Source organism: Nocardia sp. NPDC051900 (assembly GCF_044452545.1).
GTDB classification, from domain to species: domain Bacteria; phylum Actinomycetota; class Actinomycetes; order Mycobacteriales; family Mycobacteriaceae; genus Nocardia; species Nocardia sichangensis.
In genome coordinates, this window is record NZ_JBITBU010000017.1 from 1 (window position 1) to 54,651 (window position 54,651).

59 protein-coding genes and 1 tRNA gene (1 of these 60 only partly in view) are annotated in these 54,651 nt (G+C 69.6%); 44 read left to right on the forward strand and 16 right to left on the reverse strand.

All coding sequences use genetic code 11. From position 1 onward, the window contains the following. Nucleotides 1-68 precede the first annotated feature (68 nt). The 6 genes from ACIA5H_RS26285 to ACIA5H_RS26310 all read left to right on the forward strand — a co-directional run bounded on the left by ACIA5H_RS26285 (nt 69) and on the right by ACIA5H_RS26310 (nt 6,371). Nucleotides 69-497, forward strand: a complete 429-nt coding sequence (locus ACIA5H_RS26285; protein ID WP_397077981.1) for a hypothetical protein — start codon at nt 69-71, stop codon at nt 495-497. Continuing rightward, entirely contained in the window at nt 497-1,360 is an 864-nt protein-coding gene (locus tag ACIA5H_RS26290) for an ABC transporter permease (protein WP_397077983.1), read from the forward strand. The genes ACIA5H_RS26285 and ACIA5H_RS26290 overlap by 1 nt, the downstream gene beginning before the upstream one ends. Then, entirely contained in the window at nt 1,336-2,088 is a 753-nt protein-coding gene (locus tag ACIA5H_RS26295; RefSeq protein ID WP_379255650.1) for an ABC transporter ATP-binding protein, read from the forward strand. The genes ACIA5H_RS26290 and ACIA5H_RS26295 overlap by 25 nt, the downstream gene beginning before the upstream one ends. Then, nucleotides 2,085-3,434, forward strand: coding sequence for an LLM class flavin-dependent oxidoreductase (locus tag ACIA5H_RS26300; RefSeq protein WP_397077985.1), 1,350 nt, complete (start codon nt 2,085-2,087; stop codon nt 3,432-3,434). The genes ACIA5H_RS26295 and ACIA5H_RS26300 overlap by 4 nt, the downstream gene beginning before the upstream one ends. Nucleotides 3,435-3,903: 469 nt before the next feature. Beyond that, nucleotides 3,904-5,127 (forward strand): MFS transporter, encoded by a 1,224-nt coding sequence (locus tag ACIA5H_RS26305; protein WP_379255646.1) that lies wholly within the window; start codon nt 3,904-3,906, stop codon nt 5,125-5,127. Between the two features lie 101 nt (nt 5,128-5,228). Further along, complete coding sequence (locus ACIA5H_RS26310) at nt 5,229-6,371, forward strand: alpha/beta hydrolase family protein (RefSeq protein ID WP_397077988.1); 1,143 nt, start codon at nt 5,229-5,231, stop codon at nt 6,369-6,371. Between the two features lie 96 nt (nt 6,372-6,467). Here the strand turns inward: ACIA5H_RS26310 and ACIA5H_RS26315 are convergent, their stop codons facing one another. Then, on the reverse strand, nt 6,468-7,052 hold the full coding sequence (locus ACIA5H_RS26315) for a TetR/AcrR family transcriptional regulator C-terminal domain-containing protein (RefSeq protein WP_379255643.1): 585 nt from the start codon (nt 7,050-7,052) through the stop codon (nt 6,468-6,470). Between the two features lie 103 nt (nt 7,053-7,155). Here ACIA5H_RS26315 and bioB point away from each other — a divergent pair, with 103 nt between their 5' ends. The 6 genes from bioB (at nt 7,156) to ACIA5H_RS26345 (ending at nt 10,729) form a co-directional block, all read left to right on the forward strand. After that, nucleotides 7,156-8,169, forward strand: a complete 1,014-nt coding sequence (gene bioB, locus ACIA5H_RS26320) for a biotin synthase BioB (protein ID WP_355078291.1) — start codon at nt 7,156-7,158, stop codon at nt 8,167-8,169. A 32-nt stretch (nt 8,170-8,201) separates the two neighbouring features. Then, complete coding sequence (locus ACIA5H_RS26325; protein ID WP_355078290.1) at nt 8,202-8,429, forward strand: hypothetical protein; 228 nt, start codon at nt 8,202-8,204, stop codon at nt 8,427-8,429. Continuing rightward, entirely contained in the window at nt 8,429-9,085 is a 657-nt protein-coding gene (locus tag ACIA5H_RS26330; protein WP_397077991.1) for a DUF2567 domain-containing protein, read from the forward strand. The genes ACIA5H_RS26325 and ACIA5H_RS26330 overlap by 1 nt, the downstream gene beginning before the upstream one ends. 90 nt (nt 9,086-9,175) lie before the next feature. Further along, complete coding sequence (locus tag ACIA5H_RS26335; RefSeq protein WP_355078288.1) at nt 9,176-9,709, forward strand: DUF1353 domain-containing protein; 534 nt, start codon at nt 9,176-9,178, stop codon at nt 9,707-9,709. Between the two features lie 152 nt (nt 9,710-9,861). Then, on the forward strand, nt 9,862-10,407 hold the full coding sequence (locus ACIA5H_RS26340; RefSeq protein WP_379255639.1) for an AAA family ATPase: 546 nt from the start codon (nt 9,862-9,864) through the stop codon (nt 10,405-10,407). Between the two features lie 142 nt (nt 10,408-10,549). Then, the gene (locus ACIA5H_RS26345) at nt 10,550-10,729 is read left to right on the forward strand and encodes a hypothetical protein (protein ID WP_364430515.1); all 180 of its coding nucleotides are present in this window, start codon (nt 10,550-10,552) and stop codon (nt 10,727-10,729) included. A 70-nt stretch (nt 10,730-10,799) separates the two neighbouring features. On the opposite strand, the gene ACIA5H_RS26350 is transcribed toward ACIA5H_RS26345, so the two are convergent. Continuing rightward, nucleotides 10,800-11,564, reverse strand: a complete 765-nt coding sequence (locus ACIA5H_RS26350; RefSeq protein WP_397077994.1) for an NUDIX hydrolase — start codon at nt 11,562-11,564, stop codon at nt 10,800-10,802. Nucleotides 11,565-11,641: 77 nt separating this feature from the next. On the opposite strand from ACIA5H_RS26350, the gene nadA reads away from it, so the two are divergent. From nadA to nadC, 3 genes are all read left to right on the forward strand, one after another. Next, entirely contained in the window at nt 11,642-12,685 is a 1,044-nt protein-coding gene (nadA, locus tag ACIA5H_RS26355; protein ID WP_355078285.1) for a quinolinate synthase NadA, read from the forward strand. Nucleotides 12,686-12,794: 109 nt separating this feature from the next. Continuing rightward, nucleotides 12,795-14,363, forward strand: coding sequence for an L-aspartate oxidase (locus ACIA5H_RS26360; RefSeq protein WP_397077997.1), 1,569 nt, complete (start codon nt 12,795-12,797; stop codon nt 14,361-14,363). A gap of 67 nt (nt 14,364-14,430) precedes the next feature. Further along, nucleotides 14,431-15,291 (forward strand): carboxylating nicotinate-nucleotide diphosphorylase, encoded by an 861-nt coding sequence (nadC, locus tag ACIA5H_RS26365; protein WP_355078283.1) that lies wholly within the window; start codon nt 14,431-14,433, stop codon nt 15,289-15,291. 107 nt (nt 15,292-15,398) lie between these two features. Here the strand turns inward: nadC and ACIA5H_RS26370 are convergent, their stop codons facing one another. The 3 genes from ACIA5H_RS26370 to ACIA5H_RS26380 all read right to left on the reverse strand — a co-directional run bounded on the left by ACIA5H_RS26370 (nt 15,399) and on the right by ACIA5H_RS26380 (nt 17,551). After that, the gene (locus ACIA5H_RS26370; RefSeq protein WP_379255632.1) at nt 15,399-16,577 is read right to left on the reverse strand and encodes a winged helix DNA-binding domain-containing protein; all 1,179 of its coding nucleotides are present in this window, start codon (nt 16,575-16,577) and stop codon (nt 15,399-15,401) included. A 29-nt stretch (nt 16,578-16,606) separates the two neighbouring features. Further along, nucleotides 16,607-17,089: a TerB family tellurite resistance protein gene (locus ACIA5H_RS26375; protein WP_397078000.1), complete on the reverse strand. Its 483-nt coding sequence runs from the start codon at nt 17,087-17,089 to the stop codon at nt 16,607-16,609. Nucleotides 17,090-17,203: 114 nt separating this feature from the next. Then, complete coding sequence (locus ACIA5H_RS26380) at nt 17,204-17,551, reverse strand: ArsR/SmtB family transcription factor (protein WP_397078002.1); 348 nt, start codon at nt 17,549-17,551, stop codon at nt 17,204-17,206. A 106-nt stretch (nt 17,552-17,657) separates the two neighbouring features. On the opposite strand from ACIA5H_RS26380, the gene ACIA5H_RS26385 reads away from it, so the two are divergent. The 9 genes from ACIA5H_RS26385 to hisH all read left to right on the forward strand — a co-directional run bounded on the left by ACIA5H_RS26385 (nt 17,658) and on the right by hisH (nt 28,318). Beyond that, a complete protein-coding gene (locus ACIA5H_RS26385; RefSeq protein WP_397078004.1) occupies nt 17,658-18,878 on the forward strand; it encodes an MFS transporter in 1,221 nt (406 codons plus the stop codon). 123 nt (nt 18,879-19,001) lie between these two features. Beyond that, complete coding sequence (locus tag ACIA5H_RS26390) at nt 19,002-19,886, forward strand: alpha/beta hydrolase family protein (protein ID WP_397078006.1); 885 nt, start codon at nt 19,002-19,004, stop codon at nt 19,884-19,886. Between the two features lie 62 nt (nt 19,887-19,948). Beyond that, the gene (locus ACIA5H_RS26395; RefSeq protein WP_397078008.1) at nt 19,949-20,809 is read left to right on the forward strand and encodes an arylamine N-acetyltransferase; all 861 of its coding nucleotides are present in this window, start codon (nt 19,949-19,951) and stop codon (nt 20,807-20,809) included. Between the two features lie 26 nt (nt 20,810-20,835). Further along, nucleotides 20,836-22,617: a penicillin-binding transpeptidase domain-containing protein gene (locus ACIA5H_RS26400; protein ID WP_397078010.1), complete on the forward strand. Its 1,782-nt coding sequence runs from the start codon at nt 20,836-20,838 to the stop codon at nt 22,615-22,617. A gap of 99 nt (nt 22,618-22,716) precedes the next feature. Then, nucleotides 22,717-24,348 carry a protein kinase gene (locus tag ACIA5H_RS26405; RefSeq protein WP_397078015.1) on the forward strand — a complete coding sequence of 544 codons (1,632 nt, stop codon included), beginning with the start codon at nt 22,717-22,719 and terminating at the stop codon, nt 24,346-24,348. Nucleotides 24,349-24,558: 210 nt separating this feature from the next. Beyond that, complete coding sequence (gene hisD / locus ACIA5H_RS26410; RefSeq protein ID WP_397078017.1) at nt 24,559-25,896, forward strand: histidinol dehydrogenase; 1,338 nt, start codon at nt 24,559-24,561, stop codon at nt 25,894-25,896. Next, nucleotides 25,893-27,026, forward strand: a complete 1,134-nt coding sequence (locus ACIA5H_RS26415; protein ID WP_379255614.1) for a histidinol-phosphate transaminase — start codon at nt 25,893-25,895, stop codon at nt 27,024-27,026. The genes hisD and ACIA5H_RS26415 overlap by 4 nt, the downstream gene beginning before the upstream one ends. A gap of 45 nt (nt 27,027-27,071) precedes the next feature. Then, nucleotides 27,072-27,686: an imidazoleglycerol-phosphate dehydratase HisB gene (hisB, locus tag ACIA5H_RS26420; RefSeq protein ID WP_039797249.1), complete on the forward strand. Its 615-nt coding sequence runs from the start codon at nt 27,072-27,074 to the stop codon at nt 27,684-27,686. Continuing rightward, nucleotides 27,683-28,318 carry an imidazole glycerol phosphate synthase subunit HisH gene (gene hisH / locus ACIA5H_RS26425; RefSeq protein WP_355078272.1) on the forward strand — a complete coding sequence of 212 codons (636 nt, stop codon included), beginning with the start codon at nt 27,683-27,685 and terminating at the stop codon, nt 28,316-28,318. The genes hisB and hisH overlap by 4 nt, the downstream gene beginning before the upstream one ends. A gap of 40 nt (nt 28,319-28,358) precedes the next feature. Here the strand turns inward: hisH and ACIA5H_RS26430 are convergent, their stop codons facing one another. Together ACIA5H_RS26430 and ACIA5H_RS26435 are read right to left on the reverse strand one after the other, a co-directional pair. Then, entirely contained in the window at nt 28,359-28,820 is a 462-nt protein-coding gene (locus ACIA5H_RS26430; protein WP_397078020.1) for a hypothetical protein, read from the reverse strand. Nucleotides 28,821-29,251: 431 nt separating this feature from the next. Further along, nucleotides 29,252-29,770 carry a nuclear transport factor 2 family protein gene (locus tag ACIA5H_RS26435; protein WP_397078022.1) on the reverse strand — a complete coding sequence of 173 codons (519 nt, stop codon included), beginning with the start codon at nt 29,768-29,770 and terminating at the stop codon, nt 29,252-29,254. Nucleotides 29,771-30,062: 292 nt separating this feature from the next. On the opposite strand from ACIA5H_RS26435, the gene priA reads away from it, so the two are divergent. The 5 genes from priA to hisI are packed head-to-tail and all read left to right on the forward strand — an operon-like array spanning nt 30,063 to nt 33,787. Continuing rightward, nucleotides 30,063-30,794 carry a bifunctional 1-(5-phosphoribosyl)-5-((5-phosphoribosylamino)methylideneamino)imidazole-4-carboxamide isomerase/phosphoribosylanthranilate isomerase PriA gene (gene priA / locus ACIA5H_RS26440; RefSeq protein ID WP_355078269.1) on the forward strand — a complete coding sequence of 244 codons (732 nt, stop codon included), beginning with the start codon at nt 30,063-30,065 and terminating at the stop codon, nt 30,792-30,794. Further along, the gene (locus ACIA5H_RS26445; protein ID WP_355078268.1) at nt 30,791-31,606 is read left to right on the forward strand and encodes an inositol monophosphatase; all 816 of its coding nucleotides are present in this window, start codon (nt 30,791-30,793) and stop codon (nt 31,604-31,606) included. The genes priA and ACIA5H_RS26445 overlap by 4 nt, the downstream gene beginning before the upstream one ends. 4 nt (nt 31,607-31,610) lie before the next feature. After that, nucleotides 31,611-32,384 (forward strand): imidazole glycerol phosphate synthase subunit HisF, encoded by a 774-nt coding sequence (gene hisF, locus ACIA5H_RS26450; RefSeq protein ID WP_379255610.1) that lies wholly within the window; start codon nt 31,611-31,613, stop codon nt 32,382-32,384. Between the two features lie 59 nt (nt 32,385-32,443). Next, nucleotides 32,444-33,388 (forward strand): TIGR03564 family F420-dependent LLM class oxidoreductase, encoded by a 945-nt coding sequence (locus ACIA5H_RS26455; RefSeq protein WP_397078025.1) that lies wholly within the window; start codon nt 32,444-32,446, stop codon nt 33,386-33,388. A 51-nt stretch (nt 33,389-33,439) separates the two neighbouring features. Beyond that, nucleotides 33,440-33,787 (forward strand): phosphoribosyl-AMP cyclohydrolase, encoded by a 348-nt coding sequence (gene hisI, locus ACIA5H_RS26460; RefSeq protein WP_195082714.1) that lies wholly within the window; start codon nt 33,440-33,442, stop codon nt 33,785-33,787. An 81-nt stretch (nt 33,788-33,868) separates the two neighbouring features. On the opposite strand, the gene ACIA5H_RS26465 is transcribed toward hisI, so the two are convergent. The 4 genes from ACIA5H_RS26465 to ACIA5H_RS26480 all read right to left on the reverse strand — a co-directional run bounded on the left by ACIA5H_RS26465 (nt 33,869) and on the right by ACIA5H_RS26480 (nt 36,164). Further along, nucleotides 33,869-34,321: a MarR family transcriptional regulator gene (locus tag ACIA5H_RS26465; RefSeq protein WP_356967890.1), complete on the reverse strand. Its 453-nt coding sequence runs from the start codon at nt 34,319-34,321 to the stop codon at nt 33,869-33,871. 201 nt (nt 34,322-34,522) lie between these two features. Then, nucleotides 34,523-35,077, reverse strand: a complete 555-nt coding sequence (locus tag ACIA5H_RS26470; RefSeq protein ID WP_379255607.1) for a permease — start codon at nt 35,075-35,077, stop codon at nt 34,523-34,525. Nucleotides 35,078-35,261: 184 nt separating this feature from the next. Beyond that, complete coding sequence (locus tag ACIA5H_RS26475) at nt 35,262-35,717, reverse strand: peroxiredoxin (protein WP_397078028.1); 456 nt, start codon at nt 35,715-35,717, stop codon at nt 35,262-35,264. A 135-nt stretch (nt 35,718-35,852) separates the two neighbouring features. Beyond that, nucleotides 35,853-36,164, reverse strand: coding sequence for a hypothetical protein (locus tag ACIA5H_RS26480; protein ID WP_379255605.1), 312 nt, complete (start codon nt 36,162-36,164; stop codon nt 35,853-35,855). A 189-nt stretch (nt 36,165-36,353) separates the two neighbouring features. Between ACIA5H_RS26480 and ACIA5H_RS26485 the strand changes: the two genes are divergently transcribed. The 11 genes from ACIA5H_RS26485 to ACIA5H_RS26535 all read left to right on the forward strand — a co-directional run bounded on the left by ACIA5H_RS26485 (nt 36,354) and on the right by ACIA5H_RS26535 (nt 47,885). Continuing rightward, on the forward strand, nt 36,354-37,913 hold the full coding sequence (locus ACIA5H_RS26485; RefSeq protein ID WP_379255604.1) for an anthranilate synthase component I: 1,560 nt from the start codon (nt 36,354-36,356) through the stop codon (nt 37,911-37,913). Next, entirely contained in the window at nt 37,910-38,725 is an 816-nt protein-coding gene (locus tag ACIA5H_RS26490) for a TIGR02234 family membrane protein (protein ID WP_397078031.1), read from the forward strand. Before ACIA5H_RS26485 ends, ACIA5H_RS26490 begins: the two co-directional genes overlap by 4 nt. Before the next feature lie 183 nt (nt 38,726-38,908). Beyond that, entirely contained in the window at nt 38,909-39,727 is an 819-nt protein-coding gene (gene trpC / locus ACIA5H_RS26495) for an indole-3-glycerol phosphate synthase TrpC (RefSeq protein WP_039797261.1), read from the forward strand. Then, nucleotides 39,724-40,989, forward strand: coding sequence for a tryptophan synthase subunit beta (gene trpB, locus ACIA5H_RS26500; protein WP_397078033.1), 1,266 nt, complete (start codon nt 39,724-39,726; stop codon nt 40,987-40,989). The genes trpC and trpB overlap by 4 nt, the downstream gene beginning before the upstream one ends. Next, complete coding sequence (gene trpA / locus ACIA5H_RS26505; protein ID WP_355078258.1) at nt 40,986-41,786, forward strand: tryptophan synthase subunit alpha; 801 nt, start codon at nt 40,986-40,988, stop codon at nt 41,784-41,786. Before trpB ends, trpA begins: the two co-directional genes overlap by 4 nt. 203 nt (nt 41,787-41,989) lie before the next feature. After that, on the forward strand, nt 41,990-43,114 hold the full coding sequence (gene lgt, locus ACIA5H_RS26510; RefSeq protein ID WP_379255598.1) for a prolipoprotein diacylglyceryl transferase: 1,125 nt from the start codon (nt 41,990-41,992) through the stop codon (nt 43,112-43,114). Between the two features lie 231 nt (nt 43,115-43,345). Then, nucleotides 43,346-43,840, forward strand: coding sequence for an NINE protein (locus ACIA5H_RS26515; protein WP_397078036.1), 495 nt, complete (start codon nt 43,346-43,348; stop codon nt 43,838-43,840). A gap of 211 nt (nt 43,841-44,051) precedes the next feature. Continuing rightward, the gene (locus ACIA5H_RS26520) at nt 44,052-44,777 is read left to right on the forward strand and encodes an amino acid ABC transporter substrate-binding protein (RefSeq protein WP_355078347.1); all 726 of its coding nucleotides are present in this window, start codon (nt 44,052-44,054) and stop codon (nt 44,775-44,777) included. A gap of 12 nt (nt 44,778-44,789) precedes the next feature. After that, nucleotides 44,790-45,458, forward strand: a complete 669-nt coding sequence (locus tag ACIA5H_RS26525; protein ID WP_355078255.1) for an amino acid ABC transporter permease — start codon at nt 44,790-44,792, stop codon at nt 45,456-45,458. A 103-nt stretch (nt 45,459-45,561) separates the two neighbouring features. Further along, on the forward strand, nt 45,562-46,980 hold the full coding sequence (gene pyk / locus ACIA5H_RS26530) for a pyruvate kinase (RefSeq protein WP_355078254.1): 1,419 nt from the start codon (nt 45,562-45,564) through the stop codon (nt 46,978-46,980). 92 nt (nt 46,981-47,072) lie between these two features. Continuing rightward, on the forward strand, nt 47,073-47,885 hold the full coding sequence (locus ACIA5H_RS26535) for an acyl-CoA thioesterase II (protein WP_355078346.1): 813 nt from the start codon (nt 47,073-47,075) through the stop codon (nt 47,883-47,885). 9 nt (nt 47,886-47,894) lie between these two features. Here ACIA5H_RS26535 and ACIA5H_RS26540 read toward each other — a convergent pair whose 3' ends face one another. From ACIA5H_RS26540 to ACIA5H_RS26555, 4 genes are all read right to left on the reverse strand, one after another. After that, on the reverse strand, nt 47,895-48,320 hold the full coding sequence (locus tag ACIA5H_RS26540; protein WP_379255594.1) for a hypothetical protein: 426 nt from the start codon (nt 48,318-48,320) through the stop codon (nt 47,895-47,897). Between the two features lie 153 nt (nt 48,321-48,473). Then, on the reverse strand, nt 48,474-49,094 hold the full coding sequence (locus ACIA5H_RS26545) for a low molecular weight phosphatase family protein (RefSeq protein ID WP_355078252.1): 621 nt from the start codon (nt 49,092-49,094) through the stop codon (nt 48,474-48,476). Nucleotides 49,095-49,339: 245 nt separating this feature from the next. After that, the gene (locus ACIA5H_RS26550; protein WP_397078040.1) at nt 49,340-49,852 is read right to left on the reverse strand and encodes a monooxygenase family protein; all 513 of its coding nucleotides are present in this window, start codon (nt 49,850-49,852) and stop codon (nt 49,340-49,342) included. A gap of 224 nt (nt 49,853-50,076) precedes the next feature. Next, nucleotides 50,077-50,862 (reverse strand): amidohydrolase family protein, encoded by a 786-nt coding sequence (locus ACIA5H_RS26555; RefSeq protein ID WP_397078042.1) that lies wholly within the window; start codon nt 50,860-50,862, stop codon nt 50,077-50,079. 93 nt (nt 50,863-50,955) lie between these two features. Here ACIA5H_RS26555 and ACIA5H_RS26560 point away from each other — a divergent pair, with 93 nt between their 5' ends. Beyond that, nucleotides 50,956-51,357, forward strand: a complete 402-nt coding sequence (locus ACIA5H_RS26560; RefSeq protein ID WP_397078044.1) for a MerR family transcriptional regulator — start codon at nt 50,956-50,958, stop codon at nt 51,355-51,357. Between the two features lie 106 nt (nt 51,358-51,463). Here ACIA5H_RS26560 and ACIA5H_RS26565 read toward each other — a convergent pair. Next, nucleotides 51,464-51,550, reverse strand: a tRNA-Leu gene (locus tag ACIA5H_RS26565). 224 nt (nt 51,551-51,774) lie between these two features. Between ACIA5H_RS26565 and ACIA5H_RS26570 the strand changes: the two genes are divergently transcribed. From ACIA5H_RS26570 to ACIA5H_RS26580, 3 genes are all read left to right on the forward strand, one after another. Beyond that, the gene (locus ACIA5H_RS26570) at nt 51,775-52,392 is read left to right on the forward strand and encodes an ANTAR domain-containing response regulator (protein WP_039797267.1); all 618 of its coding nucleotides are present in this window, start codon (nt 51,775-51,777) and stop codon (nt 52,390-52,392) included. A 186-nt stretch (nt 52,393-52,578) separates the two neighbouring features. After that, nucleotides 52,579-53,820: a branched-chain amino acid ABC transporter substrate-binding protein gene (locus ACIA5H_RS26575; protein ID WP_379255589.1), complete on the forward strand. Its 1,242-nt coding sequence runs from the start codon at nt 52,579-52,581 to the stop codon at nt 53,818-53,820. A gap of 93 nt (nt 53,821-53,913) precedes the next feature. After that, nucleotides 53,914-54,651 carry the 5' portion of a branched-chain amino acid ABC transporter permease gene (locus tag ACIA5H_RS26580; protein ID WP_355078248.1) on the forward strand. 300 nt of this gene lie beyond the right edge of the window, so the window shows 738 of its 1,038 coding nt (coding positions 1-738); its start codon is at nt 53,914-53,916; its stop codon lies off the right edge, out of view.

Sequence of the window (54,651 nt, forward strand, 5' to 3'; positions counted from 1 at the left end):
AGCACGGGCGGATACGATTTCGGCATCATGACCTCCTGATGGTCAAGTCTGCCTCAACTCTCGCAACGATGGTCGCGTATCCGGGGGCCGGATCAGTAGGTCTCTACGGCGGTCTCGCCTATCTGTACGCCCGCCGCGCGGTCGTGCGGGATCCGGCGAAGGCGGCCGCCACCCGGGCGCTGGTCGGCGCGTTCGTCCGCGCCTACCAGTGGGCCAACACCCACCCGGAGGACTGGGCGCGCCGCTACTACGTGGACAACCAGAAGGTGAGCGCCGACGACGCCAAACGCATCGTCGACTCGCTGGGCACCTACGTCTTCCCGCATCTGGACCAGCAGTTGGTCGACCGGCAGCAGGCCACCATCGACGCCATCGCCAAGGCGGGCGAACTGCCGAAGAAGGTGCAGGCGTCCAATGGCTTCGACCTGCGCTTCGACGCCGCGATCACGCAAGCGGTCACCGAGAGCGGCGCGTCGTTCGAACCGAAGGCACGCTGATGGCGACCCTCGACGCCGCGGTGCTGCGCCGCTTCGGCTTCGGCCGCTCCACGGCGGAACCGATACTGGCGAAACGCAAACCGACCCGGCCGCGCCTCGGCCCTGGCCGCCCCATCCCGTTCGGCATCGCGGTGGGACCGGCGTTGCTGATCGCCGCCTGGGTGGCCGGTTCGGCCACGGGCGCTTTGGATCCGGAGACCCTGCCCGCGCCGTGGACGGTCGCCGAGACCGCCGGTGACCTGCTCGCCGACGGCCGTTTACAGAGCAATCTGCTGACCTCGGTGCAGCGCGCCGTGATCGGGCTCGGGCTCGGTGTCGCGATCGGCCTGGTGCTGGCGCTGCTGGCCGGGCTGAGCCGGGTCGGTGAAGCGTTGGTGGACGGGCCGATCCAGATCAAGCGCGCCATTCCGACGCTCGCGCTGATTCCGCTGTTCATCGTGTGGTTCGGCATCGGCGAGGAAATGAAGCTGGTGGTGATCACCACCAGCGTGGCGATCCCGATCTACCTGAATACGCACGCGCACCTGCGCAGCGTCGACGCCAGGTATGTGGAACTCGCCCAGACCGTCGGCCTGTCGCGGTGGGGATTCATCCGCCGGATCGCGCTGCCGGGATCGCTGCCCGGCTTCTTCACCGGCCTGCGGCTGGCCGTCACCATCTCCTGGCTGGCGTTGGTCGTGGTGGAACAGGTCAACGCCACCAGCGGCATCGGTTACCTGATGACCCAGGCCCGCACCTACGGCCAGATCGACATCATCGTGGTCGGCCTGGTGATCTACGGCCTGCTCGGCCTGTTCGGCGACATCCTGGTGCGCGCGGTGGAAAGGAAGGCGCTGTCATGGCGGCAGACACTCGGGGACTGAACGTCGTCCGCGCCCGGCGGCTGCGCCGTGGCTTCGGCGACCGGGTGGTGCTGCGCGACATCGACATCGACATCGCGCGCGGCGAGTTCGTCGCGCTGCTCGGCCGCAGCGGTTCGGGCAAGAGCACGCTGCTGCGGGCGCTCGCCGAATTGGACTACGACGTGCCGGGTTCCGGCGAATTGAGCGTGCCCACCGAGCGTTCGGTGGTGTTCCAGGACTCCCGGTTGCTGCCCTGGGTGCGGGTGCTCGACAACGTGACCCTCGGTCTCGGCGGTACGGACGCCGCCGGTCGCGGTCGCGCGGCACTGGCCGAGGTCGGGCTGGCGGGCCGGGAGAAGGCCTGGCCCAAGGAGCTTTCCGGTGGCGAGCAACAGCGTGTCGCCTTGGCGCGTTCGCTGGTGCGCGAACCCGAACTGCTGCTGGCGGACGAGCCTTTCGGCGCACTGGACGCGCTGACCCGGATCAAGATGCACGCACTGCTGCAGGACCTGTGCGCCGAGCATCGGCCCGCAGTGCTGCTGGTCACCCACGATGTGGACGAGGCGGTGCTGCTGGCCGACCGTGTCCTGGTGCTCGACGACGGGCGCATCGCGGTGGACCAGCGCATCGACCTGGAACGCCCACGCCGCCACGGCGATCCCGCCTTCCTGCGGCACCGTTCCCTCCTGCTGGCCAGCCTGGGCGTCGACGTCGTCGACACGCCCACCGACGAGAAGAAAGCCTCATGACCGCACCGCGCCAACTCAGCCTCAACGCCTTCATCTACCCCTCCGGCCACCACGAGGCGGCATGGCGGCATCCGTGGAGCAGTCCCGAACGGATTTACGACGTCGCCTACTACCAGGAGATCGGACGCACCGCCGAAGCGGCGAAACTGGACGCGGTGTTCTTCGCCGACGGACCCGCCCTGCACAACAACGTGAAGCACAACGCGACCTCCGGCCTGGAACCGATCACCCTGCTCACCGCGATCGCCACCGCGACGACGCATCTCGGCCTCATCGCCACCGCGTCGACCACGTACTACGAGCCCTACAACCTGGCCAGGCTGTTCTCCACGCTGGACCACATCTCCCGCGGCCGGGCGGGCTGGAACATCGTCACCACCGGCACCGATCTCGCCGCGGCGAACTTCGGTCTGGACAAGCATCCCGACCACGCCGAACGGTACGCCCGTGCTCGGGAATTCGTCGACGCCGTGGTGGCGCTGTGGGACAGCTGGGAGGACGACGCCATCGTCCTGGACCAGGCCTCCGGCGTGTACGCGGACCCGGAGAAGATCCACCAGATCGACTTCGCCGGCGAATACCTGCGGGTGCGTGGACCGTTCAACGCGCCGCGCACGCCGCAGGGCCACCCGGTGCTGGTGCAGGCGGGCGCGTCGAACGACGGGCGGGCGTTCGCGGGCAAGTACGCCGAGGCGATCTTCACCGCGCATCAGCGGCTCAGCGACGCCCAGGCGTTCTACGCCGACATCAAGGAGCGGGCCCGTGGCTTCGGCCGCGACCCCGAGCACATCAAGATCCTGCCGGGGATCAGCCCGTTCATCGCCGACACCGAGGCGGCGGCCAAGAAATTGGAGCAGGAGTTCAACGAGCTCACCGTGCCGGAATACGGCCTGGCCCAGTTGGAGGGCATCGTCGGGATCAGCCTGCGGCACCTGCCGCTGGACGAACCGATCCCGGTCGATTTGTTCGACGCGGCGGGCGACGTGACCGACAACGGGAAGAGCCGCTTGCAGGTCGTGGCGGGCATCGTGCAGCGCGAACGGCCGACCGTGCGCGGCCTGCTGCACCGCCTCGCCGGTGCGCGCGGCCACCGGGTGTTCGCCGGAACCCCCGAGCAGGTCGCCGACACCATCGAGGAATGGTTCCGCAACGGCGCGGCCGACGGGTTCAACGTCATGCCGCCGTACTACCCGGGCGGACTGGAGATCTTCGCCGAGACGGTCGTGCCGATCCTGCAGGAGCGCGGCCTGTTCCGCACCGAGTACACCGGCACCACGCTGCGCGACCACTTCGGCCTGCCCCGCCCCGACAGCCGTTTCGCCCCGCAGCCCGCGCTGGCCCGGTGAGCGGCGCCGACGAAAGCGACTGTCCGCCTGGGCGCCGGGCTGTCCGCCACAGGACGGCGCCGGTGCATGCGATGGGTCGGCCCCGCGCGTTCGGTGCGGGGCCGGCCGACGCCGTGCCCCGCTCACGGGTCGGGCATTCGAAGTCGGTCGCGCACGCTATCGTGCGCGTCTTCGATCCACACGCTGTGCTGGTCGACCAGAACAAGCGAGTCGGGTTCCAGGGCAATGCGCGCCAGGTGCGCTCCGGGCGCTGGTGGTCGGCCGGTTCCGAGTCTCGTGCTGTCGAGTCGCGGGTTGCCTCCACCACGCCTACCGCGTGCCGTGAACCAGCTGCCTGCGGCCGCCCTCCGGTAGCGAGGTTCGCTGGAAATGGGGAATGGCAATCGGCGCGCGGTCTCGCCTCGGGCGGCGGCTTCGGGCTGGATGTGATCGGGCGGAGCGCGGCCTCGCGGCATCGATCGGCGATGCGATGAGCGAGCGGTCCGTGGTAGCGGGCGACATCGTCGGCGCGGTGCGGTTGCGGTCGCTGACCTGGACGGTGTTCGTGCCGATGGTGGTGTACGGCATCGGGTCCGGCGCGGCGGCGCCGATGTACGCGCTGCGCGCGCTGGACCTGGGCGCGTCGGCCGGGCTGGCGGGGATCATCGTCGCGCTGTCCGGGTTGGGCATGGTGCTCACCGACCTGCCCGCGGGGCGAGTCGTCGCGACCATCGGGGAACGTGGTGCGCTTGCGGTGGGTTCGGTGCTCGGTGCGATCGGCGTGCTCGCGGCGATCGTCGCGCCGAATGTCGGAGTGCTCGCGCTGGGCATGCTGCTGGGCGGCGCGGCGGGCGCGGTGTGGGGCCTGGCTCGCCAAACCTATCTGGTTGCCGTGGTGCCCCCGAACGACCTCGGCCGCGCGATGTCGACGCTGGCCGGTTCCATGCGGTTGGGGTTCTTCTGCGGACCGTTCCTCGGTGCGGCCGTGGTGCATTCGCTCGGTCCCAACGGCGCGTTGTGGTTGCAGTTGGTGACCACGGTGGTGTCCGGCGCGGCCATGGCGGCGATCCGATCGCCGGAGGGATCGGGCGAGGCGGGCGCGGGGCACGCGCTGACGGCGATCGTGGTCGAGCACCGCAGGACCCTCGGCACGCTCGGCCTGGCCGCGCTGCTGGTCGGGGCCGCGCGTGCGGCCCGGCTGGCGCTGCTTCCGTTGTGGGCCGCGCACATCGGACTGAGCGCGTCGACCACCAGTTTGGTGTTCGGCCTGGCGGGCGCGGTGGACGTGCTGATGTCGTATCCGGCGGGCGTGTGGCTGGACCGCTACGGCAGGCGGGCGACCGGCGTGCCGTCGATGGTCCTGTTCGCCGCCGGTTTCGGTGTGCTGCCGTGCACTTCCTCGGTGCTCGGGCTCGGTTGCGCCGCTGTGCTGCTCGGGCTGGCCAACGGCATGAGCAACGGGCTGATCATGACGGTCGGCGCTGATGTCGCGCCCGACGGGCAGCGGGCCGAGTTCCTCGGGGCCTGGCGGCTCACCCACGACATCGGCATGTTCGTCGGACCGGTGGCGGTCGGCGCGATCAGCGCCGTGACCGTGCTCGGCGGAGCGGCCATCGCGCTCGCGCTCACCGCCGCGGCGGGCGCCTACGCGATGCATCGCTGGTTTCCGGGCGTGGTCGGGGCGCCAGGGCGGCGGTCGGCCCGGACCGGGTAGGCGCTCGCACTCGCCGCCGTTGCGCGGGATTCGAGAATTTCCACTGGTGGCACGTGTCGCTAGGGTCTGGTCATCGGCGTGCGTCGGTATGGTGCTGCGGCATGTCCCTATCGTTCCTTCGGCGATCCGGCCTGGTCGCCGCCTCGATAAGTATGTGCGTCGCGGTCACGCTCGGGGTGGCCCCTGCGACAGCGGAAAGCCCGACGACCGGGCAATTGAGCGGGATCGAGCTGCTCGATCCCGCGTGGACTTTCCCCAAGGCCGCGGTGTCGCTCGGGATCGGTTACACCACGACCGATCAGCACGGCGCACCCGCGCAGGCATCCGGTGCGCTCTATCTGCCCCCGGGCCTGCCGCCGCAGGGAGGATGGCCGCTGGTGGTGTGGGCACACGGGACCGCGGGCATCGGCGATGCCTGCGCGCCGTCGCGCCGCCCGCAGTCCGAGCGGAACATCACCTATTTCGACCAGATACTGGAGAACGGGTACGCGGTACTGGCTCCCGACTACCAGGGCCTCGGCACCCGCGGGCAGTTCAGCTACTACAACACGAACGTCGAGGGCATGTCGATAATCGACGCGGTCGCGGCGATGCGCACGACTCCGATTCCGCTGTCGCGCAGATGGGTCTTGGTCGGTCAGTCGGAAGGAGCGCACGCGGTGATGAGCGCGGCCGGTCTGTATGCCGAGAAAGGCGGTTCCGCTACGGGGTTGAGCGGAGTGGTGGCCACCGGGCTGCGCACCGACCCGAGCAAGAGCCTCCCGGAGATGTTCCGGGCGGACTCGACCGGCTCCAAGAACCAGATCGCCTACGCCGCGTACTACCTGGCCTCGCTGGAGGAACTGAACCCCGGCAGCGTCACCCCGTACCTGTCCGATTTCGGCAAGGACTTCGTGGAAAGAGCGGCCCACGAATGCCTTTCGCGTCTGGTCGAGCGCGCCGACGGCCGTCGACCGTCGGCGCTCGTCGCCGACCCCGACCGGCCGACGCCCACCTTCGCCGAAGACATCGCCGCCCTGACGGGATATCCGGAAGACCGGTTCACCAGCGATCTCCTGATCGGCTACGGCACCGCGGACATCGATGTGCCTCCCACCGACACCGAGAGCTACGGGAAAGAACTGCAAGAGCTGAACCCCGGAATACGAGTGACGGTCCAGCAGTACCCCGGCAAGGACCACAGCGGCGCGTTCCTGGCATCGCTTCCGGATGCGCTGGGATTCCTGAACACGCACCTGCGCTGACGCTCGGCGCGCACCCGCGAGGGAACAGTCGCTGTCGACTGCTTCGGAAACGGCCGCTACACCTACTGCGGAACCGTGATCGGGACGCCCCCGGCGTCAGCGGACGCGGGTGCCGAGCAAGTGCCGCACACCCGCGACGAACAATTGCAGGCCGAAGTCGAAACGGGCGGTGGGGTCGGTGGTCTCCTCCAACGGCGAGGCGCCCTCGGGCAGGGCGCCCGCCGAGTCCATCTGCATCCTGGACTGCTCGTCCACGGTCTCGCCGAGGACGTAGTAGAGCAGCGTGAACGCCGCGAGTTCGGCCTCCTGGCGCGGCATGCCCGCGCGGATGGCGGCGCTCACCAGTCGTTCTCGCCCTTTGCTCGTGGTGAGCCGGGACGCGTAGGTCGCCGACACCAATTCGGCGCCGTCGCGATAGGCCAGCAGGCAGTCGCGCAGCCGGTGCGCCAGTTCGGTGATCTGCCCGGACCACTCCTCGGCCTCGATCGGGTCCTCCATGGGCGCGAGGATCTTGTCCGCGACCGCGCCGAGCAGCGCCTGCTTGTTCGGAAAGTGCCAATACAACGCGCCGGGCTGCACCTGGAGCGAGCCGGCCAACCTGCGCATGGTGAGGTCGGCCAGGCCGTATCGGTCCAGAATCGCGATGGCGCCGTCGACCACGTCCGCCCGGTGCAGCTGCACTCGATGCCCTTCCCGTCGTGCTTTGACTCACTCCTACCGCTACCCTAGCCTGAACACCGTTCAAGTTGCACGGCCACCTCGGCCGGACGAAGGGATTCGTGCAGTGACCCAGGCACCTGTAGACACCGAAATCTTGTCGATCGCCCGCGAGCAGGTGCTCGAGCGCGGGGTGGGGCTGACCCAGGAGCAGACCCTGGAGGTGCTACGGCTCGGTGACGACCGGCTGGAGGAGTTGCTCGCCCTGGCGCACGAGGTGCGCATGAAGTGGTGCGGCCCCGAGGTCGAGGTCGAGGGCATCATCAGCCTCAAGACCGGCGGTTGCCCGGAGGACTGCCACTTCTGCTCGCAGTCGGGCCTGTTCCAGTCGCCGGTGCGCGCCGCGTGGCTGGACATTCCCAGCCTGGTGGAAGCCGCCAAGCAGACCGCGAAGACCGGCGCCACCGAGTTCTGCATCGTGGCGGCCGTGCGCGGTCCCGACGAGCGCCTGATGGCCCAGGTGGCCGCCGGTGTCGAGGCGATCCGCAACGAGGTGGACATCCAGGTCGCCTGCTCGCTGGGCATGCTCACCCAGGAGCAGGTGGACCAGCTGGCCGCCATGGGTGTGCACCGCTACAACCACAACCTGGAGACCTCGCGGTCCTACTTCCCGAACGTGGTGACCACGCACACCTGGGAGGAGCGCTGGGACACCCTGCGCATGGTCCGCGAAGCGGGCATGGAGGTCTGCTGCGGCGGCATCCTCGGCATGGGCGAGACGCTGGAGCAACGCGCCGAGTTCGCCGCGAACCTGGCCCAACTCGAGCCCGACGAGGTGCCGCTGAACTTCCTCAACCCGCGTCCGGGCACGCCCTTCGGCGACCTGGAGGTGCTGCCCGCGTCCGACGCGCTGCGCGCCGTGGCCGCGTTCCGGCTCGCGCTGCCGCGCACCATGCTGCGCTTCGCGGGCGGCCGGGAGATCACCCTCGGTGATCTCGGCGCCAAGCAGGGCATCCTGGGCGGCATCAACGCCGTCATCGTCGGCAACTACCTGACCACCCTCGGCCGCCCGGCCGAACAGGACCTGGACCTGCTCGGCGAGCTGAAGATGCCGATCAAGGCGCTCAACGAAACGCTCTGACCGGCTCGGTTGCGACGAAGAGGCAAGCGAGCATGAGTACTGTCATGGACATGGACGAGCGCTACAACCCGTTCACCGGCAAGCGAATCGTGCCGGGCCTCGACGACGCGATCCCGGCCGCCGCCGCGCTGGGCCTGGAGCCGCCGCGCTTCTGCGAACAGTGCGGACGCCGCATGATCGTGCAGGTGAGCCCGGACGGCTGGTGGGCCAAGTGCTCCCGGCACGGCGTCGTCGACTCGGCCGAACTGGAACGCCGCTAGTGGCGTCGCCGTTGCGGGGTGAGGTGCGGGCGGCGGCTGTGGTCGCCGTCGCCGTGGTGGTGGTGAGCGCGCTCGCCGGTGTCGGCTGGGGCCTGCTCGCGCCGACCGAGCGGCTGCTCGTGGTCGAGCCGGGTCGCGGTGTCGGACTGACCGGGGAGAGCGCGCATCAGTTCGACGCGCTGGCGTTGTTCGTCCTCGCGGGGGCGGTGCTCGGCTTGCTGTGCGCACTGGCCGTGTGGCGCTGGCGCTCGGCGCGTGGGCCGCTGTTGCAGCTGGGCCTGCTGATCGGTTCCGCCCTGGGCGCGGTGGTGATGGCCGGTGTGGGGGAGCAGGTCGCCGAGTGGTCGCATCCGCGCCCGCACGACCCGCCGGTGGGCCAGATCGTCACCTTGCCGATCGAACTCGGCAGCGACCTCGCGCTGATCGTGCAGCCGCTGATCGCGTCGTTCGTCATGCTGTTCCTCGCGGCGCTGAGTACCTCGGAGGATCTCGGCAGTGGCCGCCGCGCCGCCCGGAAGGAGGAGGAAGCCTCCTACGACGGCCATGGCGCCTTCATGCCCTATGGTGACGCTGCGAGCAGCGCAGAGCTGCCCTATGGTGGCTACCAGCCTGCCTCAGAGGGATATTCGCTGCCCGAATATCGCCAGCGCCGCTGACGCGTCGTCCGGCACGTCGCCGCGACGGGGAAGGCTTTCCGAACCACTTCGGGGTCGGGAACTCGTAGCGTGCTGGGAAGGAATTGGGACGTGGCCTTCGTGGGTGGCGGTCCGGTCGTCGAAGAGCTCGACGCCAAGTTCTGGCGGGTGACCGAACCGCTCGTCTATCGCGGTGCGAGTGAGGAATTCGTGGTCCCAGCTGGTTTCCGGACGGACTTCGCCTCGGTGCCGCGCCCGTTGATCTGGCTGATTCCCCGTTACGGCAGCTATACCCGTGCCGCCATCCTGCACGACTACCTGCTGAGCACGAACACGGTCGGCGTGGCCGACGCCGACGGCATCTTCCGCCGATGCCTGCACGAACTCGGAGTCTCCCTGCCACGCCGCTGGATGATGTGGGCGGCCGTGCGCGCGGCGCACCGGTTACGCGGCGCGAGTGCGGGCGACGTCGCCCGGTTCGTCGTCGTCGCGGTCCCTTCGGTGTTCTTCCTCGCCGTTCCCGCGACCGTGGTGACGGTGTTCCTCCTGCTGTTCTGGTTGGTGGAGTTGGCCTTCTGGGCCGGGTCGCGCCTAACGCAGCGGACCGAAGCTCCGCCGCCTGGTCCGCAGATGAAGACCGCCTGACCGACCTGGGGTCTCGGTGCGAACTTCGCGCGCGCTGCTGGCGAGCCTCGCGCCGGCGAGCCCGGCCGGGTCGCCGGATTCGCGCGGGCAACCCGCCACCGGCGCGGACGAGTTCTCGGCTGCCGCAGCGGCGCACGAGTTACGGTGCCGATATGAGCGACGGATCGCCCAGGCTCCCCACCCTCGTCGTCGTCAGTGGCCCGCCGGGGTCAGGCAAGACGACGCTCGCGCACGCTCTCGCCCGGGCGATCGGCTGCCCAGCCATCTGCCGGGACGAGATCAAGGAGGGCATGGTCCACGCGACGGAGAACTACGCCCCGAGCCGCTCGAACGAGCTGAACCTCCGCACGCTGCCGGTGTTCTTCCAGACGCTGGAACTGCTCCTGCGGGCCGGTGTCACGGTGGTGGCCGAAGCCGCCTTCCAAGACCGGCTGTGGCGTCCCGGCCTCACGCCGCTGCGCGCTCACGCCCAGCTCCGCATCGTGCACTGCACGATCGATCCAGCTCTCGCGACACAGCGAATCCACCAGCGCCACCGTTCGAATCCGCTCCGCCGCGCCCACGACGATCCAGACCACCCCGCACCCGCCGCCTTCCAGCGCATCTCCCTCGACGCGCCGACACTCGAGGTCGACACCACCTCCGCCTACCGCCCCGACATCCCGGCGATCGTCGCCTTCCTCGACGCCTCCTCATGATCAACGGCCCATGACGGAGGGGCCTTCTCGCGAAATGCCGCAACCATGTGCCGCTGATCTTGAAAACCCGTTGGAGCCGACGTGGGCGCGAGGATATGGTGGGCGGCCGGAGTGGCCGAGGGGTTGTCGGAAAGGGGCTGGGGTGGTGAAGACCGCGCACGCGGTGGAGGACGGGGCGGCTTCTGCGCGGGGCGAACGGGCCGATCTGGCGGCGTGGCGGCGGCGGGATGCGCTGCGGCGCGGTAATGCGGCGCGGCCCATTCCGAGCAAACGGCAGTACCGTCGCCGGGACAAGCATCGCAAGACTGCGGCAGAAGGCTGAGCAATGCCTGACCGCCGCTTCTGCGGCCGGCATCTGGCCTACCCGCCGAGATCGCCGGCTTTCCGGCCGGTTACGAAGGGCCGGGTGGGCGCAGCGCCGCGAATTCGTCTGTCACGCGCAGGCCGGAGTCGGTGAAGCGGTACACCGCGGCGGGGCGGCCGCCCGCGCGGCCGGGGGCGGCGGTGGCTCCGGTGGGGGTGATCACCTTGCGGCGGGACAGAACTCGCTGAAGGTTCGTAGTGTCCACGTCGTAACCGAGTGCGGCGCAATAGATTTCGCGCAGGGTCGACATGGTGAACCGGTCCGGCGCGAGGGCGAAGGCGATGTTGGTGTAGGACAGTTTCGCCGCCAGCCGAGTGCGGGCGTGGTCGACCACCGTGCGGTGGTCGAAGGACATGTCCGGCAGCGCCGACACCGGGTGCCAGGCGGTGTCCGGGGGCAGCTGCGGGTCGGCGGTCAGCGGGACCAGTCCGAGGTAGGCCGAGGCGATGCGGCGCGGGTTCGGCACCCGATCGGGAGCGCTGAACACGGAGAGCTGTTCCAGATGACTCAGCTCGCGCACGTCGACCTTCTCGGCGAGCTGGCGGCGCGCGGAGGCGTCGAGGTCCTCGTCGTCGCCGAGGCGTCCGCCGGGGAGCGACCAGGTGCCCTTCTGCGGGTCGAGTGCGCGTTCCCACAACAACACCGCGAGTTCGGTCCGCTGGTCGGGCGGGCACCGTAGCAGCATGCCTTCTGCCCGGTCGGCGAGGGCGTGACCTGCGGCGATGTCCCGGGGAAAGCGACGAACCTGGAACACCGCGGTGAGCGATTCGTGGATGGTGCTACTATGGGCCACGTTTTCGATTATAAGTCGAAAACCTGGTTTGGTGCGAATCGGCGGTGTAGCCGACCGCACGAGGAAGGGAGCCATCCATGGCGACGACGGGTGCGAAACTGGCGCCCCCGCTGATGGGGCAGGTGTTCGACGGACCCTCCGGGTTCGCGGGTGTCGAGGCGACGCCGGAGTGGGCGCAGGAAGTCAAGCGTCTGGCCAGGGAGCGCAACGCGACGATCCTGGCGCACAACTATCAGCTGCCGGAGATCCAGGACGTGGCCGACCACGTCGGCGACTCGCTGGCGCTGTCGCGGATCGCGGCCGAGGCGCCCGAGGACACCATCGTGTTCTGCGGCGTGCACTTCATGGCCGAGACCGCCAAGATCCTGAGCCCGGCGAAGACCGTGCTCATCCCCGATCAGCGTGCGGGATGTTCGCTCGCGGATTCGATCAGCGCCGACGAACTGCGCGCCTGGAAGGCCGAGCACCCGAACGCGGTGGTGGTGTCCTACGTGAACACCACGGCCGAGGTGAAGGCGCTCACCGACATCTGCTGCACCTCCTCCAACGCGGTGGACGTGGTCGCCTCGATCGACCCGGACCGCGAGGTGCTGTTCCTGCCGGACCAGTTCCTCGGCGCGCACGTCAAGCGGGTCACCGGCCGCGCGAACATGCACATCTGGGCGGGCGAGTGCCACGTGCACGCGGGCATCAACGGCGACGAGCTCACCGAGCAGGCGCGTACCCACCCGGACGCGGAACTGTTCGTGCACCCCGAATGCGGGTGCGCCACCTCGGCGCTGTACCTCGCGGGCGAGGGCGCGTTCCCGGCCGATCGGGTGCACATCCTGTCCACCGGAGGCATGATCGACGCGGCCAAGGCGGCGAAGTCGAATCAGGTGCTCGTGGCCACCGAGGTCGGCATGCTGCACCAGCTGCGCAAGGCCGCCCCCGGCATCGACTTCCAGGCCGTGAACGACCGGGCGTCGTGCAAGTACATGAAGATGATCACTCCGGCGGCCCTGCTGCGCTGCCTGGTCGAGGGCCGTGACGAGGTCCACGTCGATCCGGAAACCGCCGCGCTGGGCCGCAACTCGGTGCAGCGGATGATCGCGATCGGCAATCCCGGCGGCGGTGAATGAGTCCGACCGCTGCCCTCGCGGCGGCGGGTCGCTCTCCGGCGCAACGCGCTGACCACAGCGCCCGCGCCGCAGAACGTTCGCGGATCGGAAGACAGAGAGGCGCGGGGCGATGACAACCCGGGTTTCCACCGACTGGGAGGCCGAGGCCGATCTGGTCGTGATCGGCGGTGGCGTCGCGGGACTGACCGCGGCGCGCACCGCGTCACTGCGCGGGCTGCGGGTGCTCACGCTCAGCAAGGGCGGGCCGACGGATACGTCCACCCAGTACGCCCAGGGCGGCATCGCCGTCGTGGCGCCGCACGGTGACTCGGTCGAGTCACACGTGCACGACACGGTGGAGGCGGGCGTCGGCCTGTGCGACGTGGACGCCGTGCGCTCCATCGTCGAGGGCGGGCAGGACGCGGTTGCCGCGCTGACCGACCTGGGCGCGGTGTTCGACCTCGGCCGCGACGGCCAGATCTCGCGGACCCGTGAGGGCGGGCACAGCACCCGCCGGATCATCCACGCCGGGGGCGACGCCACCGGCGCCGAGGTGCAGCGGGCGCTGAACGAAGCCGGCTTGCCGGTGCTGTTCGGCGCGGCCGTCGGCGAGATCGTCACGGGGCCGAACGGCGTGCGAGGCGTGGTCGCGCTGTCGGACCGAGGTTTCGGTGTCGTGCACGCGCCCGCTGTGTTGCTGGCCACCGGCGGGCTCGGCCAGTTGTATGCGCTGAGCACCAATCCGCCGGGCGCCACCGCCGACGGCATCGCGCTCGGGCTGTGGGCCGGTGCCGCCGTCGCCGACCTCGAATTCGTGCAGTTCCACCCGACGGTGCTGTACACCCCGGGCGGTATCGGGCGCAGGCCGCTGATCAGCGAAGCGGTGCGCGGCGAAGGCGCGACATTGGTCGACACCGAAGGCAACGCGGTGACCGAGGGGGTGCATCCACGGGGCGATCTCGCCCCTCGCGATGTCGTCTCCCGCGCCATCGCCGCGCGCATGCGGGCGCTGGGCACCGAGCACGTCTATCTCGACGCCCGCTCGATCGACGGTTTCCCGCAGCGGTTTCCGACGATCACCGCCTCGTGCCTGGCGGCGGGCATCGATCCGCGCACCGACCTCATCCCGGTCGCGCCTGCCGCGCATTACCAGTGCGGGGGAGTCGTCACCGACACTCACGGCCGTACCGGAGTGCCCGGCCTGTACGCGGCCGGAGAGGTCGCGCGCACCGGACTGCACGGGGCGAACCGGTTGGCGTCCAACAGTCTGCTGGAGGGGCTGGTGGTCGGCGAGCGTGCCGGAGCCGCCGCCGCCGAGCGGCTCGGTGAGCGGGCCCGGGTGAGCGAGATCCCCACTCGCGTAGCCGAATACGTCGACCGCGACGTAGTGCAGCACCTGATGACCACGCACGCTTCGGTGGTCCGCGACCGCGCCGGACTCGCGGAAGCGCTCAAGCGACTCGACGACGTGGTCACCAACCGCGACACGCTCGCCGCCGCCACCCACCCGATCGCCGGAATCGAAGACGCCGCACTCACTCTCGCGGCCCGCGCGCTGCTGCTGGCCGCGCTCGCCCGCACCGAGAGCCGCGGCTGTCACACCCGGTCCGATCACCCGGACGCATTGCCCGAACTCCGCCACAGCCTCCCGATCCGGCTCAACGGCGACGGCGTCCCCGAGTACGCCCCCATTCCCTGACCACACGCACCGAGCGCGGCATCCGGTGGACCGCGAGAACCCCGCTCGGTCAGAGAGGAACGCTTCGATGGCTCTGGACGACGCCCTGGATCGCGACGAGGTGCTGCGCGTCATCCGCGCCGCGCTGGACGAGGACCTGCGCTACGGCCCGGACGTCACGACGACGGCCACCGTGCCCGCGGACGCGGTGATCAAGGCATCGGTGGTGTCGCGGGAACCGGGAACCGTGGCCGGGCTGGACGCCGGGCTGCTGGTGCTCGACGAGGTGATCGGCGCGGACGCCTACGAGATCACCGACCGCGTCGCCGACGGCACCCGGGTGTCGCCCGGACAGTCCGTGCTGACCTTGATCGCGCCCACCCGTGGGCTGCTCACCGCGGAGCGCACCATGCTCAACCTGGTGTGCCATCTGTCCGGCATCGCGACGGCGACGGCCGCCTGGGTGGACGCCGTCGCGGGCACCCGCTGCCGCATCCGGGACAGCCGCAAGACGCTGCCCGGACTGCGCGCGCTGCAGAAGTACGCCGTGCGGGTCGGCGGCGGCGTCAACCACCGGATGGGTCTCGGCGACGCCGCCCTGATCAAGGACAACCACGTGGTCGCCGCGGGGTCGGTGGTCGAGGCGCTGCGCGCGGTCCGCGCCGCCGCCCCCGATATCGCCTGCGAGGTCGAGGTCGACAGCCTCGAACAGCTCGACGCCGTGCTCGCCGAGAACGTGGAACTGGTACTGCTGGACAATTTCCCGCTCTGGCAGACCCAGGCGGCAGTGCAGCGCCGCAACGCCGCGTCACCGCGGACGAAACTGGAGTCCTCCGGCGGCCTGAGCCTGGACGTCGCCGCCGACTACGCCCGCACCGGCGTCGACTACCTCGCCGTCGGCGCGCTCACCCACTCGGTCCGCGTCCTCGACCTCGGGCTGGACATGTAGGTACCGCCCGAACGCACAAGCCGCGCAGCGTGGCTCGGTCGGGCTCGGCGAATGCGCGAATCTCCATGTCGCCCGAGCTACCCGGCGGTGCGTGCCGGGGCGCTCGGTCAGGCGGTGAGTTCCCGTTCCAGCGGCGTCCGGAAACGGGGAATGGCGCGCACGTCGCCGTACCATTCGGCGACTCGCTGCGCCTGCGCGGCGATCATCGCCTCGGCGTCGGTCCCCACGTCTTCGAGCAGGCGGTAGACGATCTCGCCGTCACCGCGCTGCGCCCAGCCGCCCACGATGCGCCCGTCCCACCAGACGGTGGGCCCGATGTTCCCGTTGCGGTCGAACAGGTTCGGCGCGTGGGGGCCGAGGAACCATTCTCGAGCCTGCCAGCCCATGGGCGTCGGATCGAGCGCGGGAAGCAATGCCGCCCATGGCTCCGGGGCGGCGACCGGCTCCACGTCGTCGGCCAGTAGTACGCCCGTCATGCCGTCGAGGTCGACCTCGATCAGCTCGAGCGCCCCGAGCGCCGCGCGCACCTCGCCCAGCGTCCACCCGGTCCACCACTTGATGTCGGACACCGGCGCGGGGCCGAACGCGCGCAACCAGCGGCGGACCAGCTCGGCGCGGGCTTCGGCGGCGGGCATCACGGGGACGGGGTCCGGCAACCACGATTCGATCGGCGCCCAGGTGTACTGGCTGCTGGTCCAGCTGCCGTTCGGCCGTCCGCGCACGATGCGGCCTTCGCAGCCGAGCGTCACCAGTACCCAGGTGGTGATGTTCGTCGGCTTCGAATACGGCTTGTCCGGCGCGGTGTTCACCTGGGTGCGCAAGCGGGGGACGTCCTTGCTCAGCTGCGCGCCGGTCGCCGCGCCGCGATCGAGCAGCGCCTTGTGCGTCTCGGTCTCGACTTCGGCCCACCAGCGCCGCACATCGCCGTCCCCGATGCCCGCCTGTTCCAGGTACTTGCCGTAGGTGCGCCGCTGTTTGTGCGCCAGCGCGTCCGCGCACGAACCCTGCAGGATCGCGACCAGCTCCACCGGCACGACGAACATGGTGCGGCGCATGGCCAGCATCCGCAGCAGCGAACGGTCGTCGTAGAGCGCCTGTTCGACATCCGCGGGCGCCAGCCCCTCGGCGCGGGCCGCGACGGAGAGGAAGACCGTCGCCGGATCGGTCGCGTGCAGGGCGACCAGCGAGCGGGCGATCTCCGCGACCTGTCCGGCCCGCTCCGGGGTGGCCAGCCGGTGTCGCACCGCCAGCCGGGCGCGCCGCTCGGCGACATCAATCGAACGCATAGGCGAATCGTAGCGTTCGCGCCGTCGGGTCAGAGGCCGAAGCGCTCCGGAGCCGGGCGCAGCGTCCGGCAGGCGTCGCGGACGGCCTCGGTCGCCGCCGGGCCGCACGCGCCCGCTGCGCCGCCGATCAGGATGCCGGTGCGGACGACCGCGTCCGCCTCGGCCTGCTTGTGCATCGCTTTGGCGATCTGCCGCAGCACGTGCGCGCAGCCGAGGACCGGATCGTTCGCCAGCCGATGGCAGTTGTCCTCGAACAAGGCGCGCAAGTCGTGGACCGGGAAGTTGCGCAGCACCGGATCCGCCGCGACCAGTTCGGCGACGGCGCCGCGGTCCGCCGCCGACGTCGCGTCGTCGGCCACGGCGACCAGCGCGCGCAGGACCACGGCGGCGTCGCGAAAGGACGCGCCGCGCAATGCGTTCCGCTTGGCGAGCAGTTGTTCGCGCCAGGTCGCGGCGGTCTCGGGCGTGCTGATCAGGGTGGCGTCCGGCGTGCGGCGGGGTGCGAAGGTCATGGCTGACTCCATGAGAAGGCGTCCGAACGCGCGGACCCGTGCCATCCGGACTCGGAATGAATACCGGGACCGTAACAGGGCTCGGGCGTCGGGTCCTGCCCCCAAAGTTCTGGATCAGTCGGCGGGCTCCCAGGCGCGGACCAGGTCGAGCAAGCCGGGAAAGCGCGCCTCGAGATCGTCGACGCGGACCTGGCTGCGGCGTTCCAGTCCGTAGCGCCGCTGTCGGGTGACGCCCGCCTCGCGCAGGACCCGGAAGTGGTGCGTCAACGTGGATTTGGGGCGATCGATGCCGAACCAGGAGCACGACCGGTCGGTGTCGGGGGAGTCCAGTAGCAACCGGCGGACCATGGTCAGGCGCAGCGGGTCGCTCAGCGCCGCCAGCACGTGATCCAGTCGCAGGTCGGCGCGGTCCGGCTCGGGCAGCACGGAGGTGGCATCGGCGGTGTCGGCGGCCGCTGGCATCGCGTTCTCCTCGAATTTCGGACGGCTTGTACGACTTCTATCGTACTAGGCGCTAAGTTCGATTACTGTCGTACCAGTACGAGAAATTTCGAACCAAGGAGTGGTGATGGGATCGACGGTGACGGTGCCACGTACGGAAGCGCCACGGACGGGCGGACGTTCGGTGTGGGCGGCGGCGTGGCCGGTGTTCGCGGTGTTCGTGTTGTCGAACGCGCCGACCCCGCTGTACGTGGTGTGGCAGCGGGCGATCGGCTTCTCCGCCGGGACGCTGACCGCGGTGTTCGCCTGCTACATCGCCGGATTGCTGGGTGCGCTGCTGGTCGCGGGCGTGGTGTCGGACCGGGTGGGTCGCAAACCGGTGCTGCTGCCCGCGGTGGCGGCGGCGGTGGCGGCCTGTGTGTTGTTCGCGGTCGCGCAGTCGGTCCCGCTGCTGGCCCTGGCGCGGCTGCTGACCGGCCTGGCGGTCGGCGCGACGGTGTCGGCGGGAATGGCGGCGGTCACCGATGTGGGCGGGTCGGACCGCAAACGGGTCGCCGCGCTGGCCGCGTCCACGGCGATGGTGCTCGGAGCCGGGAGCGGGCCATTGCTGGCAGGCATACTGTCCGAAGCGCTGCCCGGCCCGACGGTGACGGTCTTCCTGGTCGAGATCGCCGTGCTCACTACGGCTTTCGCGGTAGTAGCCCGGTTGCCTCTGCCCGCCGGTGCCGGCGGGCGCGGACCGTGGATCCGGATCCCGTCGGTCGTAAGGGAAGGTCGTACCGCGGTGCTGCTGGGGATCGCGGTGTTCGGACCGGGCATCACCGCGACGTCGTTCGTCCTGTCGCTGGGGCCGTCGGCGCTGGCACATCTGCTCGGTGTCGCCGACCGGGTGCTCGCCGGTGCGGTGGCGTTCGCGATGTTCCTGGCCGCCACCGGAGTCCAGTTCGCGGCCCGGCGGTTCGGTGTGGGCGTCATCCTGCTCGGCGGCACGATCGCGACCGTGACGAGCATGGCCGCGCTGGTGCTCTCACTGGTCGCGACCTCGCTTCCGCTGTTCGTGACGGCGGCCGTGCTCGCCGGTGCCGGTCAGGGGCTCGGCCAGTTCGGCGGACTGACGGCGATCAGCGCGAGCGTGCCGGGCGAGCGGCTGGCCGAGGCCAACGCCGCGCAGAACGTCGGGGGGTATCTCCCCGCCGCGGTGCTACCGCTGGCCGCCGGGTTTCTCGGCGACGCTTATGGATTGAGCGCAGGTGTGATCGCGTTCGGCGTGGTGGTCGGCCTCGCGGCCGCAGCGGGCGGACTACTCGTCGTGGCGCGCCTGCGTCGCGATGCCGCGCTGACGGCGTGACATCATCCGGGGATGCGATGGGCATCTCTCGTATCGTGCTGCGCGTTGGCCGGTGCGCTCCTGACGACAGTTCTTGTGGCGCCGAGGGTTTCGGCGGATGGGGACTGCGCCGGGGATGTGGCGGTGCGCACTGTTTCGCTGACCGTGGACGGGGAGGAGGCGACCGGCCGGGTATACGAGCCCTATCGGTGCGCCGAGGGCGACGCGACCGCGCAGGCGCTCGTGGTCGCGTTGCACGGGCACGACGGGTCGTCGGCCGATTTCGCGGGCTACCTCGAGTCGATCGCCCGGCGCACCGCGACGCCGATCCTGTCGATGGATCTGCGCTCGGCGCAGAGCATGTGGCGCACCGGAGAATGGAATCTGTGGGCAGGGTGGCGCGACATCGTCGCCGCGACCACGTGGTACAGGGATACCCATCGCTCGATCACCCGCACGGTGCTGTGGGGCTGGAGCCAGGGCGGCATCACCAGTGGTCTCGCGGTGGCGCACGGCCCGCGCGGGATGTTCGACTACTGGGTCGACAATTACGGTCCCGCCGACGATTTCACGATGTGGTTGGGCGCCGGGTCCGTGGATCCGGCGCTGCCCGCGCAGATCGAGCGCGACGCGGGTGGTTGCCCGCCCGGCACCTGCCCGCTCGCCTACGCCGAACGCTCGCCCGCGCTGCTGGCGACCCGGATGGGCGTGCGGCGGGCGTTTCTCGTGCACGGCACCGCCGACGACGTGGTGCCGTATGCCACCAGCGTCGAGATGCGCGCGGGGCTGCTCGCCGCGGGCCGACCCACCTCGATGTACACCGTCGTGACCGGGCGCGATCTGAACGGGCGGGTGGTTCCCGGCGACCACAGCGTCGGACCGGCCTTCTTCGAGGGCGGTTGCGTCGTCGAGCGCCTGCTGCTCGGCGCGGAGCCGGTCGACGGCCCGGATCGCGACTACCTCGTGGACGTCGCGCACGACGTCGTCACCGCACCGGCTGCCCCGCCGGGCGCGAAGTGCGCGGCGTGAGGGAACACGATCGCCGTTGCGCGCAGTTGACCGAGAAGAACCGACGACGAAGTGAGGACGCGATGAGCAAACCCGCCGACCCGGCTTACCACTGGAACGGAGCGGATCTCGATCTGGACGCCTACCTGGCCCGGATCGGGTTCGACGGCGAGCGCGCCCCCACCGTCCGGACGCTGCACGAGCTGGTGCGGGCGCACACCACCGCGATCCCGTTCGAGAACCTGGAGATCATCCTGGGCCGGTCGATCCCCCTGGATCTGGCGACCTTGCAGGACAAACTCGTGCGGCGCCGCCGCGGCGGTTACTGCTACGAGAACGTCGGACTGTTCGCGGCCGCGCTGGAACGGCTCGGATTCGGTGTCACCGGCCTCAGCGGTCGCGTGAGCATGGGCGCGGGCACGGCCCTGCGGCCGGCCACCCATGCCTTGCTGCGCGTGACGACCGCCGACGACGACCGCGTCTGGCTGTGCGACGTCGGCTTCGGCGCCGGACCGCTGGTGCCGTTCGAATTGTCCGCGGGCGAATTCACCGGCGGCGACTGGCAGTTCCGTCTGGAGAGCGGGCGCGGCGAGCTGGATTCCGACCTGTGGGTACTGCACCAATTCGGCCGGGACGGGTGGATCGACCGGTACAGTTTCACCTTGAATCCGCAGTACGGCATCGACTACGCCGTCGGCAACCATTTCGTGTCGACCTCGCCGCGTTCCCCGTTCACCACCCGGCCGTTCGTGCAGCGTTTCCACCCGGAGGTCCACCACGTGCTGGACGGCACCACGCTCGTCACCGAGTACCCCGACGGCACCGGCAACACAAGGGAACTGGAGCCGACCGAGCTGCCCAAGGTCCTCGCGGAGGTGTTCGACATCGACCTCACCGAGGCCGATGCCGCCGCACTCGCGAATGCTCCGTGGATACGCGACTGACCCCGCGAGCGGGCTGTTGACGGACGATGTCCGGCTGCGCCCATTATGGTCGTCGGGTGCGTACCAACCGGAAAGCCCTTGTCCTGTTCGCCGCACCGCTGCTCGTGGTCGCCGCCTGCTCGTCCGGGCCGGACCAGCCCGACACCGTGGCAGGGCAGTTCGCCGAGGCGTTGAACCGCGACGATATCGCCGCCGCGGCCGCGCTCACCGACAATCCGGCCGTGGCCGCCGACACCCTCGGCGCGCTGTACGACGGACTCGGCAGGGACGTGCGCTTCGACGTCCGCTCGGTCGACGACAACCGCTTCGCCCTGGCCGCCACCTGGAAGCTGGGCGCGGACGGCAAGTCGGAGTGGACCTACACCACCAACGGCGCCGCGCACGACGACGGGAACGGATGGCGGGTGAAGTGGGATCCCGCCACGGTCGCCCCCGGGCTCGCGGCGGGGCCGTTGAGCTACGGCAGGGTCTATCCGCAACCGGCCCGCATACTCGATGCCGCGGGGGGCGAGCTGATGACTGAGCAGACCGTCACGCTGGTCAATGTCGGACCCGGAGCCGACCTCCCCGCGGTCGCGGATCTGCTCGGCCCGCTCGCGCCGGGTCTCACGGCCGGGTCGGTGCAGACCGAACTGGCGGCGGCGCAAGGAAAACCGATCACCGCGATCACCTTGCGCGAGAGCGATCTCGCCCCGATCCGAGACCGCCTGGCCGCGCTGCCCGGTGTCACCCTCGCGCCGCAGACCCGCCTGCTGACGACCGACAAGGCGTTGGCCGCCCCGACCCTGTCCGGACTGGCCGAGTTGTGGCAGCAGTCCGCCGACGCGCACGCCGGGTGGGCCGTGCGCGCCCAGACGCCGCAGGGCACCGAGCGGGTCGCGGGAACGGATCCCACGCCCACCGCCGACATCGCGACCACGCTCGATCTCGGCTTGCAGCGCGCGGCCGAGGCGGCGCTCGCCCCGATCGCGCAGCCCGCGGCGATCGTCGCCCTGCGTCCGTCGACCGGCGAGGTCGTCGCGATCGCGCAGAACGCCCCCGCCGACGCGCAGGGCCCGATCGCGCTGACCGGGCTCTACCCGCCGGGTTCGACGTTCAAGACGGTCACCGTCTCCGCCGCGTTGCAGGCGGGGACGGTCACACCCGACACCGTGCTGCCCTGCCCCGGCACCGCCGACATCGAGGGTCGCCGCATCCCCAACGACAACAATTTCGATCTCGGCGCGGTTCCGCTGCACACCGCGTTCGCCCGCTCGTGCAACACCACGATGGGCGCCCTCGCCGTGCGATTGCCCGCCGACGCGCTGACGAAAGCGGCCACACAACTCGGCCTCGGCATCGATTACGTCACACCGGGCCTGACCACGGTCACGGGGAAGGTGCCCGCGGCCGATACCTCCGCGTTACGTGTGGAGTCGGCGATCGGTCAAGGGCAGGTGACAGCGTCGCCGTTCGGCATGGCTCTGGTCGCCGCGTCCATCGCTCGCGGCTCGGTGCCCGCGCCCACCCTGGTCGCGGGCAAGCCGGGCACCCCGGACCGCACCTCGGACGCGCTGCCGCCGCAGGTCGACGATCAGCTGAAAGCCATGATGCGCGAGACCGTCACCGGTGGCACCGCGACCCAATTGCGCGACATTCCCGGCCTGCTCGGCAAAACGGGCACCGCGGAGTACATCGATGACGCCCACGCCCACGGCTGGTTCGTCGGCATCGACGGCGACCTGGCCTTTTCCGTGTTCATCAGCGACGCGGGCAGTTCGGCTCCCGCGGTGGACGCGGCGGGCCGGATGCTGCGTGCCCGCGGTTAGTCCCTTTCGGGCGATTCGAGGCAGTGTGAAGGCCCGGCTGACGCGTGCGAGCATTCCTACGCCCGCTACACTCATCCCCGGACCGCGTGAGTAATCAATATGCGGGATGTCACGATTTCGAGAAGGTTCGGAGTAGGCGCCATCGATACCGGTCAGTTGATCGCGGAGCATTACCGCCTGGTCGAGCGGATTGGTAGCGGCGGCACGGGCGTGGTCTGGCGTGCCGTCGACGAACGCCTCCAGCGCTCCGTGGCCGTCAAGCAGATCCACATCCAGCCGAGCCTGCCCGAGGCCGAACGCGACGTGGTACGCCAGCGCGCGATCCGGGAGGCCCGCAACGCCGCCCGCTTCCAGCATCCGAACGCGATCGTCGTGTTCGACATCACCGAGCACGAGGGCGACCCCTGCCTGGTGATGGAGTACTTGAAGTCCAAGAGCCTGGCCGCGGTGATCGCCGCGCAGGGCACCTTGCCGCTGACCCAGGTCGCGCGGATCGGCGAGCAGGTCGCCTCGGCGCTGATCGCCGCGCATCAGGCGGGCATCGTGCACCGTGACGTGAAACCGGGCAACATCCTGCTCGACGATCACGGCACGGTGAAGATCACCGACTTCGGCATCTCCCGCGCCACCGGCGACGTCACCCTCACCGAGACCGGGCTGATCTGCGGCACCGCCGCCTACCTCGCGCCCGAGGTCGCCCGTGGCTCCGATCCGAGTCCCGCTTCCGATGTGTTCGCGTTGGGCGCCACGCTGTTCCACGCGCTCGAGGGCGAACCGCCCTACGGTGCGGGCTCCAATCCGCTCGCGGTGCTCTACGCGGCCGCGAACGGTCAGCTGAGCGAACCGCGCAACGCGGGTCCCGCCACGGACTTCCTGCTCGACCTGCTCAGCCCCGAGCCGCGCGAGCGTCCGAGCATGCGGGCGGCGCGCGAGCACCTCGCCGCGTTCGCCGACGCGGGTCCGGCCCCGGTGGCCGCCGGATTCGTGCCCGCCAGCGAGGCGTTCGCCCGGCCGAGGGCGGGTCAGCCCGAATCGGCGACCCGCGAGCTGCGGCCTTCGGCGATAGCGTCGACGCCTTACACGCCGACCGAGCGCCAGCCGCGCTCCCGTCCGGTCCCCCCGCCGCCACCCGCCCACCCGGACACCGCGACGCACCCCCGCACCATGGCCCAGCCGCGGCCGCAGTCCCGGCAGGGCTCGGGCGGCAAACGGCGCGCGATCTTGATCGGCGCACTGATCGGCGCGGTCGCCGTCGTCGGGGCCATCGTGGTGAACATGATGAGTTCGTCGGGTTCGGGCACCAGCACGGCCCAGGGCAGCACGTCTTCCGTGGTCGCGTCGACGCGCCCGGGCGCGAACACGACGTCGGCCGCCGCCTCGGTCGGGGAGACGAAGAGCGTCGGCAAGGCCGACTCGCGGCAGTCCATCGATCTAGTGGTGAACTTCTACAACAATCTGACGTACTCGAGCTTCTCCGCTGCTTGGAAGCAGCTGACCCCCGCTGCCCAGCAGGTATACGGCAGCCAGCAAGCCTTCGAGGACTATTGGACGCAGAATCGGGTGTCGACGTTCAACACCGTCGACACCGGCGGCGGTTCGGGCGTCAACGCGGACGGTTCGGTGGACGTCAACGTGGCCAGCGTGTCCTACGGGAGCCGGAACAAGTCGGTGACGCTCCGGTTGATCAATCCCGGAAACGGGTCCGTGCTCATCGACAGCGACACCCGCTGACGCGTGAGCCTGGCCCACCCCCGCGATAGATCGAGAGCGGTGCCGGACTCGGCGCGCCGCGAGAACACCCCCGCCGCCCGGACCTGCGCACATGGGTCCACTGCCGCCCCGCCGCCCGGACCACGCGGATAACGGCTGGCGTCGGCCCATTAGGCTGGTAACGGCAACTTTCCTGTTGCGGAATCAGCTGGAGACAAGGACCGACACCACATGACAACCCGCATCGAGCTCGCCCGCGTCGATCTGCGCGGTCGTACTCCCTCCATCGCCGAGCTGCGCGCCGCGCTGCCGCGCGGGGGAGTCGACGTGGACTCGGTGCTGCATCAGGTGCGCCCGGTGGTCGAGGCGATCCGTGATCACGGTGTGTCGGCGGCGCTGGAGTTCAGCGAGCGCTTCGACGGGGTCATCCCGGCGACGGTGCGGGTGCCCGCGGCCGAGCTGGAAGCCGCGCTGGAGCGGCTGGATCCGGCGGTCCGCGCCGCGCTGGAGGAATCCATCGCCAGGGCGCGCAAGGTGCATGCCGACCAGCGGCGCGCCGACAAGACCACCGAGGTGGTGCCGGGCGGCACCGTCACCGAGCGCTGGGTGCCCGTCGAGCGGGTCGGCCTGTACGTGCCGGGCGGGAACGCCGTCTACCCGTCCAGCGTCGTGATGAACGTGGTGCCCGCGCAGACCGCGGGCGTCGGCTCGCTGGTGGTGGCCTCGCCGCCGCAGGCCCAGTTCGGCGGGCTGCCGCACCCCACCATCCTGGCCGCCGCGCAACTGCTCGGCGTCGACGAGGTGTGGGCGGTCGGCGGCGCCCAGGGCGTGGCGCTGCTGTCCTACGGCGGCGTCGACACCGACGGCGCGCAGCTGGAACCGGTCGACCTGATCACCGGGCCGGGCAACATCTACGTCACCGCTGCCAAGCGGCTGTGCCGCGGCTTGGTCGGCATCGACGCCGAGGCGGGGCCCACCGAGATCGCCGTCCTCGCCGACGCGACCGCCGATCCGGTGCACGTCGCCGCCGACCTGATCAGCCAGGCCGAGCACGATGTCCTCGCCGCGAGCGTGCTGGTCACCGACAGCGAGCACCTGGCCGACGCGGTGGACGCCGCGCTCACCACGCAACTGGCCGTGGTCAAGCACGCCCACCGGGTGACCGAGGCGCTGCGCGGCAAGCAGTCCGGCACCGTCCTGGTCGACGACATCGAGCAGGGCCTGCGCGTGGTGAACGCCTACGCCGCCGAGCACCTGGAGATCCAGACCGCCGACGCGCCCGCGGTCGCGGCCAGGGTGCGCAGCGCGGGCGCGGTGTTCGTCGGCGCGTACGCGCCGGTCAGCCTCGGTGACTACTGCGCGGGCTCCAACCACGTGCTGCCCACCGCGGGCTGCGCGCGGCACTCCTCCGGCCTGAGCGTGCAGACCTTCCTGCGCGGCATCCACGTCGTGGAGTACACCGAAGCGGCGCTGAAGGACGTCGCAGGCCACGTGGTAGCGCTGGCGAACGCCGAGGACCTGCCCGCACACGGCCAGGCCGTGCAGGCGCGTTTCGAGGCCCTGTCGTGACGCGCGCGGTGAACGCGCCCGGCGCGGACCTGACCCTGGAAGATCTGCCGCTGCGGGAGAACCTGCGTGGCAAGAAGCCCTACGGCGCACCGCAATTGACGGTCCCCGTGCAGTTGAACACGAACGAGAACCCGCATCCGCCGAGCCGGGCGCTGATCGACGATGTCGCCGAATCGATCCGGGCGGCCGCCGCGGACCTGCACCGCTATCCGGACCGCGACGCCGTCGCGCTGCGCACCGACCTGGCGCGGTATCTGACCGCGCAGACCGGTGTCGCGGTGCAGTCCGGCAACGTCTGGGCGGCCAACGGCTCCAACGAGATCCTGCAGCAGCTGCTGCAGGCCTTCGGCGGACCGGGCCGCAGCGCATTGGGTTTCGTGCCCTCTTACTCGATGCACCCGATCATCTCCGAGGGCATCGACACCGAGTGGATCGAGGCCAAGCGCAACGCCGACTTCTCCCTCGACATCGAGCACGCGCTGGCCGCCATCGCCGAGCGCAGGCCGGACGTGGTGTTCGTGACCAGCCCGAACAATCCCACCGGGCACAGCATCCCGCAGGACGACCTCGCGCGCATCCTCGCGGCCGCCCCCGGCATCGTGGTGGTCGACGAGGCCTACGGCGAATTCTCCGCGCAGCCGAGCGCCATCGGGCTGATCGACCGTTTCCCCGCGAAGCTCGTGGTGACCAGGACGATGAGCAAGGCCTTCGCGTTCGCCGGTGGGCGTCTGGGCTATCTGGTCGCCGCACCCGCGGTGATCGACGCGATGCTGTTGGTGCGGCTGCCCTACCACCTGTCGGTGGTCACCCAGGCCGCCGCGCGCGCCGCCCTGCGGCACGCCGAGGAGACCCTCGGCAGCGTCGCCGAACTGGCCGCGCAGCGCGACCGGGTGGCGGCGGCGCTGCGAGAACTCGGCTACGACGTGATCCCCAGCGACGCCAACTTCTTGCTGTTCGGCCGCTTCACCGACGCGGCGCGCAGCTGGCAGCGCTACCTCGATCACGGCGTGCTGATCCGTGACGTCGGCCTGCCCGGCTACCTGCGCACCACGATCGGCCTAGCCGCCGAGAACGACGAACTGTTGCGGGTCAGCGGACTGCTGGCGGGCACCGACCTGGCACCGCGATGAACCGGCGCCGGACATCCCTAGGCGACAATTCGATTGGACGTGAGCATGAGTAGGACCGCCCGGGTGGAGCGGGTCACCAAGGAATCCAGCATCGTGGTCGAGCTGGATCTCGACGGCACCGGCAAGACCGAGATCGCCACCGGCGTCCCCTTCTACGACCACATGCTGACCGCGCTCGGCGCGCACGCGAGCTTCGACCTGACCGTGCGCGCGGAGGGCGACATCGAGATCGAGGCGCATCACACGGTCGAGGACACCGCGATCGTGTTCGGTCAGGCACTGGGCAAGGCGCTGGGCGACAAGGCGGGCATCCGCCGGTTCGGCGACGCCTACATCCCGATGGACGAGACGCTGGCGCACGCCGCGGTCGACGTGTCCGGCCGCCCCTACTGCGTGCACACCGGGGAGCCGGATCACCTGCTGCACACGGTGATTCCCGGTTCCGGGCCCGGCGCGCCGTACTCCACGGTGCTCAACCGCCACGTCTTCGAGTCGATCGCGCTGAACGCGCGCATCGCGCTGCACGTGCGGGTGCTCTACGGCCGCGACCAGCACCACGTCACCGAGGCCGAGTTCAAGGCGGTGGCGCGTGCGCTGCGCACCGCGGTGGAACTCGATCCCCGGGTGAGCGGGATTCCGTCGACGAAGGGAACCCTGTGAGCGGCAAGTCCGTGGCCCTGCTCGACTACGGCTCCGGAAACCTGCACTCCGCCGAACGGGCGCTGGCGAGGGCGGGCGCGCGGGTGGAGGTGACCGCCGACCCCGAAGCGGTGCTGGCGGCCGACGGCCTGGTCGTGCCCGGCGTCGGAGCGTTCGCCGCGTGCATGGCGGGACTGCGCGGGGTGCGGGGCGAGCGCCTGATCGGTCAGCGGCTGGCCGGCGGGCGGCCGGTGCTCGGCATCTGCGTCGGCATGCAGATCCTGTTCGAGCGCGGCGTCGAGTTCGGCGAGGAGACCGACGGGTGCGCCGAATGGCCCGGCACGGTCGAACGGCTGTCCGCGCCGGTGCTGCCGCACATGGGGTGGAACACCGTCTCCGCCCCGTCCGACAGCGTGCTGTTCGCGGGCCTCGACGCCGACACCCGGTTCTACTTCGTGCACTCCTACGCCGCCCAGACGTGGGATCTGCCGCCCAGCGAGCACTTCGCCGCACCCAAGCTGACCTGGGCCGAGCACGGAGTGCCGTTCCTGGCGGCGGTGGAGAACGGTGCGCTGTCGGCGACCCAGTTCCACCCGGAGAAGTCCGGTGACGCGGGTGCACACCTGCTGCGCAACTGGGTGAACGCGCTGTAGGCCGGTCCCGCGCACGGAGCGCGCGAGACCAGCCGTCCGGTCAGTGCTTCCTGACCTTGCTGACCAGCCAGCGCCCGTCGACCCGGTCCACCGTCACGGTCATCGACATGCGGCTGGTCTGCGGGAGACCGTCGGTATCGTCGCTGGTCACCGTCCGTACCACGTCGACGTCCACCTCGGCCCGGTTGTCGTCACCCGAGACGATGCGGCAATCGGCCGAGTTGGCCTCGGCGCGGATGTGCGCGGCCTCCGCGCTCGACTGGATGTTGGCGCGGAAGTTCTCGAACTCGGTCCGGAATTCCCCGGTGCTGAGGTCGAGCATCCGCCGCGCGTGGTCGCCGAACCGCGCGTAGTCGTAGGTCGCCGCGGCGGAACCGAATTCGCATCCCGCCAGCCGCGCCTCCTCGGGCGGGGCGGCGGTGGCGGCGGGAGCGGCGACGAAGGCCGCGGAGCAGGCAGCTGCCGAAAGAGACAGGGCGGCAGCGATTTTGGATCGTGACATGCACTTCCTCGGTGCGAAATGGAAGCGGCGACCGGGGGTGATCGCCGAGCGGAGACGATACCGCCCGCGCCACCGGGGATCGCGGCGATCTCGCGGCGGATCGCGACATCCCGGCTCCCCTGAAACCATCGAGCGATTCGCGAGCGCCGTCCCCGGCGGGGACCTCACGCTCGCGCAGCGCCGACCCTGTGCCCTGATCGCGGGCACGGTGTCGCCCGCGCCACCGGACCGGGCGGCAGTAGCTCGGCGCTATTCCTGACCGCGGGCCTCGATCCTGTTCGACCGCCGGAGCACGCCCACGCTCACCGAGATCGAACGGACGGCGAAGGGAGTTCCAGGTCGACCGGGGTGCGCGGATCGCGGCGGCCGTGGTGACGGCGGTGCTCGCCGCTGCGGCCCGGAACCGCTCCCGCGTGTTCGACGCGCCCTGATCACGGGCGCGTGCCGGTGGACCAGATCGGGGTCGTCTGCACCCGGGACAGACGCCACCCTTCGCCGGTGCGGACCGCGTCGAAGCGGTAGACCTCGCCGAGGGTGTAGACCGGCTGCGGAGGTGTCCCGTCGGAGGCGGCGAGCGCGAAGGTGGCGATCAGGTTGGCCCGGACGTCCGCCGTGTCGCCGCGCAGGTCTATCAGCACATTGCCGATGACGTGCTGGATGCGCAGATGTTCGCCGTGGTTGCGGCTCGCCTGGGCGATCAGCGCGTCGCGGCCCTCGGCCGTGCCGCCGGGTGTCTTCGCGGTCGCGTCGGGGGTGTAGATCGTCCGCAGGTCGTCGAATCGTCCCTCGTCCAGGGCGCGACCGAGCCGGTAGACCAAGGCGGTGATCTGCCCGCGGTCCAGCAGTTCGCGCACCTCCGCCGTCGGCGTCGCGGTGGCCGAGGCGCAGGCGGCGGTGAGTGCGGCCAGCGGGAGGGTCAGCAGGGGGAGGGCGAGCCGGACTTTGCGCATCGAACGCACCTTTCAGAATAACGTTGGCGACTCCAACATTGGCTCCGCCAACTTAACAGATTGTGGGCGCAGCCAACAAATTTTGGGGCAGTGGCCGCGTGGACGTCGCAGGTGAAGGTTCGCTGGCTGCCCCAGCCAGGCTGTTCGATCGAGTCGCGTCTGGGGCGATACGGGCGACCGGTCGCACAACCGCGGCCAGTGGCTCACGACGATCGGCCCGAATCCGTGATCGAGCTCCCATCCGCCCAGGCCCTGCACTCGGACGCGGCCGGGTAACCACTAGGCTGCTCTCGTGAGTCTTGTGCTGCTACCCGCCGTCGATGTCGCCAACGGAGAGGCCGTGCGCCTCGTGCAAGGAGAAGCCGGAAGCGAAACCAGCTACGGCTCGCCTCGTGAGGCGGCGCTGGCCTGGCAGGAAGCCGGCGCGGAATGGGTGCACCTGGTCGACCTGGACGCGGCCTTCGGGCGCGGCTCGAACCGGGAACTGCTCGCTGGCGTCGTCGGCGAACTCGACGTCAAGGTGGAACTGTCCGGAGGCATCCGCGACGACGAGAGCCTGGAAGCGGCCCTGAGCACCGGTTGCGCCCGGGTCAACCTCGGTACCGCCGCGTTGGAGGACCCGGTCTGGTGCGCGAAGGCCATCGCCCGCCACGGCGAGCGCATCGCCGTCGGCCTCGACGTGCGCATCGTCGACGGCGAACACCGATTGCGCGGACGCGGCTGGGTGAGCGACGGCGGCGACCTGTGGGAGGTGCTCGAGCGCCTGGAGCGCGACGGCTGCTCGCGCTACGTGGTGACCGACGTGACCAAGGACGGCACGCTCACCGGCCCGAACCTGGACCTGCTGCGCGAGGTCTGCGCGGCCACCGACGCCCCGGTGATCGCCTCCGGCGGCGTCTCCACCATCGCGGACCTGGTCGCGATCGCCGAACTGGTGCCGGAAGGCGTCGAGGGGTCGATCGTCGGCAAGGCGCTCTACGCGGGCCGGTTCACCCTGCCCGAGGCGCTGGCCGCGGTGAGATGACCCAGGAGCTGTCGGCACTGCTCGCGGAGGCGAGCGAGATCCTGGACTCGGTCCGCCCGCGGTTCATCGAGGGCATCGGCGCGCCGAGCGCGGTCGCCAAGGGCCGCAACGACTTCGCCACCGAGCTGGACCTGGAACTGGAACGCACCGTCTCCGCCGAACTGCGCAGGCGCACCGGCATCGAGGTGCACGGTGAGGAGTTCGGCGGACCGCAACTCACCTCGGGCACCGCATGGGTGCTCGACCCGATCGACGGCACCTTCAACTACTCGTCCGGGCATCCGCTCTCCGGCATGTTGCTCGCGCTGGTTCGCGACGGCGAGCCGGTGCTCGGGCTGACCTGGCTGCCGCTGCTCGACCGCCGCTACGCCGCCATGACCGGAGGCCCAGTGCTGCTGGACGGGCGACCGCTGCCGCCGCTGCCGCGGGGCAAACTGGCCGAGGCGATGATCGGTTTCGGCGCGTTCAACGTCGACTCGCACGGCCGCATCCCCGGCCAGTTCCGCTTCGACCTGCTCGGCCCGCTGAGCAGGCTGTCCTCCCGGGTGCGCATGCACGGCTCGACCGGCATCGATCTGGCGTTCACCGCCTCGGGCGTGCTCGGCGGCGCGATCGTGTTCGGGCACCATCCCTGGGACAACGCGGCGGGCGTCGCGCTGGTGCGCGCGGCGGGCGGAGTGGTCACCGACCTGGTGGGCGAGCCGTGGACCATCGCCTCCGGCTCCGTGCTCGCGGCCGCGCCCGGCGTGCACGAAGAACTGCTCGACATGATCTGCACGGTCGCCGATCCGGCGGCCGCGGAGAAAGGGTGAGGCAATGACGTTGGCCGTACGGGTGATCCCGTGTCTGGACGTCGACGCGGGACGCGTGGTGAAGGGCGTCAACTTCGAGAACCTGCGGGACGCGGGTGATCCCGTCGAACTGGCCGCGCTCTACGACGCGCAGGGCGCCGACGAGCTGACCTTCCTCGACGTGACCGCCTCCACCGGCGACCGCGGCACCATGATCGACGTGGTGACCCGCACCGCCGAGCAGATCTTCATCCCGCTCACCGTGGGCGGCGGGGTGCGCACGGTCGAGGACGTGGACCGCCTGCTGCGCGCGGGCGCGGACAAGGTCTCGGTGAACACCGCCGCGATCGCGCGGCCGGAGGTGCTGCGCGAGATGTCCGAGCGATTCGGCTCCCAGTGCATCGTGCTTTCGGTGGACGCGCGCACCGTGCCGCAGGGGCAACCCGACACTCCCTCCGGGTGGGAGGTGACCACCCACGGCGGCAAACGCGGCACCGGCATCGACGCCGTCGAATGGGCCGTGCGCGGCGCCGAACTCGGTGTCGGCGAGATCCTGCTCAATTCGATGGACGCCGATGGCACCAAGGCCGGTTTCGACCTGTCGATGATCCGTGCCGTGCGGGCGGCGGTCACCGTCCCGGTGATCGCCAGCGGCGGCGCGGGCGCGGTCGAGCACTTCGCCCCGGCGGTGCACGCGGGCGCCGACGCGGTGCTCGCGGCCAGCGTGTTCCACTTCGGCGATCTGACCATCGGCCAGGTCAAGGATTCGATGCGGGCGGAGAAGATCGTCATCCGGTAGCGACTGGCGGAAATTCGCCGACCAGGAAGGCGGGTCGAAGCGGCGCGGTTGCATCGGGCATGACCATCGGAATCGCGCTGTCGCCGTTCGCCCTCGACGCCCCCGGCAACGCCGTGGACACGGCGGTGTCGCTGGGTGAGTCGGCGCTCGCCGCCGGAGTGTCGTCCGTGTGGTTCGGCCAGACGCTCAGCTACGACGCCATCGCGCTGGCCGGGATCGTCGGCCGCGCCGTGCCGGGACTCACGGTCGGCACGTCCGCGGTGCCGATCACGGCGCGTCATCCGCTGCTGATCTCCAGCCAGGCGCAGACCGCGCAGGCGGCCACCGGCGGCCGGTTCACCCTCGGGCTCGGTCTGGGCGCGAAATTCCTCGCCGACCCGGTCTTCGGCGGATCCTTCGACCGGCCGATCACCCGGCTGCGCGAGTTCCTCACCGCGCTGCGCACCGTGTTGCGCACCGGCACGGTGGATTTCCACGGCGAGACGCTCACCGCCGCCACGCCGCTGCCCGCCGCGGTGGCCGGCGCACACCCGCCGGTGCCGATCCTGGTGGCCGCCATGGGCCCGCAGGCCCTGCGCGTCACGGGTGAACTGGCCGACGGCACCCTGCCCTTCCTGGTCGGCCCGAAGGCGCTGGCCGAGCACATCGTCGCACCGCTCACCGCCGCGGCCGAGCGGGCCGGGCGGCCCGCACCCCGGATCACCGTCCTGGTGCCCGGCGTGATCACCGCCGACCTCGATGCCGCCCGTGCGGCCGCCGCTGCCCAGACGACGTTCTACGACGACATCCCCTCCTATGCGCGGGTGATCGAGCTGTCCGGTGCCTCGCGGGCGGCGGAACTCGTGGTGATCGGCGACGAGGACCTGATCGCGGCCCGCGTCGCGGAGTACTTCGCGGCGGGCGCGACGGAGGTCGTGTTCTCGCAGACCGATCTGACCACCCCGGAGGACCAGCGGCGCACCTGGGCGGTGCTCGGCGAACTCCAGCGCTCCCCGGTGGGCTGATCGTGCACTCCGGGCGCGCTCGGTCGCGGGCGCCCCTGTTATAACGGTGCTATGAGTCTCGACCCCGCCATCGCCGCCCGTCTCAAGCGCAACGACGCCGGATTGGTCTCGGCCGTCGCGCAGGAACGCGCCACCGGTGACGTGCTGATGGTCGCGTGGATGGACGACGAGGCGCTGGCGCGCACGCTGGAAACCCGTAAGGCCACGTACTATTCGCGTTCCCGTCGGCAGTACTGGGTCAAGGGGGAGACTTCCGGCCACACCCAATACGTGCACGAAGTACGACTCGACTGCGACGGCGACACGATCCTGCTGATCGTCGACCAAGAAGGCGCGGCCTGCCACACCGGCACGCACACCTGCTTCGACTCGGACGTGCTCCTGGCCGCGCGATCCTGAACCGGGGATGCCCCGAATGGGCGCTGTCGGACGTCGTTCGTCCTCCGCCCGCGCATGGCCGCAGTGAAGGCGAAGGTACGTTCAGGAGCCGTTCGGTTGCTGGTCGTCCCGGCTCGCGGGCGTGAGTTCGCCGAGCCGGTCGAGTGCGTCGGCCAGCCGCTCGGCCAGCAGTTCGCCGAGTTCGGCGACCTGTGCCTTCTGCGCCTCGTCCAAGCCGTCGAAGACCAAGTGCCGCACGGCTTCCAGATATCCCGGTGCGGCCTCGACGACCTTCAGGTACCCGTCGTCGGTGAGTACCGCGTGCACGCCGCGCCGCCCCGCCGTCGCCGAACGCTGTGCCCAGCCCATGCGCTCCAATTTGGACACCACATGCGACAACCGCGATAGCGATGCATTTGCCTTGTGGGCAAGCTCACTCATCTGCAGGCGATGGCCCGGTTCCTCCGACAGCAGCGTCAGTACCCAGTACTCGAAATGCGTCACGCCGGACTCGCGCTGCAGCTGGGTGTCCAGGGCTCCTGGCAGCCGCGTCATCAGCGCCACGATCGCACGCCACGCGCGTTGTTCGACCGGGTCGAGCCACTTCGTCACTGTGTGCCTTCTTTCAAGCCAAGTGACGTGGTTTTGTTCGTTGTCCTAGTGATTGTCGAAAATCTTGTGCACAGTCACCCGCGACATTGAGTTTGCCACGACTTCGCTCGACCGTCATAAAGATGCCGCATGACGTGAGTTCACTCACACGTGGCGCGGCGGCGTGTCCTCGGCCTTCGGTTTCGGCGGGTGGGTGCGCCGCCACCTGCGCAGCAGCAACAGCGCCACGGCGACGAGGAACAACAGCGTCGCGATGACGGCGCCCGTGAGCGCGGCGCCACGGAAGGCGGGCGCGTCGACATCCAAGATCCGCTGACCCGCGTGGGCGGCACTGCTGCTGCCCAGCACGATGGTCAGCGTCATCAGGTTGGGGATGGCGCACAGGATCGCGACCACCGCGGCCGCTCCGGCCAGGAACCTGCCTGCCTTACGCCGCCACACCAGCACGGCGAACAGCAGCAGGAAAAGCGTGACGACGGTGCAGAATCCGCCGTAGAACAGCCCCCAGCCGATGCCCTTGGCGAAGCTTCCGTGCACCATCGACCCGACCCGCTGCGCCCACCAGCGCGGGACGAACGCGGATAGGACGAAGTACGAGACGACCAGCACCGCGAGAATCGCCGCGCCGACGATGATCCGCGTGCGCCAGACGGCTGCCGCGGGTTTGCGCTCGCCCGGCTGCACGTCGGTCGAAGTCATGCGTCCAGCCTAGGCCGCGCCGTCATCGGGAAGCGGTCACGGCGCGCGCTCTTACGTACCTCCGCCTTCGCTGCGGCCGTGCGCTCTGTGCGTACCTCCGCGTTCGCTGCGGCCGCGCGCTCTTTACGTACCTCCGGCCTTCGCTGTCTGTGGCCATGCGAAGGGCTTGCCCGGCAGCGCTCGTCTACCGGTTGCGCAGGTAGTTCAGCGCTTCGTCGGCGTGGACGGCTGCGCGCAGCTCGCCGGTGATGATCTTGCGGATGGTGCGGTCGGTGTCGATGACGAACGTTTGCCGCTTCACCGGTGCGAGTTTGCCCAGCAGCCCGCGCTTGACGCCGAACTTCGCGGCGACGGCGCCGTCGGCGTCGGAGAGCAACGGGTAGCCGAGGCGCTGTTTCTCGGCGAACCCGGCCTGGGTGTCCACGTTGTCGGTGCTGATGCCGACACAGGTGGCGCCGAGTGCGGCGAATTCGGCGGAGAGGTCGCGGAAGTGACAGGCCTCGGCCGTGCAGACGGGCGTGTTCGCCGCGGGATAGAAGAAGAGGACCAGAGGGCCGTCCGCCAGCAGCGCGTCGAGCGAGCGGGGAGTACCGGATTGATCGGGAAGCTCGAAATCAGGGGCGAGCTGTCCTTGCTGCATACCCGGGAACACTACCGCGCGGTCGGTCGAATCGGGTATTTCGTGCGCGCCGGACCTGGTGCTCGTGCCCGCCGTGCGCTGTCCGCGATCCGATCGCGGCGCCGGTCATCGGGCACGAGCCGAGGGGCAGGGCGGCTACGCGCCGATGAGCGCCGCCACCTCAGGGTTCTTGATCGCCATCACATCGAGGATGCCGTGGGCCCGCAGGAACGGCCTCAGCTCTTTGATGCGGTCGCTGTGGACGGCGTATTCGTCGGGGAAGCGGTTCTTGTCGAGGGACTCCAGTGCTTTGACGTAGGTGACGAAGGACGCGAGCGCGTTGGCCGGGGCGCTTTGCTGGTAGGCCGGATGACTCGTGCCCCCGGTGCGCGGGGCGTGCAGGCGCGGGACGCTGTGGTTCGGGATGTGCCGAGAACCCTCGGGCGCTACCGATTGCGAGGGGTACATCAGTTGTCTCCTCTCGAGATGGATACCGCATGCGACGTGGAACGCCGCGAGTGTAGTGAGCCTCGCCACACCTTCGGCGACCGCGTGGGAACCGGACGGTCGACCTGATTTGTCGGGTTTGTCGCGCCGGGTCGCCGCGTCGGCGGCACCGCTCAATCGCCGGTCGGTCCGGCCTGGGATGATGAGTACATGGCAGGCGCGTCCACTCCCACCACCACGACCCGCGAGCAGTTCCATCAGCTGGCCGCGGAGCACCGGGTGGTCCCGGTCACCCGAAAGGTACTGGCGGACTCGGAGACTCCGCTGTCGGCCTACCGCAAACTCGCGGCCGACCGGGCGGGCACCTTCCTGTTCGAGTCCGCGGAGAACGGCCGGTCGTGGTCGCGCTGGTCGTTCATCGGCGCGGGCAGCCCCTCGGCGCTGACCGTCGTGGACGGCGAGGCGGCCTGGCTGGGCAATGTCCCGGCCGACGCGCCCTCCGGCGGCGATCCGCTGGTCGCGCTGCGCGAGACGCTGGAGCTGCTGCGCACCGAGCGGCTGCCCGGGCTGCCGCCGCTGACCGGCGGCATGGTCGGCTACCTCGGCTACGACGCGGTGCGCCGGATCGAGCGGCTGCCCGCCCTGGCGCTGGACGATCTGCGACTGCCGGAGATGGTGCTGCTGCTCGCCACCGATCTGGCCGCGTTCGACCACCACGAGGGCGCGATCACGCTGATCGCCAACGCGGTGAACTGGAACGGCACCGCCGAGCGCGTCGACGAGGCCTACGACGACGCGGTGGCCCGGCTGGACCGGATGACCGCCGCGCTCGGCGCGCCCGCCGACTCCACCGTGTCGGTGTTCGACCGGCCCGAGCCGCGATACCGGCGCAGGCGCACCACCGAGGAGTTCGGCGCGGGCGTGCGCCGCCTGGTCAAGGAGATCGAGGCGGGCGAAGCGTTCCAGGTGGTGCTGTCCCAGCGTTTCGAGATGGACTACGACGGCGCGCCGATCGATCTGTACCGGATGCTGCGCGCGTCGAATCCGAGCCCCTACATGTACCTGCTGCACATCCCCGACGGCGCGGGCGGCACCGCGTTCTCCATCGTCGGCTCCAGTCCGGAATCGCTGGTGACCGTGAAAGACGGTGTGGCGACGACACATCCGATCGCGGGCACCCGCTGGCGCGGCGGCACCGAGGAGGAGGACCTGCTGCTGGAGAAGGGCCTGCTCGCCGACGAGAAGGAGAACGCCGAGCACCTCATGCTCGTCGACCTCGGCCGCAACGACCTCGGCCGGGTGTGCGAGCCGGGCACCGTGCGGGTCACCGAGTACCGGCACATCGAGCGCTACAGCCATGTCATGCACCTCGTGTCGACGGTGTCGGGCCGGTTGGCGCCCGGACGGATCGCGCTGGACGCGGTGCGGGCGTGCTTCCCGGCGGGCACCCTGTCCGGCGCTCCCAAGGTGCGCGCGATGGAACTGATCGAGGAACTCGAGCCGACCCGGCGTGGCGTCTACGGCGGCGTCGTCGGGTACCTGGACTTCGCCGGTGACGCCGACACCGCCATCGCCATCCGCACCGCGCTGCTGAAGGACGGCACGGCCTACGTGCAGGCGGGCGCGGGCATCGTCGCGGACTCCGACCCGGAGTACGAGGACGTGGAGTCCCGCAACAAGGCGATGGCGGTGCTCAAGGCGATCGCGGCGGCCGGAACGGTGCGGGCCTACGGCACGGAACCCGGCGCGGCGGACGGCGGCACGCGATGACGGCTGCCCATCCCGGAGACGAACCGGACCGAGCGCGAGAACCGACCCCGGACACCGCGGGGCCACAAGCCGTTCCAGCGGGCGACGGCTCGGCCGGATCGGCGAGCGCGGAAGGCCATTCGCGCCGCAACTACCCCGTCGCTCCAGTGGCGTTGCTCGCCCTCGCCGCCGCCGCGCTGTGGGCGTCGTCCCGGATGACCTGGGTGACGGTCACCTCGTCGGACGGTCTGACCCAGCCCCGCACCGATCATCTGAACGGCGGCGTGTGGTTCGGCGCGCTGACACCGCTGGCGCTGGTCCTGCTCGCCTCGATCGCGGCCGTGCTGGCCACCAAGGGCTGGTTGCGTCGCGTGGTCGGCGTGCTGATCGCGTTGGTCGCCGCGGTGGCCGCGGTACCCGCGTTCGCGTTGCTGACCGATTCCGGCAAGACCGCCGAGCGGGCCGCGAAGCTCGCGGAGCTCCCGGCGCGCGCGCAGGTCGAGACGACGACCACCTCGGCGTTCCCCGCCGTGCTCGCGCTGCTCGGCGCGGTCGCCGCGTTCGGCGCGGGCGCTCTGCTGGCCCGCATGCCCGCCGAGACGGCGCGGCTGTCCGGCAAGTACGACAACCCGGTCTTCCGGCGCGCCGCCGCCACGGCGGAGGTCACGCAGCGGCGCGCGCAGTCCCCGGACGACCCGTCGGCACCTCAGCTGTCCGAGCGCGTGCTGTGGGACGCGCTGGACGCGGGCACCGACCCGACCGACGAACCGCAGGCCGGGCAGGCGTCCCCAGAAGATTCCGACCCCGGCGAGGCGGGCCGACGTGGCCGCTGAGCTGTCTCCGCGCGGCGGGTGTGGCGGGTGCCACCTTGCGCGGAGCCCTTCCGCATGGTTCAACCCCAGCCCCGGCGCGAACGCGCCCGGTAGGTCCATTTATTCTTTGACAGCATCGGTGAGACAGCGCCTGGGGGGATTCTCAGGTAGCAAGTCCGTCTCCCCAGAAAGGATTCGAGCCAGATGACGGTACTCGACTCGATTCTCGACGGGGTCCGCGCGGATGTGGCCGCTCGGGAAGCCCTGCTGGACTTCCAGGCGGTCAAGGCGGCCGCCGCGGCGGCTCCCGCGCCGCTGGACGCCCGCGCGGCGCTGCTCGAGGACGGCATCGGCGTGATCGCCGAGGTCAAGCGAGCAAGTCCGTCCAAGGGCGAGCTGGCGGACATCCCGGACCCGGCGAGTCTGGCCAAGGCCTACGAGGACGGTGGCGCGCGGATCATCAGCGTGCTCACCGAGGGCCGCCGCTTCAACGGGTCGCTGGACGACCTGGACGCGGTCCGCGCCACGGTGAGCATCCCGATCCTGCGCAAGGACTTCGTCGTCGGCCCGTACCAGATCCACGAGGCGCGCGCGCACGGCGCGGACGTCATCCTGCTGATCGTCGCGGCGCTGGAACAGGACGTGCTGTCCTCCCTGATCGACCGCACCGAGTCGCTGGGCATGACCGCGCTGGTCGAGGTGCACACCGAGGAGGAGGCCGACCGCGCGCTGGAGGCGGGCGCGTCGGTGATCGGCGTCAACGCCCGCAACCTCAAGACACTCGAGGTCGACCGCGACGTGTTCGCGCGGATCGCGCCCGGATTGCCCACCGAGGTCATCCGGATCGCCGAGTCCGGCATCCGCGGCACCGCCGACCTGCTGGCCTACGCGGGCGCGGGCGCGGACGCCGTGCTCGTCGGCGAGGGGCTGGTGACCAGTGGCGACCCCCGCGCGGCGGTCTCCGAGCTGGTGACCGCGGGCACCCACCCGTCCTGCCCGAAGCCGGCACGGCGGGGTCGGTGACCGGCGTGGCGGCGGTACCTCAGGCCAGCGACGGCGTCGCCCAGCGCAGCGGCCACGAGCCCGACGTGGGCGGGCACTTCGGCGTCTACGGCGGCAGGCACGTGCCGGAAGCGCTGATGGCCGTCATCGAGGAGGTCACCGCCGAGTACGAGAAGTCCCGGCTCGACGACTCCTTCCTCAACGAACTCGATCGGCTGCAGCGCGACTACACCGGCCGCCCGTCGCCGGTGTTCGAGTGCAAGCGGCTGTCCGAGCAGGCGGGCGGCGCCCGCATCCTGCTCAAGCGCGAAGACCTCAACCACACCGGCTCGCACAAGATCAACAATGTGCTCGGCCAGGCGCTGCTCGCCAAGCGGATGGGCAAGACCAGGGTGATCGCGGAGACCGGCGCGGGCCAGCACGGCGTCGCCACGGCGACCGCCTGCGCGCTGCTCGGCCTGGACTGCGTCGTCTACATGGGCGCGGTCGACACCGCGCGCCAAGCGCTCAACGTGGCCAGGATGCGCCTGCTCGGCGCCGAGGTGATCTCGGTGACCTCCGGTTCGCAGACGCTCAAGGACGCCATCAACGAGGCGCTGCGCGACTGGGTGACCAACGCCGACGACACCTACTACTGCTTCGGCACCGCCGCGGGCCCGCACCCGTTCCCGATGCTGGTGCGCGATTTCCAGCGCATCATCGGCCTGGAGGCCCGCGCCCAGGTGCAAGCCACCACCGGCCGGTTGCCCGACGCGGTCGTCGCCTGCGTCGGCGGCGGATCCAACGCCATCGGCATCTTCCACGCGTTCCTCGACGACCCCGAGGTCCGGCTGATCGGTTACGAAGCGGCCGGTGACGGCGTCGACACCGGCAGGCACGCGGCCACGTTCACCGGCGGGACGCCGGGAGCGTTCCAGGGCGCCTACTCGTACCTGCTGCAGGACGAGGACGGCCAGACCATCGAGTCGCATTCGATCTCGGCGGGCCTGGACTATCCGGGCGTCGGACCCGAGCACGCCTACCTCAAGGACGTCGGCCGCGCCGAATACCGGCCGATCACCGACACCGAGGCGATGGACGCCCTGCTGCTGCTCAGTCGCAAGGAGGGCATCATCCCCGCGATCGAGTCGGCGCACGCGGTGGCAGGCGCCCTGCAACTGGGCAAGGAACTCGGCGAGGGCGCGATCATCCTGGTGAACCTCTCCGGCCGGGGCGACAAGGACATGGACACGGCAGCGCGGTGGTTCGGGCTGTTCGACGAGCCGAAGGAGGAGGGCCGGTGAGCCAGCAGTCCCGCTTGGCGAACACCTTCGCCGCTTGCCGAGCCGAGGGCCGCGCGGCACTGATCGGCTACCTGCCCGCGGGCTACCCCGACCTGGCCGGTTCGATCGAGGTCGTGCGCGCGATGGTCGAAGCCGGATGCGACATCGTCGAGGTCGGCGTCGCCTACTCCGATCCCGTGATGGACGGCCCGACCATCCAGGCCGCCGCCGAACAGGCGCTGCGCGGCGGTGTGCGGGTGCGCGACGTATTCGCGGTGGTCGAGGCGATCACCGAAGCCGGGGGCAAGGCCGTCGTGATGAGCTACTGGAATCCCGTGCTCCAGTACGGCGTGGATCGCTTCGCGCGGGATCTGGCCGCCGCGGGCGGCGCGGGCATCATCACCCCGAACCTGATTCCGGAAGAGGCCGACGACTGGTTCATCGCCTCGTCCACGCACAACCTGGACCGCATCTTCCTGGTCGCGCCGTCCTCCACCGAGGAACGCCTGGTGAAGACGCTCGAGGCCAGTCGCGGCTTCGTCTACGCGGCCTCGACCATGGGCGTGACCGGCGCGCGGGACGTGGTGTCCTCGGCCGCACCCGCCCTGTGCGCGCGGATCCGGGCCCACTCCGATATCCCGATCGGCGTCGGCCTCGGCGTCCGCTCGGGCGAGCAGGCCGCCGAGATCGCGTCCTACTCCGACGGCGTCATCGTCGGCTCGGCGCTGGTGAGCGCGGCGGGCCGAGGGCTGGACGCGGTGCGAGCACTCACCGCGGAGCTGGCCGAAGGCGTGCGGTCGGCGACCGTCGCGTCCTAGCAACCGGTCGGAGTCCAGCGCAGCGCACGGTTCCGAAGCGCGTCCGACGGGCTCCGACTTCCGGACTCCGGACCCGGTAGCCGCCGAATCGCCATGATCCGGGCTCGGCACGGGCGTGCTCTGGGCGTCTTCGGCGAACCCCGACGCGGCGAGGGCGGTGCGGTGGTGGCGGGCCGGTCGAGCATCTCCGCTACGGTGGCCCCGTGACGTTACGAGTCCTCGCAGACAGTGTCCTGGCCGACGGCGGCGTCAGCGGCGCCGTGCTGGCCTACCTCCCCAGCCCCGCGCGCGGCGTCTGGCAGCTCGGTCCGTTCCCGCTGCGGGCGTATGCGCTGTGCATCATCCTCGGCATCATCGTCGCGATCTGGTGGGGCGAACGGCGCTGGCGCGCTCGCGGCGGCCAGCCCGGCGCGATCCTGGACGTCGCGATGTTCGCGGTGCCGTTCGGCCTGGTCGGCGGCAGGCTCTACCACGTGGCCACCGACTGGCAGAAATACTTCGGCGCGGGCGGGCACCCGGTCGACGCGCTGAAGATCTACCAAGGCGGGCTCGGCATCTGGGGTGCGGTGCTGCTGGGCGGCATCGGAGCGTGGATCGGCTGCCGGGTATACAAGATCCCGTTGCCCGCTCTGGGTGACGCGGTCGCGCCGCCGATCCTGCTGGCGCAGGCCATCGGCAGGCTCGGCAACTACTTCAACCAAGAGCTCTACGGGCGCGAGACCGACCTGCCGTGGGGCCTGGAGATCTACCGGCGGGTGGGCGACGACGGTCAGCTCGACATGATGAACGGCGCCTCCACCGGCGTGGTCGAAAAGATCGTGCACCCCACCTTCCTGTACGAGCTGCTGTGGAACCTGCTGGTCGTCGTGCTGCTGGTGTACGTGGACCGACGTTTCCGGATCGGTCACGGACGCCTGTTCGCCCTGTACGTCGCCGGCTACTGCTTCGGACGGTTCTTCGTCGAACTGATGCGCGCCGACGAGGCGACGAAGATCGCGGGCATCCGGATCAACTCGTTCACCTCCGCCCTCGTGTTCCTGGCCGCGATCGCCTACTTCGTGTTCGCCACCAAGGGACGCGAGACGCCCGAGCAGTTGCAACCCGGCGCGAGCCCCCGGCCCTGGCCGTGGCAGCTCCGCGCGCTGCGTGCCGCCGCAGCGGCGCCGACCGAGAAGTCCTCGGGTACCGGCGAATTCGAGAAGGCCGGGTCCACCGCCGACGCAGCCGACACCGGGACGTCCGCTGCCGAGCTGGGCGGACATCCCGATGGCTCCGAAAACGGTTCGGCGAAAACGAATTCCGGCACGGCCGCGTCGGACAAGGGCTGATCGCCGCCGGTCGCCGCGACGGCCCGATCCGTCGCGGGCGGCCTCGACTCTCCTCCGCGGCAACGATCGGGCGATCCGCCGCGATAACCATTGGTAGCGCCGAACGCTCCGGGGGCGACAACCCGGTCGCTCCCGGTGACAATGACTCGTGATCGTGACGAGCCGCGGTTCGGCGATCCAGTGAGGCCGGGGGCCGACAAGAGGGTGCCCGCACTAATGAGGAGGACATGAGTGACCGACCCTTACCAGCAGAATCCGGGCGCCGGGGGCCCGCAGTACGGTCCGCCGGGCACCGGCCCTGATCTGACCAAACCGCTGGAGGAGCAGAGCCAGCCGCAGTACAGCCCGCCGTCGGACCCCTACAACCAGCAGGCGCAGTACGGCCAGCCCGTCGGCTACGGCCAGCACCCAGGCGGCTACCCGCAGGCGCCGTACCCGATGGGCCCGCAGGGCTACAATCCGAACGACCCGGAGGCGCCCTGGGGCCGCGACCCGTTCGGTGTTCCGCTGTCGGACAAGCAGAAGCTGGTCGCGGGCCTGCTGCAGATCTTCCTCGGCAGTTTCGGTGTCGGCCGTTTCTACCTGGGGTACACCGGCCTCGGCATCGCCCAACTGGTGGTCACGATCCTGACCTGTGGTCTCGGCGGCATCTGGGGTCTCATCGACGGCGTCATGATCTTGGTCGGCAAGGTTCCCGATTCGCAGGGCCGTCCGCTGCGCGACTGACCGCCGCGGTATCGACTGTGCCGGGAGGTGGGGATACCCGCCTCCCGGTCGTTCGGGCGAAATCAATGAGCACAACCTTTTCGAGCGTGGTGATCGCGATACTGTCGCGCGCACGGGTCCGGGCGTAGCATGACCGGACTCGCGTGCCGTGTGTGGAGCTCCACGCACCGAAGAGAGGATTTCCGTGCGTCGCAAGCTGTTCGCCGCCGTCATGCTCGCCATCGTCGCCGCCACCGGACTGAGCGCGTGCGGTGACACCGACCCGAATGTGCTGAAGGTCGGCACCGAGGGCACCTACTCCCCGTTCAGTTTCCAGGGCTCCGACGGCAAGCTCACCGGCTACGACGTCGAGGTGATCCAGGCGGTCGGTGCCAAGCTCGGCAAGAAGGTCGAGTTCGTGCAGACTCCGTGGGACGCCATCTTCGCGGGTCTGGAATCCAAGCGCTTCGACCTGGTGGCCAACCAGGTGACCGTGAACGACGAGCGCACGGTCAAGTACGCGCTGTCGGCGCCCTACACCACATCGGCGGGCGTGATCGTCACCCGCGCCGACAACAACGCCGTCACCGGCCTCGCCGATCTCAACGGGAAGACCTGCGCGCAGTCGGCCACCAGCAACTGGAGCAAGGTCGCCACCGACGCGGGTGCGAAGGTCGAGGCCGTCGAAGGTTTCGTGCAGGCCATCCAGCTGCTGAAGAACGGCCGCGTGGACGCCACCGTCAACGACAATCTCGCCGTCGCCGAATACACCAAGAAGACCGGCGACACCAGCGTGAAGATCGCGGGCCGGACCGGATCGGTGAGCAAGCAGGCGTTCGCCGCGCGCAAGGGCGACGCGCTGATCACCGACGTGGACAACGCGCTGAACCAGCTGCGCGCCGACGGCACCTTGGCGAAGATCTCCGAGAAGTATTTCGGGACAGACGTCAGCCAGTAGCCGACATCGTTCATGGACGCCGCCACCCGGGACCTCATCTGGCACAACCTGTGGCCGATGCTGCAGGCCACCGTCACCAAGACCCTTCCGCTCACCGCCATCAGCTTCGCCATCGGCCTTGCGCTCGCGTTGTTCGTCGCGCTGGCCAGGATGTCGCCGGTGCGGCCGTTGTCGGCGGCGGCCCGCTTCTACATCTCCCTGATTCGCGGCACACCGCTGCTGGTGCAGCTGTTCATTGTGTTCTACGCGCTGCCGCAGTTCGACATCGTGATAGACCCCTTTCCCGCCGCGGTGATCGCGTTCAGCCTCAATGTCGGCGGGTACGCGGCCGAGGTGGTGCGCGCCGCCATCCTGAGCGTCGCCACGGGGCAGTGGGAGGCGGCGCAGGCGCTCGGCATGTCGTACCCGATGATGCTGCGGCTGGTCATCCTGCCGCAGGCCGCGCGCATCGCCGTGCCGCCGCTGTCGAACACCTTGATCTCCTTGGTGAAGGACACCTCACTGGCCTCCACCATCCTGGTGACCGAACTGCTGCGCGTCGCCCAGCTCGCCGCCGCCCCCACTTTCGACTTCTTCGCGCTCTACGGAGTCGCGGCGCTGTACTACTGGGTGATCTGCCTGATCCTCGGGTTCGGGCAGACCCGGCTGGAAACGAGGTTGGCCCGTCATGTCGCTCGCTGAATATCCGTTTGTACCTGCTATGGAGCTGTCGTTCATTTTTTTCACCAAGGATTCACCATGGCCACGGCGGGACCTGCCCACCGAGCGGGACTAGGCTCTACCCGTGATGCGACGGACGAAGATTGTGTGCACGCTCGGACCGGCCACTGCCACCGAGGACCGTATCCGCGAACTCGTCGAGAGCGGCATGGACGTGGCTCGGCTGAACTTCAGCCATGGCGAGCACGCCGACCATGCCGAGAACTACAAGAAGGTGCGCCAGGCCTCCGATCACCTCGGCCGGGCGGTCGGCATTCTCGCCGACCTGCAGGGTCCCAAGATCCGCCTCGGCCGCTTCCTGGAAGGCAAGACCGTCTGGGCGACGGGTGAAGAGGTCCGCATCACCGTCGACGACATCGACGGGACCCACGACCGCGTGTCCACCACCTACAAGGAACTCGCGCAGGACGCCAAGCCCGGCGATCGCCTGCTGGTCGACGACGGCAAGGTCGGCCTCATCGTCACCCGCGTCGATGGCAACGACGTGGTCTGCCGGGTCACCGAGGGTGGGCCGGTCTCCAACAACAAGGGCGTCTCGCTGCCGGGCATGGACGTGTCGGTCCCCGCGCTCTCGGAGAAGGACATCGAGGACCTGGAGTTCGCGCTGAAGCTCGGCGTGGACTTCATCGCGCTGTCGTTCGTGCGGTCCCCGTCCGATGTCGAGCTCGTGCACGACGTGATGGACCGGGTGGGCCGCCGGGTGCCGGTGATCGGCAAGCTGGAGAAGCCGGAGGCGATCGACAACCTGGAGGCCGTCGTCCTGGCCTTCGACGCGGTCATGGTCGCGCGCGGCGATCTCGGTGTCGAGCTGCCCCTGGAGCAGGTTCCGATCGTGCAGAAGCGCGCCATCCAGATGGCCCGCGAGAACGCCAAGCCGGTCATCGTCGCCACGCAGATGCTGGAATCGATGATCGAGAACTCCCGCCCCACCCGCGCCGAGGCCTCCGACGTCGCGAACGCGGTGCTCGACGGCGCCGACGCGGTGATGCTGTCGGGCGAGACCTCGGTGGGCAAGTACCCGATCGAGACGGTGCGCACGATGGCGCGCATCGTGCACGCGGTGGAGACCGAGTCGACCCGGGTGCCGCCGCTGACCCACGTGCCGCGCACCAAGCGCGGCGTGATCTCCTACGCCGCCCGCGACATCGGCGAGCGGCTCAACGCCAAGGCGCTGGTCGCGTTCACCCAGTCGGGCGACACGGTGCGCCGCCTGGCCCGCCTGCACACCCCGCTGCCGCTGCTGGCGTTCACGCCGCTGCCGGAGGTCCGCAGCCAGCTGGCGCTCACCTGGGGCACCGAGACCTTCATCGTGCCGACCGTGAGCAGCACCGACGCGATGATCCACCAGGTGGATGTAGCACTTTTGTCGATGGACCGATACCAGAAGGGTGACCTGGTGGTCATCGTCGCCGGGTCGCCGCCCGGTACCGTCGGTTCCACCAACCTGATCCACGTTCACCGAATCGGTGAGGAGGACCATTAGTGAGTGCTTCCCTGAGCAGCCCCGTCGACGTCGCGGACGGCACGCAGCGTTCCGACCTGGATGTGCTGCTTGCCCTGCTCGATCTCGAGCAGATGGACGAGGACGTGTTCGTCGGCCAGCACCCGGAGAAGGTGTGGAGCCGTACCTTCGGCGGTCAGCTCGTCTCGCAGGCGATCATCGCCGCGGGCCGCACGGTCGGCGACCGGCCGGTGCACGCGGTCAACGCGCACTTCGTGCGCGGCGGCGATGTGAAGAAGCCGATCGAGTACCGGGTGGACCGTCATCGCGACGGCCGGGCGTTCGCCAACCGCACGGTCACCGCCAGCCAGGACGGCCAGGAGCTGTTCGTCATGCTCGCCGCGTTCCAGGACTGGGGCAGGGGACTCGAGCACGCGCATGCCCAGCCGGAGGTGCCGGACCCGGAGACGCTGCCGCGGGTCGAGGAGAGCTTCGAAGGCTTGGAGGACAAGCTGGAGATGTTCGTCAAGGCGCCGCATCCGATCGACATGCGCTACACCAACGATCCGGCGTGGATCCTGAAGGGCACGGGGGAGCGGCTCAACCACAACCGGGTGTGGATGCGCGCGGACGGCAGGCTGCCCGACGATCCGCTGATCCATGTGGCGACGCTGGGCTACTCGTCCGACACCACGGTGCTGGACTCGATCATCACCACCCACGGGCTGTCGTGGGGTCTTGACCGCATCGTCGCGGCCACGGTCAACCACTCGATCTGGTTCCACCGCCCGTTCCGTTTCGACGAGTGGGCGCTGTACTGCACCGAATCGCCGGTGGCCGCGGGCTCCCGTGGCCTGGCGACCGGCCGCTTCTACTCCCGCAGCGGCGATCTGCTGGCCACCACGGTGCAAGAGGGACTCATCCGCCACTTCCCCTCGCGGCGCTGAGGTCCGGAGTTACAGCAGTTCGAGATCGCGATCGATGTCGAGATCGACGTCGGTGCGTTGCGACGCGCGGATCGAGACCGGGATATCCGATCCCGGCTCGGTTCGCGCCAGCCCTGAGATGCGCTGCAGCAGTTGGCGTTCCAGTGCGGCCATATGGTCGTCGGTCAGCTGGTCGGGTGCGCCGACCAGACTGAGCGCGATCTCGTAGGTGCCGCGACGGTCCGAGCGGTCGCCGGGCGGATCCGCGGGGCAGCGGCTCTCGAGAGCCGCGTGGGCCGGGTCGTCGGCGTCGACCGGCAGGGTGAAGCGCCAGGCGAACACGTCCCGGTCGGTGAGATGGTCGTCGACCACCTCGCGCACGGTGTCGACGACGCGTTCGAGAGTTTCCGGTGTCACATAAACATGGAGCGAAACATCCGAAATGCGTTTCGGCATGTCTGATTCCTGTCCTGTGTCGAACCAGCAACGGCGGAGAGTGTTGTCCGGCGGGAGTTTAGTGCGTCCGACGCGGAAATGAACACAGCCCGTTGATAACAGGTTCGATACGCGACGGCTGCGTGCGCTGTCGCGTGCGGTTTTCGCCCGCGGTCACCGGGTGCGTTGGGCGGCGAGGAATGTCGCCAGCGGCGCCGGTGCGCCGCCGGGGCGGATCACCAGTCCACGGCGCTCGTCGTGCGGCCAGCGCGGCTGCTCGTGCGGGGCGAGCGCGAGCAGCAGCGGCACCAGCGCCTCGGCGATGCGGTCGCCGACCTCGCAGAACGCCTGGGGCGACAGCCCGACCGGGTCGGCGATGTTCTCCCGGCCGACCAGCGACAGATCGTTGCGGGCCCGGTGCAATTCGGCGACCGTACGCGCGCCGGTGACGTGCGCGATGCGATGGGCCTCCAGCAGCGTGAAGGTGCGCGCTCCGGCGCCGAAGGCCAGGTCGACCACCTGGTCGCGGATCTGCTCGGTCATCGTGAGCACCAGGTCGGCCTTGTCGACCAGCTCCGGCTTCAGGCGACGTGCCCGGAAGTTGCTCGCGTCGGCGCCGAGCCCGGTGATGGTCTGCGCGGCCAGTGGCTCGACGGGAAATCCCACCAGCGCACGGGTTCCTGCGCTTTCGGCGGTGAGGTAGGGGAGATCGTGTTCGACCGCGAGGGCGCGCGTGAGCCGCTCGGCGATCACCGAACGGCAAACGTTGCCGTTGCAGACGAACAAGACGTGCATACCGATAACGATAAACGGCGCAGAGGCTATCAGAAGGTCATGAGTTGTTAGTCCCACATGTGGGAACAACATATTCATCTGCTCGTAGCGCGCCGTACACGAAGTACGCCGCTTCCGGCCTCTGGCCTGCGACGTACGTCACTCCGAGGAGTGGTGCTGTTCGATTCTCCTTCTTGCTGTACCCCGGCGCGCAGGCATTCAAACGCTGCATTGTGATTGCTTCGTGATATGACAGCGCGCGCAGGCTACTCGGATTCGCTGCCGTAGTAAACGTTTTCGCTCACCACGGGCTCGACCGCGGCCGGTCTGCCCTGGACTCGACCGCGAGTGGAGAAGCGCTGACCGCGCGAAGCGACCACGGGCGCGAACCGCGCGAGTCCTGTCGCGGGGTCCATGTCGTCGTACATGGCATCGATGCCGCCACGAGCGAAGTACGCCTCGTGCCAGAAGCCGGTGCCGCCGGAGTCGCGCAGGAACTCCCGCCACCAGTCCCGATGTGGCGCCGTCCGGGTCCAGGCTTCGAGGCTCTCGAGATCACGCCAGTACTGCCGTGCGCCCCAATGCGGCGGGAACAGCGCCCACACGAGATCTTCGTGCAGCAGCAACCCGTCCGGACGATCCTTGTGCGAGCGATAGAGTTTCGGCCCCAGCCCGAGCAGCCGTAGCATCCCCCGAGGCCGCCGCACCCGCATGCCGATATAGATGACCACCAGATCCGGATACTCCGACAGATCCACGGTGGTCCTGTTCACTCGCATTGCATACCTCCGCTGGCCCCGGATGTCGAATGCCGCCACAGGGACAACGATTCGGCACTCGGATCGGTTCGATGAGGACGCATGCTCGCCATCCGCGATATCGCCCCGGCCGTCGAGTACCCATCGCCATCCGCTGGTACACGGTTGGCTGCGACAGTGGCCGGGGCGTATCGATCACGGCTTCGGCGGGTGTCGGCGGTAGCCATCGCAGTGACCGGTCGGCGTCAGAGTTCCAGTAGCCGGGCGATGGTTCCGCCGAGGACACTTTCCCGCACTTCGCCCGAAGCGGTGACGCGTTCCACCGTGGCGCGGGCCAGGAAGGGGTCGCCGTAGGGAGCGTCCGAGCCGAACAGAGCGCGGTCGGGAATCTCGTCGATCGCGAGCCGAACAGCGAATATGACGTTGGCGGTGGACAGATCGAGGTACACGTTCGGAATTTCACGGACCAATTCGATGGCCGACAGCCAGTTGAGCCCGCCCATCTGGCTGATGATCAGTGGCACGGTCGAATGCCGACGTGCGAGGTCCGCCAGAGTTCTCAAGTCCCGGGCCGTGGTCGGGGCGAATCCATGGACCACCACCGGAAGACCCCCGTGGTCGGCGGCGGCTCGCAGGACCGGTTCGATCCGCGCCGCGTTGTCGGGCTGTGGTGTCAGTTCGCCGATGCCGCGCAGGCCTCGGCCGACCACCTCGCGGCACACGTACTCGGCGATCTCCGACGCGGGCAGATCGAGCCGCACCGTGCCGAAGCCGATGAAACGATCGGGATATGCCGCGAGCGCCGCGTCGAGTTCCTGCCACGCCAGGCGGTAGCTGTCGGCGTCTTTCCCACGCCCGTCGAGGGCGGCGGTCAAAGCGCTCATCTCGTTTCGGAGCGACACGAGATCGGTCGCCCGTTCCGGATGCGGACGTGTGGCGAACAGCACCGCCCGGTCCACTCCCGCTTCGTCCATGAGTTCGATATGAGTCCGCACCGGGTCGTGAACATGGCTGTGCGCGTCGATGATCAAGGGATGCCTCCCGTGGCGTTCGAGGAATAGGGCCGCGGGTGCAGTGTTGAAGGTTGACGCAGTGCAAGGTCAAGAGATCGGGAGTGACGTCGCATGTTGATCGGAGAATTGGCCGAACGCACCGGCGCCAGCGAACGTCAGCTGCGCTACTACGAACACGCCGGCTTGCTCACACCGCAGCGGCAGGCCAACGGCTACCGCGACTACGACCGCACCGCGGAACAGACCGTCCGACAGATCCGGGCCTTACTGGCCGCGGGCCTGTCGACGCGCTTGGTTCGACAAGTGCTGCCCTGCGCTCTGGACGAGGGCTCTCTGCGTCCTTGCCCCGGCGTGCTGGACAAGCTACGCACTCAGCTGGTCCGGCTCGATCACCGTGCGACCGACCTGGCGCAGGCCCGGGAAACCCTTCGCGAGGTGATCAGAACCGCCGAAGACGCCGAAGCACGGCAACCACCACCGAAGCTGCGGCAGCCGACGGTGCCGGACGTTTAGGCGGAGGCGTGGCCGTGGCATCACGTGGTGTGGCACCGCGCTTGCGCTCGGCGGGGGCCGCGTGACGGGATCAGGGAGCGGCAATCGCGGAGATTGCGTTCCACCTTGGTGCCGAGTGTGGGACTCGAACCCACACGTCCTTTCGGACAACGGTTTTTGAGACCGTCGCGTCTGCCAGTTCCGCCAACTCGGCGCACCGGGTGGAACTATAGCGGGTCGGGTGGCGTGGACGGAAATGGGTTGGCCCGAACGGCGCGGAGGCGCGGTTTGCGCAGGGTATATGCGTTCTATGCCGAAGTGAAAGGTACTCTTTACATCACTCGACAGCCCGAAGGATGGCCGGAGCTCGCCCCGTGCGAGCGCGGCTTTCCTTTGGTTGGGTCGGGTACAGGGCATCGGAACCAGAGGGGTCTACCTATGAGCACAGCAGCTGGGGGCGCCGGCACCAAGAAGGACGCCGGGGCGAAGCGGGTCGTCGTCGCCGAGGACGAGGCGCTCATTCGCATGGATCTGGTCGAGATGCTGACCGAAGAGGGCTATCAGGTGGTCGGCGAGGCGGGTGACGGGCAGCAGGCGGTGGACCTCGCCGTCGAGCACCGGCCCGATCTGGTCATCATGGACGTGAAGATGCCCCGCCGTGACGGGATCGACGCGGCGGCGGAGATCGCGTCGAAACGCGTTGCCCCGGTGGTCATCCTGACCGCGTTCAGCCAGCGCGATCTGGTGGAGCGGGCCCGTGACGCGGGTGCGATGGCCTACCTGGTGAAGCCGTTCACGAAATCGGATCTGGTGCCCGCCATCGAATTGGCCGCCAGTCGCTTCCACGAGATCACCGCGCTGGAGAGCGAGGTCGCGAATCTCGCCGAGCGACTCGAGACGCGCAAACTGGTTGAGCGTGCCAAGGGTGTGCTGATGCAGACGCAGGGCCTTTCGGAGCCGCAGGCGTTCAAGTGGATTCAGCGCACCGCAATGGACCGCCGCACGACGATGAAGGCGGTCGCCGAGGTAGTGCTGGAGAACCTGACACCGAAGTGACGGCGCCGTTCGCGGGAAAATTTACGCGAACGAAACGTAGTCGTGAACAAGAATTCGAAACGATGTCGCGCGCATGATCCGAATGTGATGCGGAACTAACGTACCGACGCTATGTTCTGACCGGGCTGATGTGAGTCGGCCTCCTCGGCGATCCCGGGGGAGCACAGAACTTAGATGAGGTGAAACGTGCTTAGTTCGACATGGCGCAGTCGCTCGACGCGAGCTGTTCTGGCCGTCGGCGCCGCCGCCGCGCTGGTGCTGACGGGTTGTAGCGACAAATCCACCAGCAGCGGTTCGGATTCCTCGGGTACCAGCGGGGCGGGCGGCCTCTCCATCCAGCCGGTTCTGCAGGTCGACCAGCAAGGCAAGGAAGTGCCGAAGGCCGACGCGGCAACAGCGGCCGATCCCGCGGGCGACGGCAAAGCGACCTGCGCGCCGGGCACGGCCATCGCGATGGCGGGCGCGCTGACCGGCCCCGACGCCGCGCTCGGCATCAACATCGTCAACGGCGTCAAGCTGGCCCTGGACAAGCACAACAAGGCCAACCCCGGCTGCAAGATCGAACTCAAGCAGTTCGACACCGAGGGAGACCCGCAGAAGGCCACCCAGGTGATCCCGCAGATCGTCAACGACCGCTCGATCATCGGCCTGGTCGGTCCCGCCTTCTCCGGTGAGACGAAGGCGACCGGCAAGATCCTCAGCGACGCGGGCCTGGTCTCGGTCACTTCGTCGGCGACCAACGCGACGCTGACCCAGAACGGCTGGACCACCTTCTTCCGCGGTCTGGCCAACGACGACGTGCAGGGTCCCTCGGTGGCGAAGTACCTGGTCAACAGTGCCGGCTACAAGAAGGTCTGCGTCATCCAGGACAACACCGACTACGGCACCGGCCTGGCGAAGTCCATCACCGAAGGCCTCGGCGCCGCCGCCGACCCGGCGTGCGCGGCCAGCATCAAGAAGGGCGACAAGGACTTCTCCGCGACGGTCACCAAGGTGGCGGCGGCGAATCCGGACGCCATCTTCTACTCCGGCTACTACTCCGAGGCCGCGCCGCTGGCCCAGCAGTTGAAGTCCGGCGGCGTGAAGGCGGTCTTCGTCTCCGCCGACGGCACCAACGACCCGCAGTTCGTCGCCCAGGCGGGCAGCGCGGCCAAGGGTGCGAAGCTGTCGTGCCCGTGCGGTCCCGCCCCGGAGAAGTTCGCCAAGGACTACGAGGCGCTCAACGGTCAGGCGCCGGGCGTCTACTCGGTCGAGGCCTACGACCTCACCACGATCCTGGCCAAGGGCATCGACGGCGGGAAGGTCACCCGCCCGGACCTGCTCGACTATGTGCGGACGTACGACGGTGCCGGCCTCGCGCGTCAGTACAAGTGGAACCCGAACGGTGAACTGTCGAACGCGCTGATCTGGGTGTACGAGGTCAAGTAGCCCCGGATCCCGGGCGCACGGCACGTACGGGGATTCGGACGAATCCCCGTACGTGCCGTTGTTCGGTGGGCGAATGGATGAGGGCAGAAATAAATGAAACAAACGGCATTGGCCGCCGGGGTACAACTCGCGGCCGGCTCGGTCGACTTCAACTACGAGGGGCTGATCGATAATTTCTGGCGGCTGACCGTCGACGGCGTGACCTATGGCGCCATCTATGCCTTGGTCGCCGTGGGCTACACCTTGGTGTACGGCGTATTGCGGCTGATCAATTTCGCCCATTCGGAAATTTTCATGCTCGGGTTGTTCGGCCAGTTGATCGGATTGATGATCTTCGGATTCACGGCAGGCCCCGACGCCTACACCCAGGGCGTGGCGCTCACGGTCGTGTACCTGGGCTTGGCGATGGTGGTGGGCATGCTCGTATCCGGCGGCGCGGCCGTCGGATTGGAACGGGTGGCCTATCGTCCGCTGCGCAAGCGCGGCGCCAAACCGCTGGCCTTCCTGATCACCGCGATCGGCATGTCGTTCGTCCTGCAGGAACTGGTGCATTTCGTGCTGCCGAAGATCCGCCCCGATCTCGGCGGCACCAACGCGCAGCAGGCCATCCGGCTCGTCGAGCCCACCGTGCAGTTCAGTTTCGGCGGCGCGGATGTCACCAACATCATGCTGCTCATCGTGATCGCGGCCGTGGCGCTGGCGATCGTCACCGAAGTCCTGATCAACCGGACCAAGTTCGGGCGCGGTATCCGCGCCGTGGCGCAGGATCCCGACACCGCGACGTTGATGGGCGTTTCGCGGGAGCGGGTCATCATGCTGACCTTCCTCATC

Excerpts from the sequence above, each read along its gene's own strand:
- ACIA5H_RS26535 (WP_355078346.1), top strand. The coding sequence starts at position 47,073 with ATGGACGAGGACGTGTTCGTCGGCCAGCACCCGGAGAAGGTGTGGAGC.
- ACIA5H_RS26360 (WP_397077997.1), top strand. The coding sequence starts at position 12,795 with ATGACAACCCGGGTTTCCACCGACTGGGAGGCCGAGGCCGATCTGGTC.
- ACIA5H_RS26370 (WP_379255632.1), bottom strand. The coding sequence starts at position 16,577 with ATGCGTTCGATTGATGTCGCCGAGCGGCGCGCCCGGCTGGCGGTGCGA.
- ACIA5H_RS26570 (WP_039797267.1), top strand. The coding sequence starts at position 51,775 with ATGAGCACAGCAGCTGGGGGCGCCGGCACCAAGAAGGACGCCGGGGCG.
- ACIA5H_RS26325 (WP_355078290.1), top strand. The coding sequence starts at position 8,202 with ATGAGTACTGTCATGGACATGGACGAGCGCTACAACCCGTTCACCGGC.
- ACIA5H_RS26470 (WP_379255607.1), bottom strand. The coding sequence starts at position 35,077 with ATGACTTCGACCGACGTGCAGCCGGGCGAGCGCAAACCCGCGGCAGCC.
- ACIA5H_RS26490 (WP_397078031.1), top strand. The coding sequence starts at position 37,910 with ATGACGGCTGCCCATCCCGGAGACGAACCGGACCGAGCGCGAGAACCG.
- ACIA5H_RS26435 (WP_397078022.1), bottom strand. The coding sequence starts at position 29,770 with ATGCGCAAAGTCCGGCTCGCCCTCCCCCTGCTGACCCTCCCGCTGGCC.
- hisD (WP_397078017.1), top strand. The coding sequence starts at position 24,559 with ATGACAACCCGCATCGAGCTCGCCCGCGTCGATCTGCGCGGTCGTACT.
- ACIA5H_RS26480 (WP_379255605.1), bottom strand. The coding sequence starts at position 36,164 with ATGTACCCCTCGCAATCGGTAGCGCCCGAGGGTTCTCGGCACATCCCG.
- nadC (WP_355078283.1), top strand. The coding sequence starts at position 14,431 with ATGGCTCTGGACGACGCCCTGGATCGCGACGAGGTGCTGCGCGTCATC.
- ACIA5H_RS26305 (WP_379255646.1), top strand. The coding sequence starts at position 3,904 with ATGAGCGAGCGGTCCGTGGTAGCGGGCGACATCGTCGGCGCGGTGCGG.
- ACIA5H_RS26430 (WP_397078020.1), bottom strand. The coding sequence starts at position 28,820 with ATGTCACGATCCAAAATCGCTGCCGCCCTGTCTCTTTCGGCAGCTGCC.
- ACIA5H_RS26295 (WP_379255650.1), top strand. The coding sequence starts at position 1,336 with ATGGCGGCAGACACTCGGGGACTGAACGTCGTCCGCGCCCGGCGGCTG.
- ACIA5H_RS26540 (WP_379255594.1), bottom strand. The coding sequence starts at position 48,320 with ATGCCGAAACGCATTTCGGATGTTTCGCTCCATGTTTATGTGACACCG.
- ACIA5H_RS26520 (WP_355078347.1), top strand. The coding sequence starts at position 44,052 with ATGCTCGCCATCGTCGCCGCCACCGGACTGAGCGCGTGCGGTGACACC.
- ACIA5H_RS26300 (WP_397077985.1), top strand. The coding sequence starts at position 2,085 with ATGACCGCACCGCGCCAACTCAGCCTCAACGCCTTCATCTACCCCTCC.
- ACIA5H_RS26445 (WP_355078268.1), top strand. The coding sequence starts at position 30,791 with ATGACCCAGGAGCTGTCGGCACTGCTCGCGGAGGCGAGCGAGATCCTG.
- ACIA5H_RS26340 (WP_379255639.1), top strand. The coding sequence starts at position 9,862 with ATGAGCGACGGATCGCCCAGGCTCCCCACCCTCGTCGTCGTCAGTGGC.
- ACIA5H_RS26560 (WP_397078044.1), top strand. The coding sequence starts at position 50,956 with ATGTTGATCGGAGAATTGGCCGAACGCACCGGCGCCAGCGAACGTCAG.
- ACIA5H_RS26290 (WP_397077983.1), top strand. The coding sequence starts at position 497 with ATGGCGACCCTCGACGCCGCGGTGCTGCGCCGCTTCGGCTTCGGCCGC.
- hisF (WP_379255610.1), top strand. The coding sequence starts at position 31,611 with ATGACGTTGGCCGTACGGGTGATCCCGTGTCTGGACGTCGACGCGGGA.
- ACIA5H_RS26475 (WP_397078028.1), bottom strand. The coding sequence starts at position 35,717 with ATGCAGCAAGGACAGCTCGCCCCTGATTTCGAGCTTCCCGATCAATCC.
- hisB (WP_039797249.1), top strand. The coding sequence starts at position 27,072 with ATGAGTAGGACCGCCCGGGTGGAGCGGGTCACCAAGGAATCCAGCATC.
- hisI (WP_195082714.1), top strand. The coding sequence starts at position 33,440 with ATGAGTCTCGACCCCGCCATCGCCGCCCGTCTCAAGCGCAACGACGCC.
- ACIA5H_RS26545 (WP_355078252.1), bottom strand. The coding sequence starts at position 49,094 with ATGCACGTCTTGTTCGTCTGCAACGGCAACGTTTGCCGTTCGGTGATC.
- ACIA5H_RS26395 (WP_397078008.1), top strand. The coding sequence starts at position 19,949 with ATGAGCAAACCCGCCGACCCGGCTTACCACTGGAACGGAGCGGATCTC.
- ACIA5H_RS26455 (WP_397078025.1), top strand. The coding sequence starts at position 32,444 with ATGACCATCGGAATCGCGCTGTCGCCGTTCGCCCTCGACGCCCCCGGC.
- ACIA5H_RS26375 (WP_397078000.1), bottom strand. The coding sequence starts at position 17,089 with ATGACCTTCGCACCCCGCCGCACGCCGGACGCCACCCTGATCAGCACG.
- ACIA5H_RS26380 (WP_397078002.1), bottom strand. The coding sequence starts at position 17,551 with ATGCCAGCGGCCGCCGACACCGCCGATGCCACCTCCGTGCTGCCCGAG.
- ACIA5H_RS26310 (WP_397077988.1), top strand. The coding sequence starts at position 5,229 with ATGTCCCTATCGTTCCTTCGGCGATCCGGCCTGGTCGCCGCCTCGATA.
- ACIA5H_RS26405 (WP_397078015.1), top strand. The coding sequence starts at position 22,717 with ATGCGGGATGTCACGATTTCGAGAAGGTTCGGAGTAGGCGCCATCGAT.
- ACIA5H_RS26550 (WP_397078040.1), bottom strand. The coding sequence starts at position 49,852 with ATGCGAGTGAACAGGACCACCGTGGATCTGTCGGAGTATCCGGATCTG.
- nadA (WP_355078285.1), top strand. The coding sequence starts at position 11,642 with ATGGCGACGACGGGTGCGAAACTGGCGCCCCCGCTGATGGGGCAGGTG.
- ACIA5H_RS26485 (WP_379255604.1), top strand. The coding sequence starts at position 36,354 with ATGGCAGGCGCGTCCACTCCCACCACCACGACCCGCGAGCAGTTCCAT.
- ACIA5H_RS26400 (WP_397078010.1), top strand. The coding sequence starts at position 20,836 with ATGTCCGGCTGCGCCCATTATGGTCGTCGGGTGCGTACCAACCGGAAA.
- ACIA5H_RS26465 (WP_356967890.1), bottom strand. The coding sequence starts at position 34,321 with ATGACGCGGCTGCCAGGAGCCCTGGACACCCAGCTGCAGCGCGAGTCC.
- ACIA5H_RS26385 (WP_397078004.1), top strand. The coding sequence starts at position 17,658 with ATGGGATCGACGGTGACGGTGCCACGTACGGAAGCGCCACGGACGGGC.
- ACIA5H_RS26525 (WP_355078255.1), top strand. The coding sequence starts at position 44,790 with ATGGACGCCGCCACCCGGGACCTCATCTGGCACAACCTGTGGCCGATG.
- ACIA5H_RS26285 (WP_397077981.1), top strand. The coding sequence starts at position 69 with ATGGTCGCGTATCCGGGGGCCGGATCAGTAGGTCTCTACGGCGGTCTC.
- trpC (WP_039797261.1), top strand. The coding sequence starts at position 38,909 with ATGACGGTACTCGACTCGATTCTCGACGGGGTCCGCGCGGATGTGGCC.